At 55.2% G+C, this 57,671-nt stretch carries 53 protein-coding genes (2 of these 53 only partly in view); 41 read left to right on the top strand and 12 right to left on the bottom strand.

Annotated elements, in window-relative coordinates; translation table 11 throughout:
* Window positions 1-768, bottom strand: the 5' end (the start) of a protein-coding gene (gene mnmC, locus KVT28_RS12735; protein ID WP_217548750.1) for a bifunctional tRNA (5-methylaminomethyl-2-thiouridine)(34)-methyltransferase MnmD/FAD-dependent 5-carboxymethylaminomethyl-2-thiouridine(34) oxidoreductase MnmC. It extends 1,245 nt beyond the left edge of the window; 768 of the gene's 2,013 nt are visible here — the first part of the coding sequence; the start codon lies at window positions 766-768; its stop codon lies beyond the left edge, outside the window.
* A 153-nt stretch (window positions 769-921) separates the two neighbouring features.
* Between mnmC and fabB the strand changes: the two genes are divergently transcribed.
* Both fabB and KVT28_RS12725 read left to right on the top strand, forming a co-directional pair.
* Window positions 922-2,142, top strand: coding sequence for a beta-ketoacyl-ACP synthase I (gene fabB / locus KVT28_RS12730; protein WP_110866552.1), 1,221 nt, complete (start codon window positions 922-924; stop codon window positions 2,140-2,142).
* A 218-nt stretch (window positions 2,143-2,360) separates the two neighbouring features.
* Complete coding sequence (locus tag KVT28_RS12725; protein WP_217548748.1) at window positions 2,361-3,542, top strand: MFS transporter; 1,182 nt, start codon at window positions 2,361-2,363, stop codon at window positions 3,540-3,542.
* Here KVT28_RS12725 and KVT28_RS12720 read toward each other — a convergent pair.
* On the bottom strand, window positions 3,505-4,941 hold the full coding sequence (locus tag KVT28_RS12720) for a PLP-dependent aminotransferase family protein (RefSeq protein WP_217548747.1): 1,437 nt from the start codon (window positions 4,939-4,941) through the stop codon (window positions 3,505-3,507). The genes KVT28_RS12725 and KVT28_RS12720 overlap by 38 nt on opposite strands.
* Window positions 4,942-5,027: 86 nt before the next feature.
* Here KVT28_RS12720 and KVT28_RS12715 point away from each other — a divergent pair, with 86 nt between their 5' ends.
* The gene (locus tag KVT28_RS12715) at window positions 5,028-5,471 is read left to right on the top strand and encodes a rhodanese-like domain-containing protein (RefSeq protein WP_217548746.1); all 444 of its coding nucleotides are present in this window, start codon (window positions 5,028-5,030) and stop codon (window positions 5,469-5,471) included.
* Here KVT28_RS12715 and flk read toward each other — a convergent pair.
* Window positions 5,468-6,499 (bottom strand): flagella biosynthesis regulator Flk, encoded by a 1,032-nt coding sequence (gene flk, locus KVT28_RS12710; RefSeq protein ID WP_101763630.1) that lies wholly within the window; start codon window positions 6,497-6,499, stop codon window positions 5,468-5,470. The genes KVT28_RS12715 and flk overlap by 4 nt on opposite strands.
* Before the next feature lie 113 nt (window positions 6,500-6,612).
* The gene (locus tag KVT28_RS12705; protein ID WP_110866554.1) at window positions 6,613-7,518 is read right to left on the bottom strand and encodes a DMT family transporter; all 906 of its coding nucleotides are present in this window, start codon (window positions 7,516-7,518) and stop codon (window positions 6,613-6,615) included.
* A 94-nt stretch (window positions 7,519-7,612) separates the two neighbouring features.
* On the opposite strand from KVT28_RS12705, the gene KVT28_RS12700 reads away from it, so the two are divergent.
* The 15 genes from KVT28_RS12700 (at window position 7,613) to hisP (ending at window position 21,765) form a co-directional block, all read left to right on the top strand.
* Entirely contained in the window at window positions 7,613-8,392 is a 780-nt protein-coding gene (locus tag KVT28_RS12700; RefSeq protein WP_101763632.1) for a helix-turn-helix domain-containing protein, read from the top strand.
* Window positions 8,393-8,448: 56 nt separating this feature from the next.
* Window positions 8,449-9,573: a 4-phosphoerythronate dehydrogenase PdxB gene (pdxB, locus tag KVT28_RS12695; RefSeq protein ID WP_110866556.1), complete on the top strand. Its 1,125-nt coding sequence runs from the start codon at window positions 8,449-8,451 to the stop codon at window positions 9,571-9,573.
* A gap of 101 nt (window positions 9,574-9,674) precedes the next feature.
* Complete coding sequence (locus tag KVT28_RS12690; RefSeq protein ID WP_217548744.1) at window positions 9,675-10,685, top strand: aspartate-semialdehyde dehydrogenase; 1,011 nt, start codon at window positions 9,675-9,677, stop codon at window positions 10,683-10,685.
* Complete coding sequence (gene truA / locus KVT28_RS12685) at window positions 10,685-11,491, top strand: tRNA pseudouridine(38-40) synthase TruA (RefSeq protein WP_217548742.1); 807 nt, start codon at window positions 10,685-10,687, stop codon at window positions 11,489-11,491. Before KVT28_RS12690 ends, truA begins: the two co-directional genes overlap by 1 nt.
* A gap of 36 nt (window positions 11,492-11,527) precedes the next feature.
* Window positions 11,528-12,181 (top strand): DedA family protein, encoded by a 654-nt coding sequence (locus tag KVT28_RS12680; RefSeq protein WP_101763636.1) that lies wholly within the window; start codon window positions 11,528-11,530, stop codon window positions 12,179-12,181.
* Between the two features lie 132 nt (window positions 12,182-12,313).
* The gene (accD, locus tag KVT28_RS12675; RefSeq protein WP_008105205.1) at window positions 12,314-13,222 is read left to right on the top strand and encodes an acetyl-CoA carboxylase, carboxyltransferase subunit beta; all 909 of its coding nucleotides are present in this window, start codon (window positions 12,314-12,316) and stop codon (window positions 13,220-13,222) included.
* A gap of 126 nt (window positions 13,223-13,348) precedes the next feature.
* The gene (gene folC / locus KVT28_RS12670) at window positions 13,349-14,614 is read left to right on the top strand and encodes a bifunctional tetrahydrofolate synthase/dihydrofolate synthase (protein WP_217548740.1); all 1,266 of its coding nucleotides are present in this window, start codon (window positions 13,349-13,351) and stop codon (window positions 14,612-14,614) included.
* Window positions 14,604-15,353 (top strand): cell division protein DedD, encoded by a 750-nt coding sequence (dedD, locus tag KVT28_RS12665; RefSeq protein WP_217548738.1) that lies wholly within the window; start codon window positions 14,604-14,606, stop codon window positions 15,351-15,353. The genes folC and dedD overlap by 11 nt, the downstream gene beginning before the upstream one ends.
* A 249-nt stretch (window positions 15,354-15,602) precedes the next feature.
* The gene (gene cvpA / locus KVT28_RS12660) at window positions 15,603-16,088 is read left to right on the top strand and encodes a colicin V production protein (protein ID WP_064739347.1); all 486 of its coding nucleotides are present in this window, start codon (window positions 15,603-15,605) and stop codon (window positions 16,086-16,088) included.
* A gap of 36 nt (window positions 16,089-16,124) precedes the next feature.
* Entirely contained in the window at window positions 16,125-17,642 is a 1,518-nt protein-coding gene (purF, locus tag KVT28_RS12655; protein ID WP_101763639.1) for an amidophosphoribosyltransferase, read from the top strand.
* Window positions 17,643-17,758: 116 nt separating this feature from the next.
* Window positions 17,759-18,328 (top strand): UbiX family flavin prenyltransferase, encoded by a 570-nt coding sequence (locus KVT28_RS12650; protein ID WP_061717852.1) that lies wholly within the window; start codon window positions 17,759-17,761, stop codon window positions 18,326-18,328.
* 278 nt (window positions 18,329-18,606) lie between these two features.
* Entirely contained in the window at window positions 18,607-19,389 is a 783-nt protein-coding gene (gene argT, locus KVT28_RS12645) for a lysine/arginine/ornithine ABC transporter substrate-binding protein ArgT (RefSeq protein ID WP_101763640.1), read from the top strand.
* Between the two features lie 194 nt (window positions 19,390-19,583).
* Window positions 19,584-20,270: a histidine ABC transporter permease HisQ gene (locus KVT28_RS12640; RefSeq protein WP_008105192.1), complete on the top strand. Its 687-nt coding sequence runs from the start codon at window positions 19,584-19,586 to the stop codon at window positions 20,268-20,270.
* Window positions 20,267-20,983 (top strand): ABC transporter permease, encoded by a 717-nt coding sequence (locus KVT28_RS12635; RefSeq protein WP_008105190.1) that lies wholly within the window; start codon window positions 20,267-20,269, stop codon window positions 20,981-20,983. Before KVT28_RS12640 ends, KVT28_RS12635 begins: the two co-directional genes overlap by 4 nt.
* An 8-nt stretch (window positions 20,984-20,991) precedes the next feature.
* A complete protein-coding gene (hisP, locus tag KVT28_RS12630; protein ID WP_101763641.1) occupies window positions 20,992-21,765 on the top strand; it encodes a histidine ABC transporter ATP-binding protein HisP in 774 nt (257 codons plus the stop codon).
* Window positions 21,766-21,925: 160 nt separating this feature from the next.
* Here hisP and KVT28_RS12625 read toward each other — a convergent pair whose 3' ends face one another.
* Window positions 21,926-22,873 (bottom strand): sugar-binding transcriptional regulator, encoded by a 948-nt coding sequence (locus KVT28_RS12625; RefSeq protein ID WP_192233261.1) that lies wholly within the window; start codon window positions 22,871-22,873, stop codon window positions 21,926-21,928.
* Window positions 22,874-23,068: 195 nt separating this feature from the next.
* On the opposite strand from KVT28_RS12625, the gene dalD reads away from it, so the two are divergent.
* Genes dalD through KVT28_RS12610 form a run of 3 tightly spaced genes read left to right on the top strand, consistent with a single transcriptional unit; the run spans window position 23,069 to window position 27,246 of the window.
* Window positions 23,069-24,463 carry a D-arabinitol 4-dehydrogenase gene (gene dalD, locus KVT28_RS12620; RefSeq protein WP_217548736.1) on the top strand — a complete coding sequence of 465 codons (1,395 nt, stop codon included), beginning with the start codon at window positions 23,069-23,071 and terminating at the stop codon, window positions 24,461-24,463.
* 10 nt (window positions 24,464-24,473) lie between these two features.
* Entirely contained in the window at window positions 24,474-25,943 is a 1,470-nt protein-coding gene (gene xylB / locus KVT28_RS12615; protein WP_217548734.1) for a xylulokinase, read from the top strand.
* Window positions 25,944-25,965: 22 nt separating this feature from the next.
* Window positions 25,966-27,246, top strand: coding sequence for an MFS transporter (locus KVT28_RS12610; protein WP_217548732.1), 1,281 nt, complete (start codon window positions 25,966-25,968; stop codon window positions 27,244-27,246).
* Between the two features lie 32 nt (window positions 27,247-27,278).
* Here KVT28_RS12610 and KVT28_RS12605 read toward each other — a convergent pair whose 3' ends face one another.
* Window positions 27,279-28,172, bottom strand: a complete 894-nt coding sequence (locus KVT28_RS12605) for a TIGR01777 family oxidoreductase (protein WP_101763646.1) — start codon at window positions 28,170-28,172, stop codon at window positions 27,279-27,281.
* Between the two features lie 204 nt (window positions 28,173-28,376).
* On the opposite strand from KVT28_RS12605, the gene yfcF reads away from it, so the two are divergent.
* Both yfcF and yfcD read left to right on the top strand, forming a co-directional pair.
* Entirely contained in the window at window positions 28,377-29,018 is a 642-nt protein-coding gene (gene yfcF, locus KVT28_RS12600) for a glutathione transferase (protein ID WP_217548730.1), read from the top strand.
* Window positions 29,019-29,129: 111 nt separating this feature from the next.
* Entirely contained in the window at window positions 29,130-29,675 is a 546-nt protein-coding gene (gene yfcD, locus KVT28_RS12595; protein ID WP_007889295.1) for an NUDIX hydrolase YfcD, read from the top strand.
* 46 nt (window positions 29,676-29,721) lie between these two features.
* On the opposite strand, the gene KVT28_RS12590 is transcribed toward yfcD, so the two are convergent.
* The 3 genes from KVT28_RS12590 to ackA form a co-directional block, all read right to left on the bottom strand.
* On the bottom strand, window positions 29,722-30,981 hold the full coding sequence (locus KVT28_RS12590; RefSeq protein WP_101763647.1) for a 4-aminobutyrate--2-oxoglutarate transaminase: 1,260 nt from the start codon (window positions 30,979-30,981) through the stop codon (window positions 29,722-29,724).
* Window positions 30,982-31,110: 129 nt separating this feature from the next.
* The gene (gene pta, locus KVT28_RS12585; RefSeq protein WP_176971183.1) at window positions 31,111-33,255 is read right to left on the bottom strand and encodes a phosphate acetyltransferase; all 2,145 of its coding nucleotides are present in this window, start codon (window positions 33,253-33,255) and stop codon (window positions 31,111-31,113) included.
* Window positions 33,256-33,328: 73 nt separating this feature from the next.
* A complete protein-coding gene (ackA, locus tag KVT28_RS12580) occupies window positions 33,329-34,531 on the bottom strand; it encodes an acetate kinase (protein ID WP_217548728.1) in 1,203 nt (400 codons plus the stop codon).
* 339 nt (window positions 34,532-34,870) lie between these two features.
* Between ackA and yfbV the strand changes: the two genes are divergently transcribed.
* From yfbV to KVT28_RS12565, 3 genes are all read left to right on the top strand, one after another.
* Window positions 34,871-35,323, top strand: a complete 453-nt coding sequence (gene yfbV, locus KVT28_RS12575) for a terminus macrodomain insulation protein YfbV (RefSeq protein ID WP_101763650.1) — start codon at window positions 34,871-34,873, stop codon at window positions 35,321-35,323.
* A 150-nt stretch (window positions 35,324-35,473) separates the two neighbouring features.
* On the top strand, window positions 35,474-35,968 hold the full coding sequence (locus tag KVT28_RS12570) for a YfbU family protein (protein WP_101763651.1): 495 nt from the start codon (window positions 35,474-35,476) through the stop codon (window positions 35,966-35,968).
* 14 nt (window positions 35,969-35,982) lie between these two features.
* Window positions 35,983-36,642, top strand: a complete 660-nt coding sequence (locus KVT28_RS12565; RefSeq protein WP_101763652.1) for a sugar phosphatase — start codon at window positions 35,983-35,985, stop codon at window positions 36,640-36,642.
* A 27-nt stretch (window positions 36,643-36,669) separates the two neighbouring features.
* On the opposite strand, the gene yfbR is transcribed toward KVT28_RS12565, so the two are convergent.
* Together yfbR and KVT28_RS12555 are read right to left on the bottom strand one after the other, a co-directional pair.
* A complete protein-coding gene (gene yfbR, locus KVT28_RS12560; protein WP_110866568.1) occupies window positions 36,670-37,269 on the bottom strand; it encodes a 5'-deoxynucleotidase in 600 nt (199 codons plus the stop codon).
* 70 nt (window positions 37,270-37,339) lie between these two features.
* Window positions 37,340-38,557, bottom strand: coding sequence for a pyridoxal phosphate-dependent aminotransferase (locus tag KVT28_RS12555; RefSeq protein WP_008105154.1), 1,218 nt, complete (start codon window positions 38,555-38,557; stop codon window positions 37,340-37,342).
* Window positions 38,558-39,523: 966 nt separating this feature from the next.
* On the opposite strand from KVT28_RS12555, the gene lrhA reads away from it, so the two are divergent.
* The 15 genes from lrhA (at window position 39,524) to KVT28_RS12480 (ending at window position 56,783) form a co-directional block, all read left to right on the top strand.
* On the top strand, window positions 39,524-40,447 hold the full coding sequence (gene lrhA / locus KVT28_RS12550) for a transcriptional regulator LrhA (protein ID WP_021509211.1): 924 nt from the start codon (window positions 39,524-39,526) through the stop codon (window positions 40,445-40,447).
* 660 nt (window positions 40,448-41,107) lie between these two features.
* Complete coding sequence (locus KVT28_RS12545) at window positions 41,108-41,551, top strand: NADH-quinone oxidoreductase subunit A (RefSeq protein WP_007889316.1); 444 nt, start codon at window positions 41,108-41,110, stop codon at window positions 41,549-41,551.
* A 15-nt stretch (window positions 41,552-41,566) separates the two neighbouring features.
* Window positions 41,567-42,247, top strand: a complete 681-nt coding sequence (locus KVT28_RS12540) for an NADH-quinone oxidoreductase subunit B family protein (RefSeq protein WP_008105151.1) — start codon at window positions 41,567-41,569, stop codon at window positions 42,245-42,247.
* A gap of 116 nt (window positions 42,248-42,363) precedes the next feature.
* Window positions 42,364-44,163 carry an NADH-quinone oxidoreductase subunit C/D gene (gene nuoC / locus KVT28_RS12535; protein ID WP_101763654.1) on the top strand — a complete coding sequence of 600 codons (1,800 nt, stop codon included), beginning with the start codon at window positions 42,364-42,366 and terminating at the stop codon, window positions 44,161-44,163.
* 2 nt (window positions 44,164-44,165) lie between these two features.
* Window positions 44,166-44,681 (top strand): NADH-quinone oxidoreductase subunit NuoE, encoded by a 516-nt coding sequence (gene nuoE, locus KVT28_RS12530; protein ID WP_101763655.1) that lies wholly within the window; start codon window positions 44,166-44,168, stop codon window positions 44,679-44,681.
* Between the two features lie 2 nt (window positions 44,682-44,683).
* The gene (gene nuoF, locus KVT28_RS12525) at window positions 44,684-46,024 is read left to right on the top strand and encodes an NADH-quinone oxidoreductase subunit NuoF (protein WP_176519213.1); all 1,341 of its coding nucleotides are present in this window, start codon (window positions 44,684-44,686) and stop codon (window positions 46,022-46,024) included.
* A 103-nt stretch (window positions 46,025-46,127) separates the two neighbouring features.
* Entirely contained in the window at window positions 46,128-48,851 is a 2,724-nt protein-coding gene (nuoG, locus tag KVT28_RS12520; protein ID WP_192233275.1) for an NADH-quinone oxidoreductase subunit NuoG, read from the top strand.
* Entirely contained in the window at window positions 48,848-49,825 is a 978-nt protein-coding gene (gene nuoH / locus KVT28_RS12515) for an NADH-quinone oxidoreductase subunit NuoH (protein WP_008105140.1), read from the top strand. The genes nuoG and nuoH overlap by 4 nt, the downstream gene beginning before the upstream one ends.
* An 11-nt stretch (window positions 49,826-49,836) precedes the next feature.
* Window positions 49,837-50,379, top strand: a complete 543-nt coding sequence (gene nuoI / locus KVT28_RS12510) for an NADH-quinone oxidoreductase subunit NuoI (protein WP_007889332.1) — start codon at window positions 49,837-49,839, stop codon at window positions 50,377-50,379.
* Window positions 50,380-50,389: 10 nt separating this feature from the next.
* Window positions 50,390-50,941, top strand: coding sequence for an NADH-quinone oxidoreductase subunit J (gene nuoJ, locus KVT28_RS12505; protein WP_008105138.1), 552 nt, complete (start codon window positions 50,390-50,392; stop codon window positions 50,939-50,941).
* On the top strand, window positions 50,938-51,240 hold the full coding sequence (gene nuoK, locus KVT28_RS12500) for an NADH-quinone oxidoreductase subunit NuoK (RefSeq protein WP_007889334.1): 303 nt from the start codon (window positions 50,938-50,940) through the stop codon (window positions 51,238-51,240). The genes nuoJ and nuoK overlap by 4 nt, the downstream gene beginning before the upstream one ends.
* Window positions 51,237-53,072, top strand: a complete 1,836-nt coding sequence (nuoL, locus tag KVT28_RS12495; protein ID WP_101763659.1) for an NADH-quinone oxidoreductase subunit L — start codon at window positions 51,237-51,239, stop codon at window positions 53,070-53,072. The genes nuoK and nuoL overlap by 4 nt, the downstream gene beginning before the upstream one ends.
* Before the next feature lie 84 nt (window positions 53,073-53,156).
* The gene (gene nuoM / locus KVT28_RS12490; RefSeq protein WP_101763660.1) at window positions 53,157-54,677 is read left to right on the top strand and encodes an NADH-quinone oxidoreductase subunit M; all 1,521 of its coding nucleotides are present in this window, start codon (window positions 53,157-53,159) and stop codon (window positions 54,675-54,677) included.
* 6 nt (window positions 54,678-54,683) lie between these two features.
* On the top strand, window positions 54,684-56,141 hold the full coding sequence (nuoN, locus tag KVT28_RS12485) for an NADH-quinone oxidoreductase subunit NuoN (protein ID WP_008105131.1): 1,458 nt from the start codon (window positions 54,684-54,686) through the stop codon (window positions 56,139-56,141).
* 189 nt (window positions 56,142-56,330) lie between these two features.
* Window positions 56,331-56,783 (top strand): GNAT family N-acetyltransferase, encoded by a 453-nt coding sequence (locus KVT28_RS12480; protein WP_101763661.1) that lies wholly within the window; start codon window positions 56,331-56,333, stop codon window positions 56,781-56,783.
* Window positions 56,784-56,812: 29 nt separating this feature from the next.
* Here KVT28_RS12480 and KVT28_RS12475 read toward each other — a convergent pair whose 3' ends face one another.
* Window positions 56,813-57,671, bottom strand: the 3' portion of a protein-coding gene (locus KVT28_RS12475) for a glucan biosynthesis protein D (protein ID WP_101763662.1). Its footprint extends 800 nt past the window's final position; 859 of the gene's 1,659 nt are visible here — the last part of the coding sequence; its start codon lies off the right edge, out of view — the gene reads right to left on this strand; the stop codon is at window positions 56,813-56,815.

Below are 57,671 nucleotides of genomic sequence, written 5' to 3'. Positions count from 1 at the left end.
CCACGGCTGGCTGTGCGGCAATGCAGCGGCTTGCTCCAGCACGCCGACCAGCATTTCACGTTTGTGACCAAAGCCTTTGCGCTTCTGCATATTGAAACCGGCGTCCTGCAACCCGCGTCGCACAAACCCCGACGCGGTAAAAGTCGCCAGCGTGCCGCCCGGCCGGGCGAGGCGCGCCATCGCGGCGAACAGCGCTGGCGTCCACATCTCAGGGTTTTTTGCCGGCGCGAAGCCATCAAGGAACCACGCATCCACCTGACGATTGAGGCTGTCATCAAAGGTGTGAATTAGCGCGTTAATATCACCAAGCCAGAGGTCCAGCGTGACTTCGCCGCCGTTAAACAGCAGGCGCTGACAACCCGGCAACGCCTGCGGCCACTGCTGTTGCAGCTGTTCGGCCCACGGCTTTAGCTCCGGCCAATGGGCATGCGCAGCCACCAGATCGGCGTGCGTCAGCGGGAATTTCTCGCAGCTGATGAAGTGCAGACGCTGCAAAGTGGCGTTGGGTTGCTCATTGCGGAAGCGATCGAAGGCTTGCCACAGGGTAAGAAAGTTCAGACCAGTCCCAAAACCGCTTTCGGCGACAATAAATAAATCGCGTGAATGTTCAGCAAAACGGTGCGGAATATGGTTGCCATCAAGGAACACATAGCGCGTTTCCTCCAGTCCATTATCGTTGGAGAAATAGACGTCGCCGAACGCTCGGGACACAGGTGTACCCTGTTCATTCCAGTTTATTTGGGCGTGTTCAACCGGGGTTAATTTCACGGGAAAGGCTCATATTTCAGGCAGTGGCGCGAGTTTAGCGATAGACGTCACATGACGCAAATTTACAAAGGGAAATGGCTGATCGGACTTGTTCGGCTTACAACTGTACGCTAGAGTGCACCACATCCAAATATGTGGAACGAGGATTATTGAATGAAACGTGCAGTGATTACTGGCCTGGGTATTGTTTCCAGCATTGGTAATAACCAGCAAGAAGTGCTGGCTTCTCTGCGTGAAGGCCGTTCCGGTATTACTTTCTCTGAAGAGATGAGAGATGCCGGTATGCGCAGCCACGTATGGGGCAACGTCAAACTGGATACCAACGGGCTCATCGATCGCAAAATCGTGCGTTTTATGAGTGATGCCTCTATTTATGCCTACCTTTCAATGGCCGAAGCGATCAAAGACTCAGGCCTGACTGACGAACAGTATCAGCAAAACCCACGTGTGGGTTTGATTGCCGGTTCTGGCGGCGGTTCTCCGCGTTATCAGGTATTTGGTGCTGACGCCATGCGTAGCCCACGCGGCCTGAAAGCGGTCGGTCCTTATGTGGTGACCAAGGCGATGGGTTCAGGCGTTTCTGCTTGCCTGGCAACCCCGTTCAAAATTCACGGCGTGAACTACTCCATCAGTTCAGCCTGTGCTACTTCTGCACACTGCATCGGTAACGCGGTTGAGCAGATTCAGCTGGGTAAACAGGACATTGTATTTGCTGGCGGCGGTGAAGAGCTGAGCTGGGAGATGGCATGTGAGTTCGATGCGATGGGCGCACTGTCGACCAAATACAACGAAACGCCAGAAAAAGCCTCACGTACTTACGATGCCAACCGTGACGGCTTCGTTATCGCTGGCGGCGGCGGTATGGTGGTGGTTGAAGAGCTGGAGCACGCTCTGGCACGTGGTGCACACATTTATGCTGAGATCGTGGGCTACGGCGCAACCTCAGATGGCGCAGACATGGTAGCTCCTTCAGGCGAAGGCGCAGTGCGCTGCATGAAGATGGCGATGCAAGGTCTGGATACCCCAATCGATTACCTCAATACCCACGGCACTTCTACGCCGGTTGGTGATGTGAAAGAGCTGGGTGCGATTCGCGAAGTGTTCGGCGATAACTGCCCATCACTGTCTGCTACCAAAGCCATGACCGGTCATTCACTGGGGGCGGCGGGCGTGCAGGAAGCGATCTACACTTTGCTGATGCTGGAGCACGGTTTCATCGCGCCAAGCATCAACGTGGAAGAGCTGGATGAAGCGGGCAAAGGTCTGAACATCGTGACCAAACCGACTGATAAAGCGCTGACCACCGTGATGTCGAACAGCTTTGGCTTCGGCGGGACTAACGCCACTCTGACCATGCGTAAGTTGCCAGCATAATCCCGTAGGATCGCCATTCATGGCGACCTGATTATGCTAGCAATATCACAAGGGCCGGTTATCCGGCCCTTGTTGTTTTGACATTCCACCTTCAGCTTGCCTACACTCCCACTCCATCCGAAACAAAATTATCACTTTTAGCTTAGTGTGAACCAAATATCCCGTTTCTGTTTTGGCAGCAAGCGCGTGTCTGGTTATTACAAGGAGTTCGACCCACCATGACCACGACTGCTGACGCGCAAACGCAATCCGTTATGCCGCTGGCCTGCACCTCCTTTGCGGTATTCCTCACCTATCTGACCGCTGGCCTCGCGCTGCCGGTCATCCCGCTGTATGTCCATCATGAACTCGGCATGAGTAACCTGATGGTTGGCGTGGCGGTGGGAATACAGTTCTTCGCCACGCTGTTGACGCGCAGCTTTGCCGGGCGTCGAGCGGATCAACACGGTGCGAAACTCACCACTCAGCACGGCATGCTGGCCATCGCGCTGGTGGGCGTGGCGTATCTGGCGGCCGCGTTGTTACCGGTTTCTCCGTGGACGAAGTTTGGTTTGCTGGCGGTAGGGCGCTTGCTGTTAGGATTCGGCGAAAGCCTGCTGCTGACCGGCAATCTGACCTGGGGCATGGGATTGGTGGGCAGCAAACGTTCCGGATTAGTGATGTCGTGGAACGGCATGGCGATTTACGGATCGCTGGCGGCTGGCGCACCGCTCGGCTTGCTGATCAATCAGCACGGCGGTTTTGCTGCTCTCGGCGCGGTTGCGCTGCTGTTGCCGCTGCTGTCGCTGGCGATTAATGGCTGGATCGGCAAAGTGCCGGTGGTGGGCGGCGAGCGGCCATCGCTGCTTAGCGTGGTGAAAACCATCTTTCAGCCGGGACTGGCGCTGGCGCTGCAGGGCACCGGTTTTGCGGTGATCGGCACCTTTACGTCACTCTATTTTGCTGCGGAAAACTGGGGCAACGCCGGTTTTGCGCTGACCGCCTTCGGCTGTGCGTTTGTGCTGGTGCGCGTATTCTTTGGCGGCTTGCCGGATCGTCACGGCGGCGTAAAAGTAGCGATGATCTCTTTGCTGGTGGAAACCGCCGGTCTGCTGCTGCTGGCGTTCGCCACTTCTGGCTGGATGGCGCTGATTGGCGCGGCTTTGACCGGCTGCGGCTGCTCGCTGATCTTCCCGGCGCTGGGCGTTGAAGTGATTAAACGAGTATCGCCACAGATTCGCGGCACCGCGCTTGGCGGTTTCTCTGCATTTCAGGATATCGCGTACGGTGCCAGCGGCCCGTTGACCGGCTTACTGGCGACGGCGCTGGGTTACGGCTCGGTCTATGTTGCGGGTGCCTGTTGTGCGGCGCTGGGCATTCTGGTTACCTGGAGGTTTGCGCGGGCTGCGACAACAGCGTAACCAGCTTATCACAGGCGCTGACAATCTCCCCGGGTGTCAGCGCCGCAAAGCCCAGTAGCCAGCCCGCTTGCTGCACTTCACCGGCATAAAGCGGCGACAGGCGCGGCAACAACAATCCGCTCTCTTTCGCCTCGGCGGTTAAGTGCGCTTCATCCCCTTGCAATAGCCGCACCGCCAACTGTAACCCGCCAGCCGCCGGCAGCGGCTCAAGCCAGGGTGTTAAGCGCGTTTCGATCTGCTGCAGCAAGCAGTCACGTCGGCTGCGATAGAGTTGACGCATCAGGCGCAAATGGCTGGCAAAATGGCCTTGTTGCAGAAACTCTGCGCAAATCGCCTGCGGCAGCAATGCGCTGTGACCATCCATCACACTGCGCGCGCGGCCCAATGGTTCCACCAGTTGTGGCGGTACCACCATCCACGCCAGCCGCAGCGACGGGAACAGCGTTTTGGAGAAAGTGCCGAGGCAAATCACCCGACCATCCGCGGCTAATCCTTGTAGCGCCGGAGCCGGGCGATCCTCGTAGTGAAATTCGCTGTCGTAATCGTCCTCAATCAGCCAGCTATCCTGCTGCCGCGCCCACGTCAGCCACTGCAAGCGCCGCGCCAGACTCATTGCTGTGCCGGTGGGATAATGATGCGCCGGCGTCAGATAGACCAGTTTCGCGCTGCCGCTGAGCGGCACTGCGCCTTCTGAATCCAGCGGCATGGCGCGACAGCGCGCACCGGCGGCAAGAAACGCGTTGCGCGCGCCGGGATAACCCGGCTCTTCCAGCCACACTTCGTCACCCGCATCAAGGAACATCAACGCCAGCAACTGCAGCGCCTGCTGTGAGCTGGTGAGGATCACCACTTGCTCCGCGGTGCAGTGCACGCCGCGTGACAGCGCCAGATAATCCGCCACCGCCTGCCGCAGTGATGGCAATCCAAGCGGATCGCCGTAACCCATCACTTTGCTGCCCAGCGAGCGCTGCACCTGATTGCTGATGCGACGCCACTGCGTATGTGGGAAGGCGCGTAACTCGGGTGAACCGGCGGCAAAGGCGTGTGGAAAGGGCGGATCCTGACAGCCGCCCGTTGCCAAAACCTGCAGGCCACGCTGAGAAAAGTGTGGTGAGCGTTCGGTGCGGGTTTTGCTGGTGGGCGACGCCATGCAAATCGAAACAAACGTCCCGCGTCCGCCGTGACGCTGCAGATAACCTTCACTTTCAAGCTGCGCATACGCTGCCTCCACCGTAACGCGCGACAGCGATAGGTCCGTGGCTAACTGGCGGCTGGACGGCAGTTTCTGCTCATGCCGTAGATGCCCATTGGCGATGGCCTGGCGCAAAGTATTGCACAGTCGCTCACGTAAACCGCCCTGAGTTTGATGGCTAAACAGCGCGAGAAAAGATGTGGTCACGGTGGTCTTATCGCTATGGTGGAAGTGGTATCAATATGCAGACCACTTTGCCGTAAACTGCGGGGAAATCACAACAGGAGAATGCGATGTCAGCGGTCTTAAAAATTGCCCCAGTCAGCGCCAGCGAGAGCGTGGCGTATCTGCAACATAAACTGGCGTACTACACCGATGCGTGGGATTTAGCAGAGGATTTGGCGCAGGGCATCACGACGATCGTGGTGATTGATGCGCGCGCTGATGAGGCTTATCAGGCCGGACACATTTGCGGTGCACTTTCGTTTCCACATCGCACCATGAAAGCGGAATCCACGGCGCATCTCGATCGCAGCAAGGTCTACATCACCTATTGCGACGGCATCGGCTGTAACGGCTCAACCAAAGCCGCGCTCAAGCTGGCGTCGCTGGGTTTTCAGGTCAAGGAGTTGATTGGCGGGCTGGATTTCTGGAAACGCGATGGCCATCCAATGGCGTGGGGCGCGGCAGCGGGTGAGTGGCCACTCACCACGCCCGCTACACACTGCGGCTGCTAGATAAACAGCCACAGCAGGAAGATAAACAGGAAGATGCCAACAATCAGCGTTAACGCTGGGCGCTGGGCCAGCGGCTGCGGCAGCATCTGGATAAACGGCGACCAGATGGGCTGCGGCCGAATTTCGCTATCGGCCAGCGGCTGTTCGTGCAGTTTCTCGGCGCGGCGGCTAAACAGCAGATTCAGCAGATCCTGCGTCTGCGCTGGCGTCAGCACGGTGGTCGGCAGCGCCTGGAAACGTTGCTGGCTGTAATCTTCCAGCAGTCGCTGCTCATCATGGGTTAACGGCTGGCGCAGTGAGGTTTCCAGCATCTGCAAGGTTGGCGCACTGTGCTGAGCCAGCGTCTGGCGCACCTGCAAATATTGCGTCAGCAGCGGGAAGTGGCGTGAGGGAATCGGATCGCCACTTTTCAGATTCACCAGCTTCAGCGTATCGGCCAGCAGTTTCACTGGCGATTCACCGGTTTTCGCCGCAAGGCGCGTCACCTGCTGATTCAGCGACTGCTGTTCTGCCGGCAACAAGCTGCGATCGGACACGCGCGTTTGCTGCGGCTGCGGGATCGCCATCTGACCGTTTTGCAACATCGTCAGCACCTGACGCAGCTGATCCTGCGACAACGCGCTCAACACCGTTTGGTTAAACTGCTGACGAATAAAATCGCTCACCGCCTGGCGATTATTGCCCTGCGGCAATTTTTCCAGCAGCTGTTGCAGCAGCTGGCGCGTAGCAAGACTGTTTTGCACCTGGGTTAAGCGACCGTTGAGATGCTGCTCCGCCGCCGGAAAGTGGCGCGATTGCAGCTCCGCCTCACTCTTCACCCCGACTTCATGCCGCACGCCAGCCCAGAGTTCCGGCGCTTTTAGCGTACTCAAAGACATAATGCGAACAATCAGACGTTCCAGCGTGGTGCGCTGGGCAGGAGAAAGCGGCTGCTCACCGGCTGGACCGCCAGGTCGCGTTGGGCCAGTGGCCTGAGATAAAGGGGAACGATCGCCCGCGGGCACACCGGGACCGCTGAGAGGTTGCATGGCGGAATCCTTGAAAAACGGGTCAGATCCGGGTGCGCCGGAAAAAAGAGGCCACATCATAGCAAAAGCCCCCAGGAAATCCACGGGGGCTGCGGCCTTTCCGGATAATAAAGTCAGGCGGCGGGATCGGGAAGGGTTGCGCTGCGCGGCTTACGCAGCGGGGTTTTCAGCCGTTGCGCCAGAATAACACCGACTAACGTCATGCCGCCGCCAATCCAGTGATAGCCATGCAGCTGCTCATGCAGGAACATCACGGCAATAATGGCCGTAAACGCCGGCACGAAGTTCATGAATATGCTGGTGGTGCTGGCGCCCAAACGCTGCACGCCAAGGATCCACAGGAACGGCGCGATGATCGACGCAAACAGCCCGGCATACAGCACCAGCGGCAGATTGTGCATGTTGAGCGTGACATCCGGCGCGCGCAGGAAGCCAGGCAGCAACAGCAGCACGCCAAAGAAAATCTGCACATACAGGCTTTGCCAGGTCGGCAGCGGAATCGCCCAGCGCTTGGTCAGCACGCCGTACAAGGCGTACGAGGTCGATGCTGCCAGCATCATCAATTCGCCATTGCCGAGCCGTTGATTCAGCAGCTGCGCCGGATTGCCTTCGCTCACCAGCCACACCAAACCAGCGAACGACAGCACGCCGCCAATCAGAATGCCGCGCGTCGGCGCGAGGCGCAGCACAACCAGACTGAGCAGGATGGTCAGCAGCGGAATGGTCGCGCCGAGAATTCCCATCATCACCGCAGAAACGCTGTGCGCCGCGTAATAGGCGAGACTTTGATACAGCACCATGCCAAGCAGACCCAGGAACAGCAATCGCCAGCCGTTGGCTTTAATGGTGTGACGATGGCGCCACACGCCCGGCAGGCAAAACGGTGTTAGTACTACTAGCGCCAGCAGCCAGCGATAGAAGGAGATCGCCGCAGGATCGATACTTCCCGCCGAGAGTTTGCTGACGATAGTGTTGATCGACCAGATCAATACCGCGATCAGCGGAAACAGTAAATTCATGATACAGCTCCTCAGATAATCGCGAATAGTTTACGTTTGACCGGTTTAAAGCAGATAGTTAAAATCGGACAATATTTGTTAGTGACCGGACAGAATGAATCTACAAGTCGAATACCAGCCGCCGATTGATGCGCCTTTGCTGCGCTTCTTCATGCGTTATGACGAGGTCAACGCCAAAACCGAATACCTCACCCATGTGCATGATTGGGGTCAGGTGATTTTCGTCACCAGCCACGTGCTGGAGATGGAAGTGGAGGGCGAACGTCTGCTGACGCCCGCAGATATCCCGATCTGGATTCCGGCCGGCCATCGTCACAGCAGCTACAATCACAACGAAGCGCGTTTTCGCACCTTTAATCTCGCCGCCGATCTCTGCGCGGGCCTGCCGGATAAAGCCTGTTTATTGCATGTTGATGCCATTGGGCACGCCATCATGAATGATTTTGCCCGCCGTGAACTGGAGCAGCCGCAAACGCAAGCCGACTGGCGCATGTGTGAAGTGTTGATCGATCGCCTGCGTCTGGCACCGGTGCATAACAGCTTTTTGCCGATGTCGGATGACAAATTCCTCGCGCCGATTCTGCGTGCGCTTGAAGCACATCCCGGCGATAACACCACGCTGGCACAATGGGCGAAGCGCGTGTTCACCACCGAGCGTACGCTAGCGCGACGCTGTCAGCAGCAGTTGAATATGTCATTCAGCGAGTGGCGGCAGCGTTTACGCTTTCTGCGTGCTATCGCGCTGCTGGAGCAGGGCTGCAGCGTGCAGGGCATCGCTCACGAGCTGGGTTACAGCTCGGCGTCGGCGCTCATTGTGATGTTCCAGCAGCAGGCCGGTACCACGCCCGATCGCTATCGCAGTCGGTTAGGTTAATCCCCGGCTTTATGGCAAAATACGCGCCTTAAATTTTTGCAGACAGGACCGCCGCAGTGAAAATTCTCGTCGATGAAAATATGCCTTATGCCCGTGAACTCTTCAGCCGCACCGGCGATGTGCTTGCGGTGCCGGGACGTCCGTTGCCGGAAGCTGAGCTGCAGGACGCCAGCGGATTGATGGTGCGTTCCGTCACCAAAGTGAATGCGGCACTGCTGGCCGGTACGCCGGTGAAGTTTGTCGGCACCGCGACCGCCGGCACCGATCATATTGATGAAGCATCACTGGCGGCGGCAGGCATCAGCTTCTCTGCGGCGCCTGGCTGTAATGCCATTGCGGTGGTGGAGTATGTGTTTTCCTCGCTGCTGCTGCTGGCGGAGCGCGATGGTTTTGCACTGCGCGATCGCACCGTGGGCATTGTTGGCGTGGGGAATGTTGGCGGCCGCCTGCAGAAGCGTCTGCAAGCCTGGGGCGTGAAAACGCTGCTGTGCGATCCACCGCGCGCCGATCGTGGCGATCAGGAAACCTTCCATTCGCTGGATGATCTGGTGGCGCAGGCCGACATCCTGACCTTCCACACGCCGCTGTTTAAAGATGGCCCGTATAAAAGCTGGCATTTGGCCGATGCGGCGCTGCTGATGGCGCTCAAACCCAACACTATTCTGATCAACGCCTGCCGCGGTGCGGTGGTAGATAACGCGGCGCTGCTGGCAGTGCTGAAGATGCGCCACGATCTTAGCGTGGTATTGGATGTGTGGGAGCCGGAGCCGGATCTGTCGCTCGATCTGCTGGATAAAGTGGATATCGCCACCGCCCATATCGCTGGCTACACGTTGGAAGGTAAAGCGCGCGGCACCACGCAAGTGTTTGAAGCCTGGTGCGACTTTATCGGCCAGCCGCAACAGGTGGCGTTGGAAAGCCTGCTGCCGGCACCTGAATTCGGTTCTGTCACCCTGCGCGGCAAGCTCGATCAGCCAACGCTAAAACGCTTAGTGCATCTGGTGTATGATGTGCGCCGCGACGATGCGCCACTGCGTAAAGTGGCGGCAAAGCCAGGCGAGTTTGATCGCCTGCGCAAGCAATATCAAGAGCGTCGTGAATGGTCATCGCTGCAGGTGCATTGCGATGATGCGGAGACGGCTGCGATGCTCAATCAGCTTGGCTTCCGCGCCAGTTTGTAAAGAAATTTCAATCACCTGCACTATTGCGGGGGATAATTCCTAAATCTCGGGCGATGTTTTCATCGCCTTCTGTTTTTGTGTCAATCTCTGGAGTAACCAACATGTCTGACGGCTGGAATATCGCGCTTTTGGGCGCAACAGGCGCAGTAGGGAACGCTGTACTGGAACTGCTGGCTGAACGCCAGTTCCCGGTTGGTGAGTTGTATTTGCTGGCGAGTGAAAACGGTGCCGGTGAGAACAAACGTTTTGAGGGACGTACCGTGCTGGTGCAGGACGTGGCCGAATTTGACTGGACGCAAGTGCAGCTGGCGTTCTTCACTGCGGGTCGTGAAGCCTCGGCGCGCTATGCCGAAGAAGCCGCCAGCCAGGGTTGTCTGGTGATCGATAGCAGCGATCTGTTTGCGCTCGAACCGGATGTGCCGCTGGTGGTGCCGGATGTGAATCCACAGGTGCTGGCGGATTACCGCAATCGCAACATCATTACCGTTGCCGACAGCCTGGTAAGCCAGCTGCTGTGCTCAATCAAACCGCTGGTGGATCTGGCCGGTCTGAGCCGTTTGCAGGTTACCAACCTGATTGCGGCCTCCAGCCATGGTAAAGCGGCGGTTGATGGTTTGGCCGGTGAAAGTGCGCGTTTGCTGAACGGCGTGCCGGCGGAAACGCACTATTTTGGCCGCCAGCTGGCGTTCAACATTTTGCCGCTGCTGGCGGACAGCAATGGCAGCGTTGAGAGCGAACGTCGCGTGGTTGAGCAGGTACGTAAAGTGCTGCAGGACGAAGGTTTGCCGATCGCGGTAAGCAGCGTGCAGGCGCCGGTGTTCTATGGCAATGCGCAGATGGTACACGTGGAGAATCTGCGTCCGCTCTCTGCAGAAGAAGCGCGCGATGAACTGGGCCGCTCCGGTGATATCAACCTGAGTGAAGAGAGCGATTACCCCACGCAGGTGGGCGATGCGTCCGGCAGCGACGTGCTGAGCATTGGCTGCGTGCGCAATGATTACGGCATCCCAGAGTTGCTGCAGTTCTGGTCTGTGGCAGACAACATCCGCTTCGGCGGTGCACTGATGGCGGTGAAAACCGCTGAGAAACTGGTGCAGGAGTATTTCTATTAATGTTGCCTGAAGGGAAAACGCTTAAGCTGGCGTTGGGTATTGAATACGATGGCAGCCGTTATTACGGCTGGCAGCGGCAAAATGAAGTGCGCAGCGTGCAGGAAAAGCTGGAAAAGGCGCTGTCGAAAGTGGCGGATCATCCGGTGGTGGTGTTCTGCGCGGGCCGCACCGATGCTGGCGTGCATGGCACCGGGCAAGTGGTGCATTTTGAAACCACCTCATCGCGTGCTGACGCAGCCTGGACGTTGGGCGTGAATGCCAATCTGCCCGATGACATCGCGGTGCGCTGGGTGAAAGCGGTGCCGGACGAGTTTCATGCGCGTTTTAGCGCCACGGCACGCCGCTATCGCTACGTGATTTACAACCATCGGCTGCGTCCGGCGATTCTGGGCAATGGCATTACCCATTATTACCATCCGCTGGATGCAGAGAAGATGCAGCGCGCTGGTCAGGCGCTGATTGGCGAGAACGACTTCACCTCGTTCCGTGCGGTGCAGTGTCAGTCACGCACGCCGTGGCGCAACGTGATGCATCTCAACGTCACGCGTCATGGGCCGTATGTGGTGGTGGATATCAAAGCCAATGCATTTGTACATCACATGGTGCGTAATATTGTCGGCAGCCTGATGGAAATCGGCACCGGCAACCAGCCGGAAGAGTGGATGGCGACGCTGCTCGCGGCCAAAGATCGTAAGCTGGCGGCGGCGACCGCCAAAGCCGAGGGGCTTTATTTGGTAGCGGTGGATTATCCATCCCACTTTGCATTACCTCAGCCTGCGTTGGGACCGTTGTTCCTCGCGGATTAACCGTTAATTGTTGGGTGTTAGGGGAGTTGTGGTTATATGGATTTCATCCACTTTTTAGTCGATTTTATTCTGCATATTGATGTGCATTTGGCCGAGCTGGTGGCGCAGTACGGCATCTGGATTTACGCCATTCTGTTCCTGATTCTGTTTTGTGAAACGGGTTTGGTGGTCACGCCGTTCCTGCCAGGCGATTCCCTGCTGTTTGTTGCCGGTGCGCTGGCGGCCTTGCCGGGTAACGATCTCAACGTTCACCTGATGGTAACGCTGTTGGTGATCGCCGCCATCCTCGGTGATGCGGTGAACTACACGATTGGTCGTCTGTTCGGTGAGAAGCTGTTCAGCAACCCGAACTCGAAAATTTTCCGTCGCAGTTACCTGGATAAAACCCACGCGTTCTACGATCGCCACGGCGGCAAAACCATTATACTTGCGCGCTTTGTACCAATCGTGCGAACCTTTGCCCCCTTTGTGGCGGGGATGGGACACATGTCTTATCGCCACTTCGCGCTCTACAATGTGACGGGCGCACTGCTGTGGGTGCTGCTGTTCTCTTACGCTGGTTACCTGTTTGGCGACCTGCCGGTTGTGCAGGAGAACCTGAAGCTGCTGATCGTCGGCATCATCGTGGTTTCTATACTGCCAGGCGTAATTGAAGTGTGGCGCCATCGCCGCCAGCAGAAGTCGCAGTAAGCTCGTTACCAGATTTTTATCCACAGCGTGAACGGGTTGTGGTTTAATGAGCGACATTTACGGCCTGCTGAAGGTGATTTCAGCAGCAATGAGAAGACTGGACCAGGTCAGCATTAAATAGAAAGGTCATCAATGAGCTGGATTGAACGCATACTGAATAAAAGCACTGCCACGCCAACGCGCAAAGCCAGCATCCCGGAAGGGGTGTGGACCAAGTGCGATAGTTGTGGGCAGGTGCTGTACCGCGCCGAGCTGGAGCGTAACCTCGAGGTCTGCCCGAAGTGCGACCATCACATGCGCATGCACGCCCGTGAGCGTCTGCATAGCATGCTGGATGAAGGTTCGCTGGTTGAGCTGGGCAGCGAGCTGGAACCGAAAGATCTACTGAAGTTCCGCGACTCGAAGAAGTATAAAGACCGTTTGGTCGCCGCACAGAAAGACACCGGTGAGAAAGATGCGCTGGTGGCGATGAAAGGCACGCTGCACGGCATGCCAATTGTTGCTGTGGCCTTTGAGTTCTCCTTTATGGGCGGCTCAATGGGTTCAGTGGTTGGCGCGCGCTTTGTGCGTGGCGTTGAGCAGGCGTTGGAAGACAACTGCCCACTGATCTGCTTCTCCGCGTCAGGCGGTGCACGTATGCAGGAAGCGCTGCAGTCGCTGATGCAGATGGCGAAAACCAGTGCGGCACTGGCGAAAATGCAGGAGCGCGGCTTGCCGTATATCTCCGTGCTGACTGACCCAACCATGGGCGGCGTTTCAGCCAGCTTCGCGATGTTGGGCGATCTCAACGTGGCGGAACCGAAAGCGCTGATTGGCTTTGCCGGTCCACGCGTTATCGAGCAGACCGTGCGTGAAAAACTGCCGCCGGGCTTCCAGCGCAGTGAGTTCCTGATCGAGAAAGGCGCGATCGACATGATCATCCGTCGTCCGGAAATGCGCTTTAAGCTGGCAAGCCTGCTGGCGAAAATGATGAACCTGCCAGCGCCGCAGCTGGATGGTGATCAGCCAAATGTGGCTGAGCCGGAGAGCAACGAAGCCTGACAGGCAACGGAATGAGGCAGTAATGTTTCCTTCCTCCAATGCACCGTCTACATTGAATACTTAAGGTTGCATCCAACGTGGTCCGCGACCTTAAGTTACTCGATGTATTGATTTTGAACGGGACACATGGACAAATCTCTTCCTCAAGCCACGTCGCCTTTGGCCACGTGGCTTCATTATCTTGAGCATCTGCATTCGCAGGCCATTGAACTGGGTCTGGATCGTATTCAACGCGTCGCCGCACGCCTCGACCTGCTCAAACCCGCTCCTTTTGTCTTCACCGTCGCCGGTACCAATGGCAAAGGCACCACCTGCCGCATGCTGGAAACGCTATTGATGGCCGCGGGCTATCGCGTGGGCGTTTACAGCTCGCCACATCTGGTGCGTTACACCGAACGTGTACGGGTGCAGGGCGCTGAACTGGATGAAGCGCAGCACAGCGCCAGTTTTGCCGCGATTGAAGCCGGGCGCGGTGACACTTCACTGACCTATTTTGAGTTCGGCACCTTGTCGGCCTTCAATCTGTTCCGCGCGGTGAATCTCGACGTGGTGATCCTTGAAGTCGGCCTGGGCGGACGTCTTGATGCCACCAATATTGTCGATGCCGACGTGGCAGTGATCACCAGCATCGCGCTCGATCACACCGATTGGCTGGGTCCTGATCGTGAAAGTATCGGTCGGGAAAAAGCCGGCGTGTTCCGCGCAGGTAAACCAGCAATTGTCGGTGAAGCCGATATGCCGGGCACCATCGCCGACGTCGCAGCGGAGAAGGGTGCGGTGTTGCTGCAGCGCAATCGCGACTGGCAGTGGCAGCAAACGGGTACCAGCTGGACGTTACAGGATGCGCACGGCGAGCTGCGCGATTTACCGCTGCCGCAGGTGCCGTTACCCAATGCCGCCACCGCGCTGACCGCACTGCGTGCGTCGGGTTTAACGGTAAGCGAAGCGATTATTCGTCAGCATCTGCCGCTGGCGATTTTGCCGGGGCGCTTCCAGACCGTCAGCGAAGCGCCGCGCGTCATTCTCGATGTGGCGCACAATCCGCATGCCGCTTATTATCTGGCTTCGCGTCTGGCTGAAGAGCCGCACAGCGGTGAAGTGCATGCGGTGGTCGGCATGCTGCACGACAAAGATATCGCGGGCACGCTGGCGGCGCTGGCACCACAGGTTGATCGCTGGTACTGCGCGCCGCTCGACGGTCCGCGCGGTGCCTCCGCCGATGAGCTGCTGGCTCATCTGGACGGCGGTGTGGCTTACAGCAACGTTGATGCAGCCTGGCAAGCGGCGCGTCAGCAGGCGCGTCCCGAAGATGTGATTCTGGTGTGTGGCTCTTTCCACACCGTAGCGCAGGTTATGGAATCGATGGCAGCGGAGAACGGCAGTGGCAAGTAAGTTCCAAAATCGCTTAGTCGGTACGGTCATTCTGGTGGCGATTGGTGTCATCGTCTTGCCCGGCCTGCTAGACGGTAAGAAGAAACATTTTAAAGAAGAGTTCGCCGCCATTCCGCTGGTGCCAAAACCGGACGATCAGCAGGATAGCGAAATGGTGCCGCCGGTGACGCAACCCTTGCCGGCGCAGCCGCCGGAAGGGGCGGGCGCGGCCCAGAATCAGAACGGTGGTAAAACCGCCACTAATGGCAGCGCGCAGCCCACGCAGAATAGCGAGCCCAGCGTGGTCACGCCGCCGCCGGTGCATCAGCAAGTGCAGCCGAAACCGGTGGAACAGTCGAAGCCAAAAGCGGTCGAGCAGCCGAAACCGAAGCCGGTTGAACAGCCGAAGCCAAAACCGGTGGAGCAAGCTAAGCCGAAGCCCGTCGAGCAGCCGAAACCGGTAGAGCAGTCGAAACCGGTGGAAACGCCGAAGCAGAGTGAACCCGCAGCGCCAGCTGGTCAGGCATTTGTGGTGCAGCTCGGAGCGCTGAAGAATGCGGCGAAAGTGAGCGAGATTGTGGCGCAGCTGCGTCTTTCCGGTTATCGCGCCTTTACCGTGCCGTCTACGCCGGTGCAGGGACAAATCACCCGCATTTACGTCGGTCCGGATGCCAATAAAGCGAAGCTGCAAGGCTCGCTGAGTGAGTTGCAAAGCATCTCCGGCCTCGGTGGCGTGGTGAAACCGTATAGCGCGCGATAACGCGCTGATAAGCCGCGCCAATAGCAGAAAAAGGCGCGGCTTTAAAAAATTTTGTAGCGAAGCGCGACAGGAAAATCATTGAATATCAGTGGATTAAATCACTGATAATACACAGGGCGAGGAAAGTTTTTTTCATCGCCCTTTTTGCGGAAACAGAACCGGAAAACCCTACGCAAACGTTTTCTTTTTCTGTTAGAATGCGCCCCGAACTGGATGCAGGGGTGCGATAGCACTGGGCTGGAAGAGTTCATGATCTGGATTGATTACGTCATTATTGCGGTAGTTGGTTTTTCGGCTCTGGTCAGCCTGATTCGCGGGTTTGTCCGGGAAGCCTTATCTCTCGTTACCTGGGGATGCGCGTTTTTTGTCGCCAGTCATTATTACGCCTACCTTGCAGTCTGGTTTACAGGTTTTGACGACGAACTGGTTCGCAACGGCATCGCTATCGCGGTGTTGTTTGTTGCCACCCTGATTGTGGGTGCCATCGTGAACTATGTGATCGGCTCGCTGGTTGAAAAAACCGGCTTGTCGGGAACCGACAGGGTGTTGGGTGTCTGTTTCGGGGCGTTGCGCGGTGTGCTGATCGTGTCTGCTATGCTGTTCTTTCTCGATACATTCACCGGCTTTTCTAAAAGCCCGGACTGGCAACAGTCGCAACTCATTCCCCAGTTCAGTTACATCATCAGGTGGTTTTTCGATTACCTGAAAAGCACGTCGAGTTTTTTACCCCGGTGACACCATCGGGAGTGCGGCTAATGAGGAAATGACAATATGTGCGGTATTGTTGGTATCACCGGTTTCATGCCAGTAAACCAGTCAATCTATGACGCGTTAACGGTGCTTCAGCACCGCGGGCAGGATGCCGCCGGCATTTGTACCATCGATGCTATTAACTGCTTCCGTTTGCGTAAAGCCAACGGCCTGGTCAGCGATGTGTTCGAAGCGCGCCATATGCAGCGTCTGCAGGGCAACATCGGGATTGGTCATGTGCGCTACCCAACGGCAGGCAGCTCCAGCGCCTCTGAAGCGCAACCTTTCTACGTGAACTCCCCTTATGGCATCACGTTGGCGCATAACGGCAACCTGACTAACGCCCACGAACTGCGTAAACAGCTGTTCGAAACGGGTCGCCGTCACGTTAATACCACCTCAGATTCCGAAATCCTGCTGAACATCTTCGCGCAGGAGCTGGACCGTTTTCAGCACTATCCGCTGGAAGCTGACAACATTTTTGCTGCGGTGGCGGCTGTGCATCAGCAGGTGCGCGGCGCTTACGCAGTGGTTTCAATGATTATCGGACACGGAATGGTCGCCTTCCGCGATCCCAACGGTATTCGTCCGCTGGTGCTGGGCAAGCGCGTTATCGCTGATGGCCGCACCGAATACATGGTAGCGTCAGAGAGCGTCGCGCTGGATACGCTGGGCTTCGAGTTCATTCGTGACGTAGCGCCTGGCGAAGCCGTATACATCACCGAGCAGGGCCAGCTCTCTACGCGTCAATGCGCCGAGAACCCCAAAACCAATCCGTGCCTGTTTGAATACGTCTACTTTGCGCGCCCGGACTCGTTCCTCGACAAAATCTCGGTGTACAGCGCACGCGTGCGTATGGGCACCAAGTTGGGTAACAAAATTGCCCGCGAGTGGGAAGATCTGGATATCGATGTGGTGATTCCGATTCCGGAAACCTCAACCGATATCGCGCTGGAAATCGCACGTATCCTCGACAAGCCATATCGTCAGGGCTTCGTGAAGAACCGCTACGTTGGCCGTACCTTTATCATGCCCGGCCAGCAGCAGCGCCGCAGCGCCGTTCGCCGCAAGCTGAACGCCAACCGTGCTGAGTTCCGTGATAAGAATGTGTTGCTGGTGGATGACTCCATCGTACGCGGCACCACATCCGAGCAGATCATTGAGATGGCACGTGAAGCGGGCGCGAAAAAAGTCTATCTCGCCTCGGCGGCACCGGAAATCCGTTTCCCGAACGTCTATGGCATTGATATGCCGAGCGCTACCGAACTGATTGCGCATGGCCGTGAAGTGAATGAGATCTGCCAGCTGATTAAAGCGGATGCGTTGATTTTCCAGGATCTCAACGACCTGATTGAAGCGGTGCGTGAAGAGAACCCGGATATCGCCAACTTTGAGTGCTCGGTATTCAACGGCATCTACGTCACCAAAGATGTCGATCAACAGTACCTTGAGTATCTGCAGTCGCTGCGTAATGACGATTCCAAAGCCATCGCGCGTCAGACAGAAGTGGAAGGTCTGGAGCTGCACAACGAAGGCTAAGCCAGAGGTTATGGCAGAGTAAAAGCAGGGCGGGCGCAATCCCGCCCTGTTTGTTTTTGTATTTTTGTTCAGTGAGCCGCTATCATTGCCGCAATCTGAACCTGCAAGGCTGAATTATGAAACGACTGATCATTGGTATTTCCGGCGCCAGCGGCGCGATCTACGGCGTGCGCATGTTGCAAGTGCTGCAACCGCTGGCGGAGGTGGAAACCCATTTGGTGATCAGCCCCGCCGCGCGGCAAACGCTGGCGCTGGAGACCGATTTCAGCCTGCGCGAGGTGCAAGCGATGGCCGATGTGGTGCATGACGTGCGCGACATCGCCGCCAGCATCTCATCCGGATCTTACAAGACTCTCGGCATGGCAATCGCGCCGTGCTCGATGAAAACGCTGTCAGGGATCGTGCACAGCTACAGCGATAGCCTGCTGACCCGCGCCGCCGATGTGGTGCTAAAAGAGCAGCGTAAGCTGGTGCTGTGCGTACGTGAAACGCCGCTGCATTTGGGACATTTGCGCATGATGACCACCGCCGCAGAGCTGGGCGCGCTGATCATGCCACCGGTGCCAGCGTTCTATCATCGTCCGCAATCCATCGGCGATTTAGTCGATCAAACGGTGAATCGTGTGCTCGATCAGTTTGATATTGAGCTGCCAGAAGATCTTTTCACTCGCTGGAGTGGCGCATAATGGTGCATTGATGCACTGCTCGTGTGCAAATTCGCGTGTGCGATCACTCTTCGTGCATCTTGTGCACCAAAAGTTAACAATGTCGCTTTTTCTTCCTCACACCGCTGTTATATTTCCCTCACAAACTAAGTGCTTGCGCCGCTAACCGGCGCAGTATTTAGCGCGCTTGCGCAGCGTTTAGCCAATTCGCACAACTGGCATGAAACGTGCACAGCTTACAGCGCAAACCAACACATCACGCACCACATAACAATAAGCACTTCACTTGAGGGTTACCTATGAAAAAGCGAGTTCTGGCTCTTTCTCTGATGCTGACAATGGTAAGTAGCGCGAGCGTCTTCGCCGCTGTGCCGCAGTCGCTGCGCATTGGAACTGACCCGACTTATCCGCCATTCGAATCCAAGAACGCGCAAGGTCAGCTGGTGGGCTTTGATATCGATCTGGCGAACGAAATTTGTAAACGTATCAAGACAAAATGTACTTATGTGGAAAGTGATTTCGATGCGCTGATCCCGTCGCTGAAAGCGAAGAAGATCGACGCCATCATCTCTTCTCTGTCAATTACCGAAAAGCGTCAGGAAGAGATCAACTTCTCTGAAAAACTGTACGCGGCGAACGCGCGCTTAGTGGCACCGAAAGGTTCTACGCTGCAACCGACCATTGAATCCCTGAAAGGGAAAAACATCGGTCTGCTGCAGGGCACCACGCAGGAAACCTATGCAAAAGAGTACTGGCAGCCAAAAGGTGTCACCGTTACGCCTTACGCTAACCAGGATCTGGTGTATCAGGATCTGAATGCCGGTCGTATTGATGCCGCGTTCCAGGACGAAGTGCAGGCGAGCGAAGGTTTCCTGAAGCAGCCTGTTGGCGCTAAATATGCGTTTGCCGGCCCGGCAGTGAAAGACGACAAGATCTTTGGCGTCGGTACCGGTATGGGCTTGCGTAAAGATGACGCCGATCTGAAGGCCGCGATCGATAAAGCTTTTGTTGAGATGCGTAAAGACGGCACTTACGACAAGATTGCTAAGAAGTACTTTGATTTCAACGTGTACGGCGATTAATTATCCTGTTTCCTAATCCTGGTCTGTGAAAGGCAGGAAGGTTGCACATAAGTATTCACTCCGGGCGCTTACCTATGTAAACTGCCCGGCTTCATACGCTTGCCGCCATCCATCCTGCGATTCAAATTCCCCGGTTAGGACTGTCCGTCAGTTGGGCAGCGTTTGTAACTTACCCTCACGACAGGATTGAACCCATGTTGTATGGCTATTCCGAAGTAATCCTCAAGGGCACCCTTGTGACGCTGGAGCTGGCGCTCAGTTCCGTGTTGCTGGCGGTGGTGCTCGGCTTGATTGGCGCTGGCGCCAAACTTTCTCGCAGTCGCCCGCTGGCGATGTTGTTTGAAGGCTACACCACCTTAATCCGCGGTGTGCCCGATTTGGTGTTGATGCTGCTGATCTTCTACGGTCTGCAGATCGCCTTGAATACTCTCACTGATGCGCTGGGACTAGCGCAATTTGATATCGACCCGATGGTCGCCGGTATCATCACGCTCGGCTTTATCTACGGCGCCTACTTCACTGAAACCTTCCGTGGTGCGTTCCTCGCGGTGCCAAAAGGGCAGATCGAAGCGGCAACCGCCTTCGGTTTCACCGGCTCGCAAACCTTCCGTCGCATTCTGTTCCCGGCCATGATGCGCTTTGCGCTGCCGGGCATCGGCAACAACTGGCAGGTTATTCTCAAGGCCACGGCGCTGGTTTCGCTGCTGGGGCTGGAAGATGTGGTGAAAGCCACGCAGCTGGCAGGTAAAAGTACCTGGCAGCCGTTCTACTTCGCCATTGTGGCAGGTGTGATTTATCTTGTGTTTACCACGCTGTCGAATGGCGTGCTGTGGTGGCTTGAACGTCGCTACACGGTGGGTGTGAAAAGGGCAGAGCTATGATTGAGATTATTCAGGAGTATTGGAAACAGCTGCTCTGGACCGATGGTTACCGTTTTACCGGCATCGCGATTACGCTGTGGTTATTGATCATCTCGGTGGTGATCGGCGGTTCGCTCGCGGTGCTGCTGGCGATTGCGCGCGTCTCCTCTAACCGCTTTATCTCCACGCCGGTTTGGCTGTTCACCTATGTATTTCGCGGTACGCCGCTGTATGTGCAGCTGCTGGTGTTCTACTCCGGCATGTACACGCTGGAAGTGGTGAAGGGCACCGAGCTGCTGAACGCCTTCTTCCGCAGTGGATTGAACTGTACGCTGCTGGCGTTCACGCTGAACACCTGCGCCTATACCACCGAAATCTTTGCCGGTGCGATTCGTTCGGTGCCGCACGGTGAAATCGAAGCGGCGCGCGCCTATGGCTTCTCACCGTTTAAATTGTATCGCTGCATCATTCTGCCGTCGGCACTGCGCACCGCGCTGCCGGCGTACAGCAATGAAGTGATCCTGATGCTGCACTCCACCGCGCTGGCGTTTACCGCGACGGTGCCGGATCTGTTAAAAATCGCGCGCGATATCAACTCGGCCACCTATCAGCCGTTTACCGCGTTTGGCATCGCTGCGGTGCTGTATCTGATAATCTCTTACGGGCTGATTAGCTTGTTCCGCAAAGCTGAACAACGCTTCCTGGCGCACGTAAAACCTTCTTCATCGCATTGAGTATCACTATGGCTGACAATAAATTAAGCGTTACCGAACTGCACAAACGTTACGGTGAACATGAAGTTTTGAAAGGCGTATCGCTGCAGGCGAATGCCGGCGATGTGATCAGCATTATTGGCTCGTCCGGTTCCGGGAAAAGTACCTTCTTGCGCTGCATTAACTTCCTCGAGAAACCGAGCGAAGGCACCATTGCGGTCAACAACCAGCAGATCAATCTGGTGCGCGACACCGATGGTCAACTGAAAGTCGCGAACAAAGAGCAGCTGCGTATGCTGCGCACGCGCCTGACCATGGTGTTTCAGCACTTCAACCTGTGGAGCCACATGACGGTGCTGGACAACGTTACCGAAGCGCCGATTCAGGTGCTGGGGCTGAGCAAGGCGGAAGCGCGTGAGCGTGCGATCAAGTATCTGGATAAAGTCGGCATTGATGCGCGTGCGCGTGCCAAATATCCGGTGCACCTTTCCGGTGGTCAGCAGCAGCGCGTGTCGATTGCGCGTGCGTTGGCGATGGAGCCTGAAGTGTTACTGTTTGACGAACCCACTTCTGCGCTCGATCCGGAACTGGTCGGCGAAGTGCTGCGCATTATGCAGAAACTGGCGGAAGAGGGCAAAACCATGGTGGTGGTGACGCATGAGATGGAGTTTGCTCGTCACGTCTCTAATCATGTGATCTTCCTGCATCAGGGCAAAATTGAAGAGCAGGGCACGCCGGATGAGCTGTTCGGCAATCCAAAAAGCCCGCGCTTGCAGCAGTTTTTGAAGGGATCGTTGAAGTAGTTTTGTGCCCGCTGTCCCCCATCCAGGCCATTCCTCGCTGTCCCCCTCCTCGGTCCTCCCCCAAAATTGGGGGAGGAAGATGCTGCTATATGTGGGTGTTGAAGTGGCATTTGGCAGCGTCTCCTTCCCCCGCGGGCGGGGGAAGGCCAGCAAGCACCCTCTACCCCCGCAACAACTTCAGCGCCGTATCCTCATCGGTCACCAGACCTGACACCCAGCCGCCCTGCAACGCCGCGCGAATCGCCGGATATTTACGCTCGCTGCCGGCAAAGCCAATAATCTGGCGTTGCGTCTGGCTCTCCAGCAACACGCTGGTGAGCAGTTCATCGGTTTCACCCCACACGCGTTCACCTTGCTGATTGAAAAAGTGCCCGAGCATTTCGCCCACCACGCCGCGCGCGTTGAGCGCAGCAACTTGCGCATCGGTGATAAAGCCTTCGGCATGCAGCGGGCAGCCGGGCTGCACTTCGCCGATGCCAACGAAGGCCACATTCGCCTGCAAGGCGCGTAACGTCACGCGCTGATAAACCTGATGCTGAATCCACATCTCTTTATCTTCGGGCGTATCCGCATACAGCGGCGCAGGAATGAAGAAATACTTGCCCTGCATCTTCTCCGCCATCTTCAGCGGCACGTCGTAGCGCGTACCCGAGTCGTCCCGCGCAATCGCGCCAATCATCGAAACGCACTGATGCTGCGGTCGTTCAACCCAGGGAAGTGCATCAATCATGGAGCGCAGCGTCTTACCGGAACCAATGCCAAATACCTGCGGCTGCTCCTCGCTGATGTATTGCGCCATTACCGCCGCGCCTTCCACTGCCAGCATCTGCTGAATAGCGTCATCATCCAGATTGGCGGATGGCACCACACGGCACAGTTGCAGGCCAAATTTCTCCTGAACGTCGCGCGCCAGATGCAAGCAATGGGTAACCGGATGATCAATCTTTACGCTCACCATGCCCATTTCACGCGCGCTGGAGACCAATCGCTGCGCCACCTGACGTGACAATCCTAACGCGCGTGCAATCTCTTGCTGCGTCACGCCCGCCACGTAATACATCCAGGCCGCACGTGCTGCCAGTTCTTGTTTTTTCTCTTCTCTGCTCATCGCGCTGTTCCGTCAAAACCGGTGCGCCATGTTAACGCGAGATGCCGATGAAGTGTTAACTGAGCAAAAGCCCTAAAAAAGAGCAAAAGTATTAATTGTGACTGAGCTCGCAGAACAAGGCTGCTCGCTCGCACTATGCTACGCCTCATCGGGCAAATGCCCTTAATCGTGGCAAATGTTTATTTTGAGGCGACTATGACCAATCAATCAGTGTGGATGCATATCGGCGCAGGATCTTTTCACCGCGCGCATCAGGCGTGGTATCTGCATAAACTACGCGAGCAGGGCGATGACAGCTGGAGCATTGCCCTCGGCAATATCCGCAATGATGCCGCGCCGTTGCTAAAGCAACTCGCTGCACAAGAGGGCGAATATGTGCTGGAAACCGTTACACCCGATGGCGAACGCGCCTATGAAACCATCACGTCATTGCGCAAAATCCTGCCGTGGGATAGCGACATCAGCGCGCTGGTGGAGCAGGGAGCGAAAAGTGAAACCCGCGTGATAGGTTTTACCGTCACCGAAGCCGGTTACTATTTGACACCGGAATTCGAACTGGACCTGACGCAACCGGATGTGCAGGCCGATGTGAAAGGCGACATCCGCACGATTTATGGCGCGCTGGCACGCATCCTCACGCAGCGCGTGGCCAACGGTGGCGCGCCCGTTACGCTGCTCAACTGCGATAACCTGCGCCACAACGGCGAACGTTTCCGTCACGGCTTCCTCGCGTTTCTTACCGCCAAAGGTGACAACGCCTTAGCGAATTGGGTGCGCGAAAATACCACCTCGCCCAACACCATGGTGGATCGCATTACGCCGCGTCCAACGCCAGATGTGGCTGAGCGCGTTAAAGCCGCTACGGGTAAAGAGGATGGTGCATCGGTGATGGCCGAATCCTTTATTCAATGGGTGATTGAAGATGACTTCATTGCCGGTCGGCCGGCGCTGGAGAAGGTTGGCGTTGAGCTGGTGGAATCGGTATTGCCGTGGGAAGAGGCGAAAATCCGCATCCTTAACGCCACGCATGCGGCGATTGCCTGGGCAGGCACGCTGATTGGCCTCAATTACATTGATGACAGCACGCGTCAGCCGGCGATTTACCAACTGGCCTATGACTACGTGACCCAGGATGTGATGCCATCGCTGTCGCCGAGCCCGCTGGATTTAGCCGATTATCGCGATGTGGTACTGGCGCGTTTTAGCAATCCCTACATTAAAGACACCAATCAACGTGTTGGCGCGGACGGTTTGTCGAAAATCCCCGGCATGGTGACGCCAACACTGCGCGAATGCTATCAGCGTGGCGCAGAACCGGCGGCCACCGCCGTGCTACCTGCACTGTTCTTCCTGTTCCTGCAACGCTGGGCCAGTGATGATTTGCCTTACACCTATCAGGATGGCGTGCTGCAAGCCGATGCGCTGCGCCAGCAGTTTAGCCGCTCCGATGCACTGAACGCTTTCCTCAGCGATAGCGCGCTATTTGGCGAACTGGCACAGGACAAGGCGTTTCATGCGCTGGTGACGCGCAGCGTGGCGGATCTGCAACTGTGGCTGAAACAGCCAGAACGCATGCTGGCTGCGGTGTAAGGAGCGCGTTATGTATCTTGGGATTGATATTGGCACCTCCGAGCTCAAAGCGCTGATCATCAATGCGCAGGGTGAGATCATTGCCTCGAATCACGCCACGCTCAACGTGCAGCGCCCGCATGCGCACTGGGCAGAACAGGATCCCGAGCGCTGGTGGCAAGCGTGCGGTGATGTCCTTGCTGGATTGCGCCAGCAGGATGCGCTGGCCTGGAGCGAGATTCGCGCGATGGGTTTGTCCGGGCAGATGCACGGCGCGGTGCTGCTGGATGCGCAGGGCAAGGTGCTGCGCCCGTGCATTCTGTGGAATGACACGCGCAGCGCGCCGCAATGTGCCGCGCTCAGTGCCCAACATCCGGAAATGATGCAGCTCAGCGGCAATATGATTATGCCGGGCTTCACCGCACCTAAACTGCGTTGGGTGGCAGAACATGAGCCTGAGATTTTCCGTCGCATCGATAAAGTGCTGCTGCCGAAAGATTACCTACGCTGGCGTTTAACCGGACAATTTATCAGTGAACCTTCAGACGCGGCAGGCACGTTGTGGCTCGATGTGGCTCAGCGCGACTGGTCCGACGAACTGTTAGCCATCACCGGCCTCACGCGCGCCAATATGCCGGCGCTGGTGGAAGGCTGCGCGGTGAGCGCCCCCTTGAAAGCCGAACTGGCAAGTGAATGGGGCTTGTCGGCCGCGGTCTGCGTGGCGGGCGGCGGTGGCGACAATGCCGCATCGGCGGTTGGTGTGGGCGCGGTTAATCCGGGTGATGCTTTTATCTCGCTGGGTACCTCCGGCGTGATTTTTGTCGTCAACGATCGTTTGCTGGCCGATCCGCAATCGGGCGTGCACGCCTTTTGTCACGCCTTGCCCGGACGCTGGCACCAGATGAGCGTGATGCTCAGCGCCGCCAGCTGCCTGCGCTGGCTGTGTAATCTGCTCTCCGTTACCGAAAGCCAACTGATGGAAGAGATGGCACAGCTCAGTGAAGAGCAGCGGCGTCATGCCCCGGTTTTCCTGCCCTATCTTTCCGGTGAACGCACGCCACACAACGATCCTGACGCCTCCGGTTCTTTCTTCAATCTGCGCCACGAAACACCGCGTGCGCTGCTCGGCTACGCAGTAATTGAAGGCGTAGCTTTTGGTCTGGCCGACGGGTTCGCGGTGCTTGGTGATGCGCAGCGCCAGATTCAGCAGTGCAGCCTGACCGGCGGTGGGGCGCGCAGCACGTTGTGGGCGCAGTTGATCGCCGATGTGCTGCAACTGCCGATCGTCACGCATCCCGCCAGCGCGTCCGGCGCATTGGGGGCTGCGCGTCTGGCATGGCTGGCCGCGGGTGGTGTGGAGAGCGAAGTTTGCCTAAAACCGCCGGTGCAGGCGCGATATCAACCAGATGCTGCGCGCGGCAAGGTGCTGCAGCAGCGATTGCAGCTGTTCCGCACGCTCTATGCACAACAGCAGCAGGCGCGAGTGTTGTTGCCTGAATAATTCCAGACAGAGGATGAATGAGATGCAATCGAATGATTACTGGTTTGGCTTACCGAAAAAGATGTTCTGGGGCTTCCTCGCCATCGCTATTTTTATGGCGGGTGACGGCTTTGAAATGGCATTTCTGTCGCGTCACATCACCGATATGGGCTTCACGCCAGCGCAGTCGGCGGTAGTATTTACTTTTTACGGACTGGCGGCAGCGCTAGCGGCGTGGGCATCGGGCGTGGTAGCGGAACTGATTACGCCCCAGCGTGCCATGATGATTGGCTTCGTGCTGTGGATTGTCATGCACACGCTGTTTATGTCGCTGGGACTTGGCATGCGCAACTATCCGCTGATGGTGCTATTTTACGGCATTCGCGGTCTGGCGTATCCGCTATTCATTTACTCATTCATGATGATGCTGGTGCAGGTGCTGCCGCGAGAAAAACTGGCGGCAGCCACCGGTTGGTTCTGGGCAATGTATTCCGTCGGTATCGGTGTGGTCGGCAGCTATTTACCGAGTCTGACCATCCCGATGCTCGGCGAAACCGGTACGCTGTGGCTGGCGATTATTTGGGTTGCCTGTGGTGGCGTGCTGGCCTATTTCAGCTTGCGCCATGTGCCGGTTGATCGTTCGCGCGTCAATTTGCCGATGCGCGATAAAATGACCGAAATGTCGCGGGCGGTAACTATTCTGTTTACCAACCAGCACGTGTTTTATGCCTGCCTGATTCGCATCATTAATACGCTGTCACTGTTTGGTTTCGCCATTATCATGCCGCTGCTGTTCGTTGATCGTCTTGGTTTTACCATTTCCGAATGGCTGCAAATCTGGGCGGTGTTCTTCTTCGTTACCATTTTTACCAACATCTTCTGGGGCATTACCGGCGAGAAGCTGGGTTGGGTCCGTCAGGTGCGCTGGTTTGGCTGTCTCGGTATGGCCATCTCCAGTCTGGCGTTTTACTACCTGCCGCTGTATGCCGGACATAACTTCTGGGTGGCGCTGATTCCGGCGGTGATGTTAGGAATTTTTGTCGCCGCCTTCGTGCCGATGACCGCTGTGTTTCCGACACTGGAGCCGCATCACAAAGGCGCCGCCGTGTCGATTTATAACCTGTCGGCCGGACTGAGTAATTTTGTCGCGCCCGCGATTGCGTCGGTGTTGCTACCGTTTTTCGATATCGTCGGCGTGGTGTGGGCGTATACCGCGCTGTACGTGTTTGCTGGCGTGCTGACCTTTATCATCCGCGTGCCGCAGCCGGGACATACGCATGAACCGGCGGCAGTGAAATCACGCGTGGCGCAGCAAAGGAGTTAATCTGTGATAGGCGGGCGCCATTAATGGCGCCCCTACACGACATCCCGCAACGCTTCCTCCAAATCGTACCAGCGAAAACCAAAGCCTGACTCTTCCAGGCGCTTCGGCAACACATGTTGGCCGCCGAGCACCAGTACCGCTGATTCGCCCATCATCAGCTTGATGGCGCTGGCGGGCGTGCGCATAAAGGCTGGGCGATGCATCACATGGCCGAGCGTGGCGGCGAACTGCTCATTGCGCACCGCATAGGGCGCAACCATGTTGAATGGGCCGCGCAGTTCAGAGTGATCGATCAACCACAGCAGCGCGTTAACCAAATCGTCGATGTGAATCCACGGTAAATACTGTTTGCCGCTACCAATCGGACCGCCTACGCCAAGTTTAAACGGCAGTTTCATCTTCGATAACGCGCCGCCTTCTTTCGCCAGCACCACGCCGGTGCGCAGCAAACAGACGCGCGTGCGATCGCTCTGTGCAGTTAACGCCAGTTGTTCCCAACGCGCGCACAGCGTATGGGTAAATTCATCCTGGCCCGGATCCTCTTCGGTCAGCACCAGGTCGCCGGTATCGCCATAAAAGCCGGTAGCCGAGCCGGAAATCAAAAATTGCGGGGGATTGCTGCTGGCGTGAATCAGCGACACCAGCTGCTCGGTGATCTGCCAGCGGCTTTCGCACAGCCGCTGCTTCTGCTGTTCGGTCCAGCGTTTATCGGCGATCGGTTCGCCCGCAAGATTAATCACACCATCAATACCGTTTAAATCGGTTTGCTGATTGATGCCGGACCACAGCGCCACGCTGGCGTCGAGTTTCTCGCGTGCGGCGGCGACATCGCGCGTGACGACGCTCACCTGATGGCCAAGCTGCAACAGACGCGGAATCAGATGGCGGCCAATCAGGCCGGTGCCGCCGGTGATCAGTAAATGCATGTTGAGCCTCCTTGTCATTTTTTATCTGCTCAGATTGAGCATAGAAGAGAAGCGTGCGCGCGGCGTGACTCGGCTTACGCTTATGAAGAAAAAGGAAAAGTCAGCGCTGGTCTTAGCAGCTAAAGATCTGACCAGCGCACCATTGCCTTAATAAATAAAAATCGGTAAACATGATGCACACCTGACGCTTTTCTGAGGCAGCCAATGAATTATCCAACCATTACTTTGTGGTCAGATTCTTGCTTTTTCAGCCCTTACGCCATGTCGGTTTATGTTGCGCTCACCGAGAAGGGCATTCCCTTCACCCTTAAGCGCGTCGATTTATCGCAGAATGCGCAGTGGGATGAGGAATACCGCGCGCTGTCGCTGACCTGCCGCGTGCCGACGCTGCAAATCGATGATGTGCTGCTGACAGAATCTTCAGCGATTGCTGAGTACCTGGAAGAGCGTTTTTCGGCGCCAGAGTTCGAGCGGCTCTATCCGCGCGATCGTGAGAAACGGGCGCATGCGCGCGAAGTGCAGGCATGGCTGCGCAGCGACTTAATGGCGCTGCGCTCTGAGCGTCCAACCGAAGTGCTGTTCGCCGGCGAACGCTTTGCGCCGCTTACGCCGGCGGGTGAGCAAGCTGCCAACAAACTCATTGCTGCGGTGCAGCGCCTTTTGCCTGATGGACAGCAAAATCTGTTTGGCGAATGGTCGATTGCGGATACCGATTTAGCCGTGATGATTAATCGCCTGGCGCTGCACGGCGATGCGCTGCCGGTGAAGCTGCAACACTATGCGGAGTTCCAGTGGCAGCGTGCTTCGGTGCAACTCTGGTTAGCGGAATCGGGTAAAACACGCTGAGCACGATGCGCCTTGCGATGGCGAAAAGAACGCTTTACCTTACCGCTCATTCTAATAAAGCATGGCAAACAGGCGCGTGCTGGGCACGCCGAAAACAGAAAAGGGTTACGGATGGTGGATCAAACGGCAGGTGACGGTATCGAGTGGGTTGATATCGTTAACGAAGAGAACGAAGTCATTGCGCAGGCCAGCCGTGCGCAGATGCGTGCGCAGTGTCTGCGTCATCGCGCTACCTATATTGTGGTGCATGATGGCATGGGCAAAATTCTGGTGCAGCGTCGTACTGAAATCAAAGACTTCATGCCGGGTATGCTGGACGCCACTGCCGGTGGCGTGGTGCAGAGTGGGGAAGACCTGCTGGAATCGGCGCGTCGTGAAGCGGAAGAGGAATTGGGTATCGCGGCCGTTCCATTCGCCGAACACGGCCAGTTCTATTTTGAAGATCAGCATTGCCGCGTATGGGGCGGGCTGTTCAGCTGCGTTTCCCATGGCCCGTTTGCCATGCAGGAAGAGGAAGTGGATGAGATCTTCTGGATGACGCCGGAAGAGATCACCGCGCGCTGTGACGAGTTCACCGATGATTCGCTTAAGGCGCTGTCGCTGTGGCTGAGCCGAAACAGTGATGCTGCACGTCGTAAACAGAGCAGCGAAGCGTAATCTTGCCGTAAGGTCGCCATTTTTGGCGACCTTATACACAACATTGTTAATGTTCCCGCAGAATCCCCGCCAACAGTGCCAACGCATCCTCGAACTGCGCATCGGGAATAGTCAGCGGATAGAGGAAGCGGATCACGTTGCCGTACACGCCACAGGTTAGCAGAATCAAACCTTTTTCCAGCGCCTGCTGCTGAATAGCTTTGGCAATCTCCGCCGACGGCTTGCCCGCCGCATCATTGAATTCCGCCGCCATCATTGAGCCATAACCACGAATTTCCGCCAGCGCTTTACAATCTGCTCGCTGCAACGTCTGTTTTAATCGGCTGCCAAGCTGGTTGGCGCGGCTGCACAGCGCCTCTTCTTCGATAATGTCTAACACCGCCAGCGCCGCCGCAATCGCCGGTGGACTGCCAGCATAGGTTCCGCCCAGGCCGCCGGGTTCTGGCGCATCCATGACTTCTGCGCGTCCCGATACCGCCGAGAGCGGGAAACCACCGGCCAGACTTTTCGCCATGGTGATGATATCGGGCTGCACGACGTAATAGTTGCTGGCGAACAGCTTGCCGGTGCGTGCGAAACCGCTCTGGATCTCATCGGCGATCAGCAGTATGCCGTGGCGATCGCACAACTCCCGCAGCGCAACGACAAACTCTGGCGGCGCACCGTAGAAACCGCCTTCGCCCTGAACCGGTTCAAAGATAATGGCTGCCACCTGCTGCGGGCTGATATCGCTGCGGAAAATCGCTTCCAGGCTGTCGAGCGCATCGCTCACGCTGACCTTGTGCAGCGCGTTGGGATAGCGCGCGTGAAACACCGGGCTGGCGAAGGGGCCGAAGCCGGTTTTATATGGCACCACTTTCCCGGTCAGCGACATTGTCATATTGGTGCGGCCATGAAACGCGCCGGTGAAGGCGATGATGCCGGGCCGACCGGTGGCCGAACGCGCGATTTTGACCGCGTTTTCGACCGCTTCAGCACCGGTTGAGAAAAAGGTGGTTTTCACCGGCCCGCTAATCGGCACCAGCGCATTTAGTCGCTCAGCGAGATGAATGTAGTTCTCATAAGGGATGATTTGAAATGCGGTGTGGGTAAAGCATTCAAGCTGCTGTTGCACCGCAGCCATCACTTTCGGGTGACGATGCCCGGTGTTAAGCACCGCGATGCCTGCGGCAAAATCGGTGTATTCGCGGCCATGCTGATCCCAAACCGTGGCATTCTCGGCTTTCACCGCATAGAAATCACACATCACACCTACGCCGCGCGGCGTGGCTTGTAAACGACGGCGGTGCACATCACTGTTGCTCATTATTCACCTCGCAATTAGCGGCAGACTTCAATCAGTGTTAGCGCAGCGTGAGGTTTATGCCAGTGAAGTGCGGAGCAAAAAAAAAGCACGCACCGAAGTGCATGCTTTTTTGGCGGGCGGGGAAGGGGATTAGCCTTCGGCCTGCTGCGATTGAATCGCCGTCAATGCGATGGTGTAGACGATATCATCCACCAGTGCGCCGCGCGACAGGTCGTTCACCGGCTTACGCATGCCTTGCAGCATCGGTCCGATGGAGATCAGATCGGCAGAACGCTGTACCGCTTTGTAAGTGGTGTTACCGGTGTTCAGATCCGGGAAGATGAACACGGTAGCGCGGCCGGCAACCGCAGAGTTTGGCGCTTTGGATTTGGCGACGTCTTCCATAATCGCGGCGTCGTACTGCAGCGGACCATCGATCACCAGATCCGGGCGTTTTTCCTGCGCGATGCGCGTGGCTTCACGTACTTTCTCTACGTCGCTACCGGCACCGGAGTTACCGGTTGAGTAGGAGATCATCGCGACGCGTGGATCGATACCGAAGGCTTTAGCTGAGTCGGCAGACTGAATCGCGATCTCTGCCAGCTGTTCTGGATTGGGATCCGGGTTGATGGCGCAGTCGCCATACACCAGAACCTGCTCCGGCAGCAGCATGAAGAACACCGACGACACCAGCGAGCTGTTTGGCGCGGTTTTGATCAACTGCAGCGGTGGACGAATGGTATTCGCAGTGGTGTGAACCGCGCCGGAGACCAGACCGTCAACTTCGCCGCTCTCCAGCATCATGGTGCCGAGCACCACGTTGTCTTCCAGCTGCTCCTGCGCCACCACTTCGGTCATGCCTTTGCTCTTACGCAGCTCAACCAAACGTGGCACGTAGTTTTCACGTACCACTTCTGGATCCACGATCACGATGCCTGTGCCGAGTTCAACACCCTGCGCCGCCGCAACACGCTGAATCTCTTCCGGATTGCCGAGCAGCACACAGGTAGCGATGCCGCGTTCGGCGCAAATTGCTGCCGCTTTGACGGTACGCGGCTCGTCGCCTTCTGGCAGCACGATGCGTTTGCCTGCTTTGCGCGCCAGCTCGGTGAGTTGGTAGCGGAATGCCGGTGGAGACAGGCGACGGCTGCGCTCGGACGTGGCGGTCAGCGATTCCACCCAATCTTCATTAATGAAGCTAGCTACGTACTCCTGCACTTTCTCGATGCGCTGCGTATCGTCAGTCGGGACTTCAAGGTTGAAGCTTTGCAGGCTAAGCGACGTCTGCCAGGTGTTGGTTTTCACCATAAACACCGGCAGGCCGGTCTGAAACGCGCGTTCGCACAGGCGTGCGATGGGCGCTTCAATCTGATAGCCACCGGTCAACAGCACTGCACCTATTTCTACGCCGTTCATCGCGGCCAAACAGGCGGCAACCAGTACATCAGGACGATCGGCGGAGGTTACCAGCAGTGAACCCGGACGGAAGTGCTCCAGCATGTGTGGAATGCTACGCGCACAGAAGGTGACAGATTTCACACGGCGCGTCTGGATTTCACCTTCGTTGATGATATCGGCGTTCAGGTGACGGCACATATCGATGGCGCGAGTGGCGATCAGATCAAAGCTCCACGGTACACAACCCAGCACCGGCAGCGGACTGTTGGCAAACAGCTGCTTTGGATCGATGTTGGCGATGCTGGCTTTAGAGGAGTCATCAAAAATTTCTGACAGATCCGGGCGCGTACGACCTTGCTCATCCACCGGCGCATTCAGTTTGTTGATGATCACGCCAGTGATGTTTTTGTTTTTGCTACCGCCAAAGCTGCTTTGCGTCAGTTCGATACGCTCTTTGAGCTGCGCCGGAGAATCGTTGCCCAGCGCCATGACGAAGACGATTTCGGCGTTCAGGGTTTTAGCGATCTCATAGTTCAGAGCAGATGCGAACTGATGTTTACGCGTGGGGACCAGACCTTCAACCAGCACTACTTCCGCGTCTTTAGCGTTTGCGTGATAGTTGGCAATGATCTCTTCCATCAACACGTCTTGCTGGTTAGATCCAAGCAGCGACTCAACGCGTGACATCTGCAGCGGTTCTGCGGCAGGAATCGCGGAGCTTTTACGGATAATGCTGGTGGTTTGGTCTGGCGCATCGCCACCCGCACGTGGCTGGGCAATTGGCTTGAATACGCTCAGGCGCACGCCTTTGCGCTCCATGGCACGGATCACGCCGAGGCTGACGCTGGTCAGACCGACGCTGGTGCCGGTAGGAATGAGCATAATTGTACGTGACACGATAGAAACCTCTCAGGTGTTGCAGACTGTCTAAAACAACTCCGTCAGCCTAAGCTGACGGAGAGAAGTGTTTTTAAGCGGTGAGACGCGCGGCGTCTTGAGCAATCACCAACTCTTCGTTGGTTGGGATCACCACGGCTGGGCGCGTGCCTTCTTTGTTGATGAAACCCGATTTGCCGAAGCGTGCTGCCAGGTTGCGCTCGTGATCGACTTCGAAGCCGAGCAGACCCAGCTTCTGCAGCGCCAGCTCGCGCACCATCGCCGCGTTTTCACCGATACCACCGGTGAAGACCACGGCATCCAGACGGCCTTCCATCAGCGCAGTGTAGCTGCCGATGTATTTCGCCAGACGGTGGCAGAACACATCCATCGCACGCTTAGCATCTTCTTTGGTGCTGTAGTTGTCTTCCACATAGCGGCAGTCGCTGGTGACTTCGGTCAGACCTAACAGGCCAGACTCTTTGGTCAGCAGCTTGTTGATGGCATCAATGCTCATGCCCAGGGCATCATGCAGGAAGAAGATAATCGCAGGATCGATGTCGCCACTGCGCGTGCCCATCACCAACCCTTCCAATGGCGTCAGGCCCATTGAAGTATCAACACACTGACCATTGCGAATAGCAGAAACGGAACCGCCATTACCCAAGTGGCAGGTGATGACGTTCAGTTCGCTAACGGGCTTGTTCAGCATTTTCGCGGCTTCCTGCGTCACATAGTAGTGACTGGTGCCGTGTGCGCCGTAGCGACGAACGCCGTGCTCTTTATACAATTTGTACGGCAGAGCATAGAGATAGGACTCTTCCGGCATTGTCTGATGGAATGCGGTGTCAAAAACCGCGACATTTTTATCAGAAAGATGCGGGAAGTTTTTCAGCGCTTCATCTATACCGATCAGATGCGCAGGATTGTGCAGCGGCGCAAACGAAGAGGCGTCTTTGATGCCCTGAATAACTGATTCGTCGATGATGACCGATTTGGTCAGCTGCTCGCCGCCGTGAACAATACGATGGCCGATTGCAGCGATTTGTGCCGAAAGCTCTGGTTTTTGTGCCAGAATAGTTTTGACCATGAAATTCAGTGCTTCGCTGTGTGCCGCACCCGCGCCAAGCTGAGCTTCTTGTTTGCTGCCGTCCAGTTTCCACTTAATACGTGCTTCCGGTAAATGGAAACATTCAGCCAAACCGGAGAGGTATTCGTCGCCGGTAACAGGGTTAAGGATGGCAAACTTAAGTGAAGAACTGCCGCAGTTCAGAACCAGAACTAACTTCGTCGACATGGAAGTACCTATTTTTGTTAAATAGTGGCTAAAAAAAACGCAATCAGACTAACAGCGTAGCCCATGAAAGCTGGTAGGTTAATGATAAACATCATGTGCTAGTCAAAAATTCAGTGACATGCAAAAAATTTTGGTGATTTTACGCTTATTTTTGATAAGCACTTAGCGAAACATGGCTCTGGCCGCTCTTTTATTGAGCTAAAGCTTCCGGTAATGTTACTCAAACGGCGTCAGAATACTCACTGTCACCCGCAAAGACAAAAACTTTTGAAGGATGTCACGTAAAGTTGTGTAGTTATCGGTTTATTTTAAATATTGCAGATTTAGTTGAGGTCTATCATGGCGAATGAGACAGACAAACCCGGCTGGTTCGGCTTGTTCCAGCGCGGACAGCGATACATGAAGACCTGGCCTGCAGACAAGCGCCTGGCGCCGGTATTTCCTGAAAATCGCGTGGTGAATGCAACGCGTTTTGCCATTCGCTTTATGCCGCCGCTGGCGATTTTCACCCTAACGTGGCAAATCGCGATGGGGGGACAACTTGGTCCAGCAATTGCCACCGCGCTGTTTGCCTGCAGCCTGCCGATGCAAGGATTATGGTGGTTAGGTAAACGTTCGGTAACGCCGTTGCCGCCGACGCTGCTGCAGTGGTTCCATGAAGTGCGTACCAAACTGCAAGAAGCGGGGCAGGCGATTGCACCCGTTGACGGTAAGCCGACATATCAGTCGCTCGCCGATGTGCTGAAGCGCGCGTTTAAACAGCTTGATCGCACTTTCCTCGACGATCTTTGATCCGCGGACGCTTTTACCTGCCAGAGAATTTGAGCCAAATCCCGGTTCAAATCAAAGAAAAGTGGTGCGGACATACACGCATCACTCTCCTTGTGTAATCATTTCTTCATTGTTTAAATCTTAAGCGGCCGCCTGGCCCGGGAGCAAACCATGGAAATGACCCACGCACAACGATTGATCCTCTCCAATCAATACAAAATGATGGCCATGCTGGAACCCGATAACGCCGAGCGCTATCGTCGTTATCAAACCATTATTGAACGCGGCTATGGCTTACAGTTACGCGAACTCGATAAGGAATTCGGCGAGCTAACCGAAGCGACCTGTCGCTCACTGATCGATATTATGGAAATGCATCATGCGCTGCATGTTTCGTGGTCGAACCTCAAAGATGGCAGCGCGATTGATGAGCGTCGCCTGGCGTTTCTCGGCTTTGATGCGGCCACCGAAGCGCGTTATCTCGGCTACGTGCGTTTTATGGTGAACGTAGAAGGGCGCTATACCCATTTTGATTCCGGCACACACGGCTTCAATGCCCAAACGCCGATGTGGGAAAAATACCAACGCATGCTTACGGTGTGGCACACTTGTCCGCGTCAATATCATCTCAGCGCGAATGAGATCGCGCAGATTATCAATGCCTGAATAAGGAGCGACGCGTGAAGTACAGGGGTTTTCTGTTTGATTTAGACGGTACGCTGGTGGATTCACTGCCTGCTGTGATTCGCGCATGGTCATTGTGGGGTGAGCGCCATGGTTTGTCTGCGGAAGAGGTCCTGAGCTATATCCATGGGAAGCCTGCGATCAACTCGCTGCGCCATTTCATGGCGGGACAATCTGAAGAGGCGATTCAGGCGGAATTTCTCTGGCTTGAACGCCTCGAAGCGGAAGACACGCATGGCGTACAGGCGATTCCGGGCGCATTAGCGTTACTGTCAACGTTGAACGAGTTGCAGATCCCATGGGCGATTGTCACATCGGGTTCGATTCCTGTTGCCCACGCGCGCCATAAAGCCGCCAATCTACCCATGCCAGAGGTGTTCATCACTGCGGAGAACATCAAGCACGGTAAGCCGAATCCCGAGCCTTATTTGCTGGGCGCCGAGCGTTTGGGGCTTTCAGCGACGCAATGCGTGGTGGTTGAGGATGCGCCAGCGGGCATCATTTCAGGATTGGATGCGGGCAGTGCGGTGATCGCTATAAATGCGCCAGCCGATGCGCCGCGCATTGATGAAGTCACCTTCCGCGTCGCTTCGCTTGAACCGTTAAATGTCACTAAAGAAGATAGCGGTGAATTTACCCTTTCTATCACCGCATAAAAAAACGGGCCGCTGCGGCCCGTTTTTTTACAGCGGCGTATCCTGTGAGATTTCATCCAGCGACAGGCTAAAGCTGGGAATAAACACCTCAACAAAATAATCCATTTCCGGCGAGCGCCGCTGCGTCAGGGTTTTCTCCAGGCGCGCTTTGGCCAGCAAAAACTCGTTATTACCCGCCGACAACTCTTCCAGACACTTCACATAGGCGCAAAGTGCATCCGCTTGCTTAACCACGGATTGTTCACTTTCGCTATGCATGTGTTCATCTATCAGCGGCCGATAAGCGTCCTGCAGTTCGGGCGGCAGCATATCGATGAGTTTCTGCTGGGCAATTTTCTCGATCTTTTTATATTCGTGCGCAATTTGCGCGTTGTAGTACTTCACCGGCGTCGGTAAATCCCCGGTCAATACTTCGCTGGCATCATGATACAGCGCTAGCATGGCAATGCGCTCGGCGTTGAGGTTGCCGTTAAACTTTTTGTTTTTGATGATGGCGAGCGCGTGAGCAACCATCGCCACCTGCAGACTATGCTCGGAAACGTTTTCAGTGCGCACATTGCGCATTAATGGCCAGCGGTTAATCAGTTTGAGACGGGAGAGGTGGGCGAAAAAATGGCTACGAGTCATGGACGGTTCCTGTTCGCACGGCGGGGAAGATATCTTTTCCCCGAAATGCGAACAGTATACGCGTCACAATTTACTGGCGATACCCTTGTAAGAAACGACCAAACTTACTGACGGCCATTTCCAAATCGTCCACGCGCGGCAGCGTAACGATGCGTACGTGATCCGGCCACGGCCAGTTGAACGCGGTGCCCTGAACCAGCAGCACTTTTTCCTGCAACAGGAAATCCAGCACCATCTTCTGATCGTCGAAGATGTTGAATTTCTTGGCGTCAATACGCGGGAACATATAGAGCGCACCTTGCGGCTTCACACAGCTGACGCCAGGAATATCATTAATTAATTCCCACGCACGCTGGCGCTGTTCATACAAACGTCCGCCGGGCGCGATAAATTCACTAATGCTTTGATAACCACCCAATGCGGTCTGAATCGCGTGTTGTGCAGGAACGTTGGCACACAGGCGCATCGACGCCAGCATCTCCAGACCTTCAATGTAACCTTTAGCGTGTTTCTTCGGACCATTCAAAACCATCCAGCCCTGACGGAAACCCGCCACGCGATAGGTTTTGGACAAGCCGTTGAAGGTCACCGTCAGCAGATCGGGTGCCAGCGCAGCAATCGAATGATGTTGTGCTTCGTCGTAGAGAATCTTGTCGTAGATTTCATCGGCGAAAATAATCAGATTGTGCTGGCGCGCAATTTCAACAATTTCAAGCAACAACTCTTTGCTGTAAACCGCGCCGGTCGGGTTATTCGGGTTAATGATGACAATGCCACGCGTGCGCGGGGTGATCTTGCTGCGAATATCATCCAGGTCAGGGAACCAACCTGCTGATTCATCACACAAATAATGCACCGCTTTACCGCTCGACAGCGAAACGGCAGCGGTCCACAGCGGATAATCCGGCGCAGGCACCAGCATTTCATCACCGCTGTTGAGCAATGCCTGCATCGCTTGCACAATCAGTTCGGATACGCCGTTACCAATATAGATGTCTTCGACAGTGACATCTCGCATGTCACGCGCCTGGTAATGCTGCATGATCGCTTTACGCGCCGAATACAGCCCCTTTGAATCGCAATAACCCTGCGAGCTCGGCAGATTGCGAATGACATCGACCAGAATTTCATCAGGCGCTTCGAAACCAAACGGGGCAGGGTTGCCGATGTTCAGCTTGAGAACTTTGTTGCCTTCTTCTTCGAGACGTTTAGCTTCTTTCAGTACCGGGCCACGGATGTCATAACAGACATTTTCCAGCTTGCCGGATTTATCAATTTGAAAATTCATTGTTACCGCCTTTATGGGCAGAGTCCTTTAACCTGCCACCAAAAATCAAACTCGCCCAATTTACTCTTCTCACCTTAACAAAAGAAGGGCAGCGCTTGGTTTTGGCGTGTTTGCCATTTTTTCCCCTTTCACGTGGCGTAAAAGTCATTGGAAATCGATTAATCTGGTTCATTAGTCCACAAATGTGAAGAATGTTAATATTAAACGCTGGTAAGGTGTGCCTGACGTGTAAATGCCTTCTTCCATCGACATCCGAGACTATTCAGAAATTTTTTAGTCAAAACTGGCTTAAAAAAACATTAGCGACCAAACGAAATAGTTAAATGAATCTTGTTGGATGGCGGAAAATTGTCTGGTAATGATTAAGCACTGTTTGGCGTCACAAAATAGAGTTCATTCTCATACACTTTCTATTGGCAGGATTAAGCACCATCATCAGCTGCAACTCAGTGTAAAACACGCGTAAAATAGCATTTGCGCTGTATCTTTAACGTAAGTGTTTGAGATTCAGAACCTGGAGGGGTTAAAAAAAGAGCAGCATTATGGCAGGATGTGTGCGAAAAGACTTTTGGTCAAAAATTGCGATGTTTTGAACAAAAACATTTCCATTTATAGCGTAAAAATGATTAAGTATAATTTATTATTTGATGCACTTTATCGCTTCGCATCTACATAACATGATGTTATTTCTTTTAACCCGCAGGGACTTTGTGCGGGAGACATAGACAACTACGCAGCTTCCAGCACCTGTACGACTTACGTTTTCGGCCCAGAAGTTCTGCTGTCTATAATGACGACGCTGCTCTGATCTCAGAGTGGTGCGATCGTCGGCATCCGCCTGACAAATTTTTTCATGGCAGCTCCACACAGGGCTGTCATTAAGCACCATTGCCTCTTATCTCTTTGATAAGTCGGGTAATACACCAGGGTAGTAGTTTTAAAAAATCTTATAAGTGAAGAAAAAACATGACTAATGCAAATCGTCCGATACTGAATCTCGACCTCGATCTGCTGCGTACATTTGTTGCCGTTGCCGATCTGAACACTTTCGCAGCCGCCGCTGCCGCCGTGTGCAGAACGCAGTCCGCAGTGAGCCAGCAGATGCAACGTCTGGAACAATTGGTAGGTAAAGAGCTGTTTGCCAGACATGGACGTAATAAATTGCTGACGGAGCATGGCATTCAACTGCTGGGTTACGCCAGGAAAATCCTTCGTTTTAATGACGAAGCTTGCACCTCTTTAATGTACAGCAACATCCAGGGCGTTCTGACCATTGGCGCTTCAGATGATACCTCAGATACCATTCTGCCGTTCCTGCTTAACCGCGTAACGTCGGTCTATCCGAAGCTGGCCATTGATGTGCGTGTTAAGCGCAACCCGTTCATGATGGAAATGCTTAATCAAGGTGAAGTCGATCTGGTTGTGACCACGTCCAGCCCAGGAAACTTTACTTATCAGGTACTGCGTACTTCACCAACGTTGTGGTACTGCGCGGCAGATTATATCTTCCAGCGTGGAGAGGCCATTCCTTTGGTTCTGTTGGATGAGCCAAGCCCGTATCGTGATATGGCCATTGATCACCTTAACGAGGCTGGCATTCCGTGGCGCATCTCGTATGTTGCTTCAACGCTGGCTGCCGTCCGTGCAGCGGTTAAAGCCGGTTTGGGTGTGACAGCGCGTCCTGTTGAGATGATGAGTCCAGAACTGCGCGTGATGGGCGCGGCAGAAGGTTTGCCAGTATTGCCTGACACCCAGTATCTGCTGTGCCGTAATCCAGACAGCGATAACGAACTGGCGCTGGCGATCTTCAATGCCATGCAGTCCACCAACGATCCTTATAATCTGAGTGCTAATCCAGACGGTACCTTGTTACTGGATGATGAAGAGTAAGGGTTGCAGTTACTGGTAATTCCTCTCAATTGGAATACCGGTTAATTGTTAAAACTGATAAAAAAAAGCCTTAGCTGGATAATTATCCGCTAAGGCTTTTTTTATGCCTTTTAACACGTCCTTTTTAGAGCGATTTCCAGAAAAAGATTTCACTCAACATCTTAAAAATGAAATGTGTTCCATTTTTGCTCCACATGGAATGATTTTATCAATTCGTGCCAACTTTCCCAGGGCAATTGCCCGTCCACTCCGCTGTTTTTTGCAGCATAAAACCCAGTTATGTGCTTTAGATCAAAAAAATACCCCTGATAAGGGGGGGGAATCTCGGGCGAGACCTGTCAAAATATGATTGTTAAATGCACGATCCACGCATGTGAATACCCGCTACACTAAAATTAACCTCACAAACTGAAGCGATTTAGCTGGCGCTCAGAGGGTTGAATGTTAATAATATGATGCAGCTGTAAAATAATGTTTGGATACTTTTGTCAAAGTTGACAAAAGGTTATAGAAAGGAGTAAAAACCCCTATAAAATTGCTGCTTTATTGCTAATGACAGCAAAATTTATAAGGTTTTTTATCCTTCCCTTGAATCGATGTGGTGTGTTTGCTGCAACAGCGCAGGATGCCATCACCACTTTTGATGAGTAAGCAAAGAGTATGTCGACAACTACAGAAGTGATCGCTCATCACTGGGCATTTATTGTTTTTATCGTTATCGCATTCGGCCTGTGTGCCTTTATGTTGACCGGTGGCTGGTTGTTAGGTGGTCGTGCGCGTGCGCGACACAAGGACACCCCGTTCGAATCGGGTATTGAGTCGGTCGGTGACACTCATATTCGCCTCTCTGCAAAATTCTATCTGGTTGCGATGTTTTTCGTCATATTCGACGTCGAAGCCCTCTATTTATACGCATGGTCGACTTCCATTCGCGAAAGCGGCTGGGTCGGCTTTGTCGAAGCCGCAATTTTCATTTTGGTGCTCTTGGCAGGCCTGGTTTATCTGGTGCGCATCGGTGCGCTGGATTGGGCTCCTGCGCGTCGTCGCGTAGTGGTCAAATCTGTCCCGGTCAGTCACAGCCACACCAACCCTCATAAGCAGTAAAAGCGAGGCAATAAGATGGACTACACGCTGACACGCGTAGACCCGAACGGGGGCGGCGATAACGATCGTTATCCTCTACAGAAACAGGAAACGGTTACCGATCCGCTGGAGCAACACGTTCACCGTAGCGTCTACATGGGCAAGCTCGAGCACGCCCTGCATGACATGGTGAACTGGGGTCGTAAAAACTCACTCTGGCCGTATAACTTCGGCCTTTCCTGTTGCTACGTGGAAATGACCACATCCTTCACCGCAGTGCATGACGTGGCACGTTTTGGCGCCGAAGTTATGCGCGCCTCGCCACGTCAGGCTGACTTCATGGTGATCGCCGGTACGCCATTTACCAAAATGGCGCCGGTTATTCAGCGTTTATATGACCAAATGCTAGAGCCGAAATGGGTGATTTCCATGGGCGCATGCGCTAACTCGGGTGGCATGTATGACATCTACTCGGTGGTGCAGGGTGTGGATAAATTCCTGCCGGTTGACGTGTACATTCCTGGCTGCCCGCCACGTCCAGAAGCGTATATGCAGGCATTGCTGCTGCTGCGCGAGTCGATTGGCAAAGAGCGTCGTCCACTGTCTTGGGTGGTCGGTGATCAGGGTGTTTATCGCGCCAATATGCAGCCAGAGCGTGAAAGAAAGCGTGGCGAGCGTATTGCCGTCACCAACCTGAGATCGCCAGACGAAGTTTAAGCTTCCCGTACACGGATGGAGCCACGGCCACAGCAAAACATCACAATTTAATGTGCGCCGCCATCCTGACGCCTTCTTTTGAGCGCCTGATTACAGGCCGGAATGGTGAGTAACGTATGACTGATTTAACCACGCAAGATCTCGCTCAGCCTTCATGGCAAACCCGCGATCACCTGGATGACCCAGTGGTCGGCGAGCTGCGTAACCGTTTTGGGCCGGATGCCTTTACCGTTCAGGCTACCCGCACCGGGATTCCGGTAGTCTGGGTAAAGCGTGAACAGCTATTAGAAATCGTTGAATTCCTGCGCAAGCTGCCAAAGCCCTATGTCATGCTGTATGACTTACACGGTTTTGATGAGCGTTTACGCACTAACCGCGCCGGTTTGCCCGCCGCGGATTTTTCCGTTTTCTATCACCTGCTTTCCATTGAACGCAACCGCGACATCATGCTCAAGGTCGCTTTATCTGAAAACGATCTGAATGTGCCAACCATCACCAAAATTTTCGCTAACGCCAACTGGTATGAGCGCGAAACCTGGGAGATGTTTGGCATCACTTTCAATGGTCACCCGCACCTGACGCGCATCATGATGCCGCAGACGTGGGAAGGCCATCCACTGCGTAAAGATTATCCGGCGCGCGCTACCGAGTTCGATCCCTTCGAGCTGACCAGGCAGAAAGAAGATCTGGAGATGGAGGCGCTGACCTTCAAGCCTGAAGATTGGGGCATGAAGCGCAGCACCACCAATGAGGACTTCATGTTCCTCAACCTCGGTCCGAACCACCCCTCTGCGCACGGTGCTTTCCGCATCATTCTGCAGTTAGATGGTGAAGAAATCGTCGATTGCGTTCCCGATGTCGGCTACCACCATCGTGGCGCGGAGAAGATGGGCGAGCGCCAATCCTGGCACAGCTACATTCCGTACACCGACCGTATCGAGTACCTCGGCGGCTGCGTGAACGAAATGCCTTACGTGCTGGCGGTGGAAAAACTGGCGGGCATTACCGTGCCGGATCGCGTCAATGTGATCCGCGTGATGCTGTCTGAACTGTTCCGCATCAACAGCCATCTGCTCTATATCTCCACCTTTATTCAGGACGTCGGCGCGATGACGCCGGTGTTCTTCGCCTTTACCGATCGTCAGAAAATCTATGATGTGGTGGAAGCGATTACCGGTTTCCGTATGCACCCGGCGTGGTTCCGCATCGGCGGCGTCGCGCATGACCTGCCGAAAGGCTGGGAACGTCTGCTGCGCGACTTCCTCGACTGGATGCCGAAGCGTCTGAAAGAGTACGACAAAGCCGCACTGCGCAATACCGTGTTGATGGGCCGTTCGCAAGGTGTTGCGGCGTACAACATGGACGAAGCACTGGCGTGGGGCACCACCGGCGCAGGTCTGCGCGCCACTGGTTTAGATTTTGACGTGCGCAAATGGCGTCCATATTCAGGTTACGAAAACTTCGATTTCGAAATTCCGGTTGGCGCTGGCATCAGTGATGCGTATACCCGCGTGCAGCTGAAAATGGAAGAGATGTGGCAGTCACTGCGCATTCTGGAACAGTGCCTGAACAACATGCCTGAAGGCCCGTTCAAAGCGGACCATCCGCTGACAACGCCGCCGCCGAAAGAGCGCACGCTGCAGCACATTGAAACCCTGATCACTCACTTCCTGCAGGTTTCGTGGGGCCCAATCATGCCAGCCAACGAATCCTTCCAGATGATTGAGGCGACCAAAGGGATCAACAGTTACTACCTGACCAGCGATGGCAGCACCATGAGCTATCGCACCCGCGTGCGTACGCCGAGCTTCCCGCATCTGCAGCAGATCCCATCGGTGATCCGCGGCAGCCTGGTATCCGACTTGATCGTTTACCTCGGTAGTATCGATTTTGTTATGTCAGACGTGGACCGCTAATTATGCACGATCAAAAAATTGCTATTCACACCATCGACCCTACTGAGGTCTTCGTGCTGAGCGAGGCCGAGCACCACGCTATCGAGCACGAGAAACACCATTACGAAGATGCACGCGCCGCTTCGATCGAAGCGTTGAAGATCGTGCAGAAACAGCGTGGCTGGGTGCCGGACGGCGCGATTAACGCCATCGCAGATGTTCTGGGGATTCCAGCCAGTGATGTTGAAGGCGTAGCGACTTTCTATAGCCAAATCTACCGTACGCCGGTTGGCCGTCACGTTATTCGCTACTGTGACAGCGTGGTGTGCCACATCACGGGTTATCAGGGGATTCAGGATGCGCTGGAGCAAAATCTGAACATCAAGCCGGGCCAGACTACGGCGGATGGACGCTTTACGCTGCTGCCAACTTGCTGCCTGGGTAACTGCGATAAAGGGCCAACCATGATGGTGGATGAAGATACCCACGTTCATCTGACGCCTGAAGGCATCGCCAACTTGCTGGAGCAGTATCAATGACCATTAAACAGATCATTCGTACTGCCGAAACGCATCCACTGACCTGGCGTCTCCGTGACGACAAGCAGCCGATCTGGATCGATGAATATCGCAGTAAAAACGGTTATGTCGGCGCAGAAAAAGCGTTGAAAGATTTCAGCCAGGACGAAATCGTCGCGGCGGTAAAAGACTCCGGCCTGAAAGGCCGCGGTGGTGCAGGCTTTAACACCGGCCTGAAGTGGAGCCTGATGCCGAAAGACGAATCCATGAACATCCGTTACCTGCTGTGTAATGCCGATGAAATGGAGCCGGGCACTTACAAAGACCGCTTGCTGATGGAGCAACTGCCGCACCAGCTGGTGGAAGGCATGCTGATCAGTGCGTTCGCGCTGAAAGCCTATCGTGGCTATATCTTCTTACGTGGTGAGTACATCGAAGCGGCCGTTAATCTGCGTCGCGCGATTGCTGAAGCCACCGAAGCGGGCTATCTCGGCAAAAATATTCTTGGTACTGGTTTTGATTTCGAGCTGATCGTCCACACCGGCGCAGGTCGTTATATCTGCGGTGAAGAAACAGCGCTGATCAACTCGCTGGAAGGACGTCGTGCGAACCCGCGTTCTAAGCCGCCATTCCCGGCCAGTGCCGGCGTGTGGGGCAAGCCGACCTGCGTGAACAACGTGGAAACGCTGTCGAACGTGCCTGCCATCTTCCTTAACGGCGTTGACTGGTACAAAAACATCTCTACCAGCGAAGACACCGGCACCAAAATGATGGGCTTCTCCGGCCGCGTGAAAAATCCTGGCGTCTGGGAATTGCCGTTCGGCACCACCGCACGTGAAATCCTTGAGGATTACGCCGGTGGCATGCGTGATGGCCTGAAATTCAAAGCCTGGCAGCCAGGCGGTGCAGGAACTGACTTCCTCACCGATCAGCATCTCGATCTGCCGATGGAATTTGCCAGTATTGGTAAAGCTGGCAGCCGTTTAGGTACTGCGCTGGCGATGGCGGTCGATCACGAAATCAACATGGTTTCACTGGTGCGTAACCTGGAAGAATTCTTTGCGCGCGAATCCTGTGGCTGGTGTACGCCGTGCCGTGATGGATTGCCATGGAGCGTGAAGATCCTGCGTGCGCTGGAGCAGAAGAAAGGTCAGCCGGGTGATATTGAGACCCTGCAGCAACTCTGCCGCCAGCTTGGCCCAGGTAAAACCTTCTGTGCCCACGCACCGGGCGCCGTCGAACCATTGCAGAGCGCGATTAAATATTTCCGTGAAGAGTTTGAAGCTGGCATTGCGCCTCAGGTGTTTGGCAATACCCGAGCTATCGGCGGTATTCAGCCCAACCTGCTGAAAGCGCGCTGGTAATCAGCCGCCGTACACGGAATTCACCTCATGCCGACATGGCGTGGGGAAAGAATTAGATGTTTAACGCTCGTCTTAGGGCGAGCCTTACGGAAGCATGTTCACTATGGCTACAATCCATGTAGACGGTAAAGAATATGATGTGAACGGAGCGGACAACCTGCTACAGGCGTGTCTCTCTCTGGGCCTTGATATTCCTTATTTTTGCTGGCATCCGGCGCTGGGAAGCGTAGGGGCCTGCCGCCAGTGCGCGGTGAAGCAATTCCAGAATGCCGAAGATACCCGCGGTCGCCTTGTCATGTCCTGCATGACACCAGCGTCGGACGGCACCTTTATCTCCATCGACGATGGCGAAGCGAAAGAGTTTCGTGAAAGCGTGGTGGAATGGCTGATGACCAACCATCCGCACGACTGCCCGGTGTGCGAAGAGGGCGGTAACTGCCATCTGCAGGATATGACGGTAATGACCGGACACAGTTTCCGTCGTTATCGCTTCACTAAACGTACCCACCAGAATCAGGATCTCGGCCCGTTCATTTCGCATGAAATGAACCGCTGTATCGCCTGCTATCGCTGCGTGCGTTACTACAAAGATTATGCCGACGGCAAAGATCTTGGCGTTTATGGCGCTCACGACAACGTCTACTTTGGTCGTCCGGAAGATGGCACGCTGGAAAGCGAATTCTCCGGTAACCTGGTGGAAATCTGTCCGACCGGTGTTTTCACCGATAAAACGCACTCCGAACGCTATAACCGTAAATGGGATATGCAGTTCGCACCAAGCATCTGTCAGCAATGCAGCGTGGGTTGTAACACCAGCCCGGGCGAACGCTATGGCGAATTGCGTCGTATCGAAAACCGCTATAACGGCACCGTAAACCACTATTTCCTGTGCGATCGCGGTCGTTTCGGTTACGGCTACGTCAACCGCAAAGATCGCCCACGTCATCCGATACAGCAACGCGGCAACGATTGGGTCAGCCTGAATGCTGAACAAGCGGTAAATGCGGCGGCGGATGTGTTGCGTCGGGCGAAAAAAGTCATTGGTATCGGTTCTCCGCGCGCCAGCATTGAAAGCAACTTCGCGTTGCGTGAGCTGGTTGGCGCAGAAAACTTCTCAACCGGTATGCCAGCCGGTGAGCAGGCTCGCGTTGAGCTGATGCTGAAAGTCCTGCAGGACGGCGGCATCTACACGCCATCACTGCGCGAAATTGAGAGCTACGATGCGGTGCTGGTGCTGGGTGAAGATTTGACTCAGGTTGGCGCGCGCGTGGCGTTGTCTGTACGTCAGGCAGTAAAAGGTAAAGCGCGTGAGATGGCTGCGGCACAGAAAGTGGCTGACTGGCAGATCGCGGCAATCCTTAACATCGGTCAGCATGCCAAACATCCGCTGTTCGTAACCAATGTCGACGAAACCCGCCTGGATGATATCGCTGCGTGGAGCTATCGCGCACCGGTGGAAGATCAGGCGCGTCTCGGCTTCGCCATTGCCAATGCGCTGGATGAAAGCGCGCCGGCAGTCAGCGGCTTCGACAGCAAACTGAACGGCAAAGTTGACGTGGTGGTTCAGGCGCTGGCAGGTGCAAAAAAACCGCTGATTATCTCCGGTACCCATTCCGGTAGCATCGCGATGATTGAAGCTGCTGCTAACGTGGCAAAAGCCCTGAAAGCACGCGGTGCCGATGTCGGTATTACCTTCCTCGCGGGTGCGGCGAACAGCTTTGGCCTCGGCCTGATGGGCGGTCAATCGCTGGATAGCGCACTGGAACAGCTGAGTAAAGGCGAAGCCGATGCGCTGGTGGTGCTGGAAAACGATCTCTATCGTCATGCGCCGAAAGCCAACGTGGATGCGGCGCTCGATACCACCGCTAACGTGATTGTGGTCGATCATCAACGTACCGCCACGCTGGAAAAAGCCGGTTTGGTACTTTCAACCGCCAGCTTTGCGGAGAGCGATGGCACATCAATCAACCACGAAGGCCGCGCGCAGCGCTTTTTCCAGGTTTACGATCCCGCTTATTACGATGACAGCGTAGTGATGCTGGAGAGCTGGCGCTGGTTGCGTTCGCTGCACAGCGCGGTTGAGAGCCGTCACATTGACTGGACTCAGCTGGATCACGTGATTGATGCCACCGTTGCGGCGCTGCCACAGCTAAAAGGCATCAAGGATGCTGCGCCAGACGCCAGCTTCCGTATCCGCGGTCAAAAACTGGCACGTTCACCGCACCGCAACAGTGGCCGTACTGCGATGCGCGCCAACATCAGCGTGCATGAACCGCGTCAGCCGCAAGATAAAGACACCATGTTTGCCTTCTCGATGGAAGGTAACAACCAGCCCAGCGCACCGCGTTCGCAGATTCCATTTGCCTGGGCGCCGGGCTGGAACTCACCGCAGGCATGGAACAAGTTCCAAGCTGAAGTGGGCGGCAAACTGCGTCATGGCGATCCGGGCGTGCGTCTGTTTGAAGCCAGCGATCGTTCATTGCCGTGGTTTACCGCCATTCCGGAAAGCTTTGTTGAAGGCAGCCAGTGGCGCGTCGCACCTTACTACCAGCTGTTTGGTAGCGAGGAGATGACCCAGCGTTCAACCACCTTCCAGAAACGCATGTCCCCGGCCACGCTGGTGATTAACCCGGCTGATGCTGAGAAACTGGGCGTTAATAGCGGTTCTTCCGTGGAGCTGGTGTGTGCAGGCGAAACACTACGCTTGCCGGTACGTTTCTCTGCGTCGCTGCAAGCAGGGCAGGTTGGTTTACCGCTCGGTATGCCGGGCGTGCCGCCGTTCCTCTCAGGTGCGCAAATTGACAAACTGCAGGAGGCCGCGCAATGAGTTGGCTGACACCGGACGTTATTGAAATCCTGATCAACATCGGCAAAGCGCTGGTCATCTTATTGGTGGTTGTCGGTTGCGGCGCTTTCATGAGTTTCGCCGAGCGTCGTCTGCTCGGCCTGTGGCAGAACCGTTATGGACCAAACCGTGTTGGCTGGGGCGGCTCGCTGCAGCTGGCTGCTGACATGATCAAAATGTTCTTTAAAGAGGACTGGGTTCCGCCGTTTACCGACCGCTTCATCTTTACGCTGGCACCGGTTATCGCCTTCGTATCGCTGCTGCTGGCTTTCGCCATTGTGCCGGTTTCGCCGACCTGGATGGTCACCGACCTGAATATCGGTCTGTTGTTCTTCCTGATGATGGCGGGTCTGGCGGTGTATGCGGTGCTGTTCGCTGGCTGGTCGAGTAACAACAAATACTCACTGTTGGGTGCGATGCGTGCATCGGCGCAGACGCTGAGCTACGAAGTGTTCCTTGGTCTGTCATTAATGGGCGTAGTGGCGCAAGCCGGCTCGTTCAACATGAATGCCATTGTCGAAAGCCAGGCGCATCTGTGGAACATCATTCCTCAGTTCTTCGGCTTCCTTACCTTCTGCATCGCGGGCGTAGCGGTATGTCACCGTCATCCGTTTGACCAACCAGAAGCGGAGCAGGAACTGGCGGACGGTTACCACATCGAATACGCCGGTATGAAGTTCGGCCTGTTCTTCGTCGGTGAATACGTGGCGATCACCACCGTTTCAGCGCTGATCGTGACGCTGTTCTTCGGTGGCTGGCACGGCCCGTTCCTGCCGCCATTCATCTGGTTCGCTCTGAAAACAGCGTTCTTTATGGTGATGTTTATCCTGATTCGTGCTGCGCTGCCGCGTCCACGCTATGACCAGGTGCTGTCGTTCGGCTGGAAAGTGTGTCTGCCGTTGACGCTGTTGAACCTGCTGGCGACCGCCGCAGTGATTCTGTACACCGCGCAGTAAGGGACATTGAGATGACTTTAAAAGATATTGTCGTTGGCTTCGGCACGACAGTGCGCAGTATCTGGATGATAGGCATGCATGCCTTCGCCAAGCGCGAAACCCAAATGTATCCGGAAGAGCCGGTTTATCTGCCGCCGCGTTACCGTGGCCGTATCGTGCTGACGCGCGATCCGGACGGCGCAGAGCGTTGCGTTGCTTGTAACTTATGCGCGGTAGCTTGTCCTGTCGGCTGTATCTCACTGCAGAAAGCCGAGACGCAGGATGGACGTTGGTATCCGGAGTTCTTCCGCATCAACTTCTCACGCTGCATCTTCTGCGGCCTGTGTGAAGAGGCTTGCCCAACCACCGCGATTCAGCTGACACCCGATTTCGAACTGGGTGAGTTTAAGCGTCAGGATCTGGTGTATGAGAAAGAAGACTTGCTGATTTCCGGTCCGGGTAAATATCCGGAGTACAACTTCTATCGTATGGCTGGTATGGCGATCGACGGAAAAGAGAAGGGCGAAGCGGAAAACGAAGCCAAGCCGATCGACGTCAAAGGGTTGTTACCTTAAGGAGCCAGGTATGGAATTTGCGTTTTATCTTTGCGGACTGGTGGCGGTGCTGACGACGCTGCGCGTCATCACCCACACCAATCCGGTACATGCGCTGCTGTATCTGATTGTTTCGCTGCTGTCGATTGCCGGCGTGTTCTTCTCAATGGGCGCCTACTTTGCCGGTGCACTGGAAATCATCGTCTACGCGGGTGCCATCATGGTGCTGTTCGTCTTTGTGGTGATGATGCTGAACCTCGGCAAAACTCAGCAGGATCAAGAGCGCGAGTGGCTCAAACCTTCGCTGTGGATTGGCCCGGGCATCGTCTCTTTACTGCTGCTGGCAGTGATGATTTACGCGATTAGCACGGCAACCGATCAGGGTATTGATGGCACCGTCATCGACGCGAAAGCAGTCGGTATCAGCTTATTTGGTCCCTATGTTCTGGCGGTTGAGTTGGCATCGATGCTGCTGCTCGCGGGTCTGGTCGTGGCCTTCCATATTGGACGTGAAGAGCGTCACGGCGAAGTGTTGAGCAATCGTCAAGCTGATGCGCAAGCAAATAAGGAGGATCACGCATGATCCCGTTACAACACGGCCTGATGCTGGCCGCTGTGCTGTTTGTTCTCGGCCTGACCTCCGTGGTGCTGCGTCGTAACATCCTGTTTATGCTGATTGGTCTGGAAATCATGATCAATGCCTCCGCGTTAGCGCTGGTGGTAGCAGGCAGCTATTGGGGACAAGCTGATGGTCAGGTGATGTACATCCTGGCGATCAGCCTTGCGGCGGCGGAAGCGAGTATTGGTCTGGCGCTGTTGCTCCAGCTCTATCGTCGTCGTCAGACGCTGAACATTGACACAGTGAGCGAGATGCGCGGATGAATCTTCTCTATTTAACCGTATTATTTCCGCTGATTGGCTTCCTGCTATTGGCGTTTTCACGCGGTCGCTGGTCGGAGAACCTGTCGGCAGCAATCGGTATGGGTTCTGTTGGTCTTGCCGCATTAACCACTATTTATGCCGGTTTCGACTTCTTCAATCAGGGGCAGCAGCCGTTCACTCAGGCGCTGTGGACCTGGATTCACGTCGGCAACTTTGACATTAAAGTGAATCTGGTGCTGGATGGTCTTTCTCTGACCATGCTGTCCGTCGTCACCGGCGTTGGCTTCTTCATCCACATGTTCGCTTCATGGTACATGCGTGGTGAAGAGGGTTATTCGCGCTTCTTCGCTTACACCAACCTGTTCATCGCGAGCATGGTGGTGTTGGTGCTGGCCGATAACCTGCTGCTGATGTATCTCGGCTGGGAAGGCGTGGGCCTGTGCTCCTATCTGCTGATTGGCTTCTATTACAGCAATCCAGAGAACGGCAAAGCGGCGATGAAAGCCTTTATCATCACCCGTGTCGGTGATGTGTTCCTCGCTTTCGCCTTGTTCATCCTCTACAACGAGCTGGGCACGCTGAACTTCCGCGAACTGGTGGAACTGGCACCCGCGCACTTCGCTGCAGACAACCACATGCTGCAGTGGGCAACCCTGATGCTGTTGGGTGGCGCGGTTGGTAAATCGGCACAGCTGCCATTACAAACCTGGCTGGCGGATGCGATGGCCGGTCCAACTCCGGTTTCGGCACTGATTCACGCCGCGACCATGGTAACCGCCGGTGTTTATCTGATTGCACGTACCCACGGTCTGTTCCTGTTGACGCCGGAAGTGCTGCATCTGGTGGGTATCATTGGTGCGATTACTCTGGTGCTGGCAGGTTTTGCTGCGCTGGTGCAAACCGACATCAAACGCGTGCTGGCTTACTCCACCATGAGTCAGATCGGCTACATGTTCCTCGCGCTTGGCGTGCAGGCATGGGACGCGGCGATTTTCCACCTGATGACGCATGCATTCTTCAAAGCCTTGCTGTTCCTCTCTTCAGGCTCGGTCATTCTGGCCTGCCATCACGAGCAGAATATTTTCAAAATGGGCGGCCTGCGTAAGAGCATCCCGCTGGTGTATATCTGCTTCCTGGTGGGCGGTGCCGCCTTGGCTGCGCTGCCGCTGATCACCGCAGGTTTCTACAGTAAAGATGAAATCCTGTTTGGTGCGATGGCGAATGGTCACATCAATCTGATGGTGGCGGGTCTGGTGGGTGCATTCCTCACTTCGATCTACACCTTCCGCATGATCTTTATCGTGTTCCACGGTGAAGAGAAAATTCATGCTCACGCCGGTAAAGGCATTACGCATCACCTGCCGCTGATTGTTCTGATGGTGCTCTCCACCTTTATTGGTGCGCTGATCACGCCTCCTCTGGCGGGTGTTCTGCCGCAGAACGAGTTTGGTGAAGGCGGCAAAGTGATGCTGGAAATCACCTCAGGCGTGGTGGCCATTGTCGGTATCCTGATCGCAGCAGCTCTGTGGCTGGGTAAACGTCAACTGGTGACCAGTATTGCTAACAGCGCGCCGGGTCGTTTCTTCGGCACCTGGTGGTTCGCGGCCTGGGGCTTCGACTGGCTGTATGACAAGCTGTTTGTAAAACCTTATCTCGGCATTGCCTGGTTGCTGAAGCGCGATCCGCTTAACTCACTGATGAACCTGCCTGCGCTGCTGTCGCGTGTTGGTAACAAAGGTTTGGTGGTGAGCGAAAACGGTTATCTGCGCTGGTACGTGGCCTCGATGAGTGTGGGTGCCGTTGTGGTGCTGGCGCTGCTGCTGGTGATTTAAAGATTGATGAGCGGGGCGGGTTCGCTCGCCCAATTAGAATGTCAAAAATTGCCTGAAGTAAGGCAATAAAAAGGGAAGTTTGCCGTGTTATTACCTTGGCTAATTATCATACCTTTTGTCGGTGGCTTGCTCTGCTGGCTTGCGGAGCGTCTTGGCGCGAAAGTTCCGCGCTGGATTGCCATGATCACCATGGGCCTGACGCTAGCGCTTGGTCTGCAGCTGTGGTTGCAGGGAGGCTATTCACTGACGCAGGCTGCGGGCATTCCGCAATGGCAATCGACTTTCTCCGTACCGTGGATTCCGCGCTTTGGCATCAACTTCCATCTGGCAATTGATGGTCTGTCGCTGCTGATGGTGGTGCTGACCGGACTGCTCGGTTTGATGGCGGTGCTGTGTTCCTGGAACGAAATTGAGAAATATCAGGGCTTTTTCCACCTCAACCTGATGTGGATTCTCGGTGGTGTGATTGGCGTGTTCCTCTCCATCGATATGTTCCTGTTCTTCTTCTTCTGGGAAATGATGCTGGTGCCGATGTATTTCCTCATCGCACTGTGGGGCCATAAAGCATCCGACGGTAAAACGCGTATCAGCGCGGCGACCAAGTTCTTCATCTACACCCAGGCATCGGGTCTGATCATGTTGGTGGCGATTCTGGCGCTGGTCTTTGTCCATTACAACGCCACCGGCGTATGGACTTTCAGCTACGAAGAGCTGCTGAAAACTCCGATGTCGCACACCGTTGAATATCTGCTGATGCTTGGCTTCTTTATTGCCTTTGCGGTGAAAATGCCGGTGGTGCCATTACACGGTTGGTTACCCGATGCGCATAGCCAGGCACCAACCGCTGGTTCAGTTGACCTCGCAGGTATCTTGCTAAAAACTGCGGCTTACGGTTTGCTGCGCTTTAGCCTGCCGCTGTTCCCGAATGCGTCAGCAGAGTTCGCACCGATTGCCATGTGGCTGGGTATCATCGGCATCTTCTACGGTGCGTGGATGGCATTCTCACAAACTGATATCAAGCGACTGATCGCTTACACCTCTATTTCGCATATGGGCTTCGTGCTCATCGCCATCTACACTGGCAGCCAGCTGGCCTTCCAGGGCGCGGTGATTCAGATGATTGCGCACGGTCTCTCTGCTGCGGCACTGTTCATCTTGTGTGGTCAGCTGTATGAGCGTCTGCATACCCGCGACCTTCGTCAGATGGGCGGCTTGTGGTCACGTATCAAATGGATTCCGGGTCTGTCACTGTTCTTCGCGGTTGCAAACCTCGGTATGCCGGGCACCGGTAACTTTGTTGGCGAATTTATGATTCTGACCGGCAGCTTCCAGGTGGTACCGGTGATTATCGTCATTGCAACCTTTGGTCTGGTGTTTGCTTCGGTTTACTCCCTGATCATGATGCAGCGCGCTTACTTCGGCGAAGCAAAGTCGAAAGATCCGCTGCCAGGCATGTCACCGCGTGAGTTCATGACTATCGGCGTATTGGTGGTGTTGCTGGTACTGCTGGGGATTTATCCTCAGCCGATCCTCGACACATCCCATGCTGCGATGAGTAATATTCAGCAGTGGTTTACCGCTTCAATTTCAACTACAAGGCCGTAATTCGCCATGACAATAACTCCTCAACATCTGATCGCGTTACTGCCGCTGTTAATCGTCGGATTGACGGTGGTGGTGGTGATGCTGTCCATTGCGTGGCGACGCAATCACTTTGTTAATGCCACGCTGACGGTGATCGGACTTAACATTGCGCTATTTTCTCTGTGGTTTGTAGGCCAGGCGGGAGCGATGGACGTCACGCCGCTGCTGCGTGTTGATGGCTATTCGATGTTCTACACCGCGCTGGTGGTGCTGGCGAGTTTAGCCACCTGCACCTTCGCTTATCCGTGGCTGGCCGGTTTCCCGGATAACAAAGATGAGTTCTATCTGCTGGTGCTGATTGCAGCACTCGGCGGGATCGTGCTGGCGAGCGCCAATCATCTGGCAGCGCTGTTCATCGGTATCGAACTGCTGTCACTGCCGCTGTTTGGTTTGATTGGTTATGCTTTCCGCCAGAAACGTTCGCTGGAAGCGTCGCTGAAATATACCATTCTGTCGGCGGCGGCCTCATCGTTCCTGCTGTTCGGTATCGCGCTGATTTATGCTGATTCCGGCAGCCTGAGCTTTGTGCAGCTGGGCAAAAGTCTGAGCGATAGCATGATTCAGGAGCCGCTGTTGCTGCTCGGTCTGGGCATGATGATTATCGGACTGGGCTTTAAACTGTCGCTGGTTCCTTTCCACCTGTGGACGCCAGATGTTTATCAGGGTGCGCCAGCGCCGGTTTCAACCTTCCTCGCTACCGCCAGCAAGATCGCCATCTTTGGTGTGATTATGCGCCTGTTCATGTACGCGCCCGTCACTGACAGCGAAGCGGTGCGTACCGTGCTGGGCATCATTGCGTTTGCGTCGATTCTGTTCGGCAACCTGATGGCGATTTCCCAGAGCAACATCAAGCGTCTGCTCGGTTACTCCTCTATCGCGCACCTTGGTTATCTGTTGGTGGCGCTGATTGCGGTGAAAACCCATCAGCTGTCGCTGGAAACCGCAGGCGTTTATCTGGCCGGTTACCTGTTCAGCAGCCTTGGCGCGTTCGGCGTAGTGAGTCTGATGTCGAGCCCTTATCGCGGTCCGGATGCCGATACGCTCTATTCCTATCGTGGTCTGTTCTGGCATCGTCCGATTCTGTCTGCAGTAATGACGGTGATGATGTTGTCACTGGCGGGTATCCCAATGACGCTCGGCTTCATCGGTAAGTTCTACGTTATCGCCTCGAGTGTGAACGCACATCTGTGGTGGTTGAGTGGTGCGGTGGTAGCGGGTAGTGCGATTGGGCTTTATTACTATCTGCGTGTGACGGTGAGTCTGTATCTCAGCCCGCCGGAACTGCACAACCGCGATACGCAAGCCAATTGGGCATTTACTGCCGGCGGCGTTGTGGTACTGATCTCTGCGATTCTGGTGCTGCTGCTCGGTGTTTATCCGCAGCCGCTGATTACACTGGTGCAGATGGCTCAGCCACTGATGTAATTCAGATTTACGAAACCACTGAATCAGGCCTGCGGGCCTGATTTTTTTTGCCTGCAGTTCACAGCGTAGTGAGAGGTTGAGCACAGAGTCACCACGAGGTTTTCAGCTGCCGCTGCTGCTCACTGCGTTTGGCGTAGCCGGTGTGATATTCTCATCGGATCCCTTTTTTCGCTCAGACAAGGAAGCACCATGGAAATGCTTTGGCTTGATTGCCACCACAGTGAACTGACAGCGCAACAACTCTACACTTTGCTGGCACTGCGCAATCATGTCTTCATCGTGGAACAAAACTGTCCTTATCAGGATATTGATGGCCAGGATTTAGCTGCCGAAAACCGCCACATTCTCGGATTTCTCGACGGTAAGCTGCTGGCCTATGCGCGCGTGTTAACGCCAGCGCTAGACTCTGCGCCGGTAATGATTGGTCGTGTGATTGTTTCTGAAGAAGCACGCGGTTTGAAGCTGGGCTATCGCTTGATGGAGAAGGCGCTGGAGAGCTGTGAAAAGTATTGGTCGCAGCGCGCTATTTATCTCTCTGCGCAGGCACATCTGGAAGGGTTCTACGGTCGTCTGGGCTTTAAAGCGGTGACTGAAGTCTACATGGAAGATGACATTCCGCACATCGGCATGCAAAAAGCATAACGGCGAGGATTGCTCCTCGCCGTCAATCATCAGCCTGGCGTCATCTGCCGGTCATCAACGTATTTACGTTGATCTGGCGGCGGCGGGAAGTACTGATAAAGCCAGGTTTCACTCAGCGTTTCATCTTTGGTACGTAGGAACAGGCGCATATCAACCGGTTTGGTCGAGTCGCTGTTTGGATACCAGTCAAACAGAATGCGGTAACCGTTGAGTGGCTCGACGTAGAGAATCTCAACCTGCTTAAATGTGCCTTCTGAAACGGTAATCACCGGCTCAATACCTTTCGGCGCTGCGGCTTTCAGATCGCCACCAACAAAATCAATGGCAAAGCGACGTGACCAGGTATCCGGGAAGTGTTCGCCTGGCGCCCAACCTTCCGGGAATCCGCCGATACCGGTGCGCGTGGCATCGACACGCGCCAAACCACTGCGCACTGGTGGCAACTGGCTCCAGTAGAGTTTGTACTGGAAGCTGAACTCGCTACCGGCTTTCACCGGTTCTGACGGCTGCCAGAAGCACACCACGTTATCCAGCGTTTCCCCGGTGGTAGGAATCTCCATCACGTTAATGGCGCCTTTGCCCCATTTACCAATCGGTTCTACCCACAGGCTTGGACGTTTGTCGTACCAGCCAATCACATCCTGATAATTTTTGAAGTCATGATCGAGCTGCAACAGGCCAAAACCACGCGGGTTTTCGTCCTGATAGGCGTTGAACTGCAAACGCTGCGGGTTGTTCAGCGGACGTGCAATCCATTCGCCTTCACCGGTCCACATCGCCAGACGATCGGAGTCGTGGATTTGTGGATGGTAAGTGTTACACATGCGGCGCTCGTTGGTGCCACAACTGAACATGCTGGTCATTGGCGCAATGCCAAGCTGGCGAATG

Origin of the sequence: Pantoea sp. GbtcB22, from assembly GCF_019091025.1 — a bacterium.
GTDB lineage: Bacteria > Pseudomonadota > Gammaproteobacteria > Enterobacterales > Enterobacteriaceae > Pantoea > Pantoea leporis.
The sequence above is the reverse complement of the archived record's forward strand: the minus strand, read 5'-3'. Positions and strand labels throughout refer to the sequence as shown.

What these genes read in the sequence shown, in the direction of transcription:
- fabB (WP_110866552.1), top strand. Translation starts at nt 922, where the DNA reads ATGAAACGTGCAGTGATTACTGGCCTGGGTATTGTTTCCAGCATTGGT.
- KVT28_RS12725 (WP_217548748.1), top strand. Translation starts at nt 2,361, where the DNA reads ATGACCACGACTGCTGACGCGCAAACGCAATCCGTTATGCCGCTGGCC.
- KVT28_RS12715 (WP_217548746.1), top strand. Translation starts at nt 5,028, where the DNA reads ATGTCAGCGGTCTTAAAAATTGCCCCAGTCAGCGCCAGCGAGAGCGTG.
- flk (WP_101763630.1), bottom strand. Translation starts at nt 6,499, where the DNA reads ATGCAACCTCTCAGCGGTCCCGGTGTGCCCGCGGGCGATCGTTCCCCT.
- KVT28_RS12705 (WP_110866554.1), bottom strand. Translation starts at nt 7,518, where the DNA reads ATGAATTTACTGTTTCCGCTGATCGCGGTATTGATCTGGTCGATCAAC.
- KVT28_RS12700 (WP_101763632.1), top strand. Translation starts at nt 7,613, where the DNA reads ATGAATCTACAAGTCGAATACCAGCCGCCGATTGATGCGCCTTTGCTG.
- KVT28_RS12690 (WP_217548744.1), top strand. Translation starts at nt 9,675, where the DNA reads ATGTCTGACGGCTGGAATATCGCGCTTTTGGGCGCAACAGGCGCAGTA.
- truA (WP_217548742.1), top strand. Translation starts at nt 10,685, where the DNA reads ATGTTGCCTGAAGGGAAAACGCTTAAGCTGGCGTTGGGTATTGAATAC.
- KVT28_RS12680 (WP_101763636.1), top strand. Translation starts at nt 11,528, where the DNA reads ATGGATTTCATCCACTTTTTAGTCGATTTTATTCTGCATATTGATGTG.
- accD (WP_008105205.1), top strand. Translation starts at nt 12,314, where the DNA reads ATGAGCTGGATTGAACGCATACTGAATAAAAGCACTGCCACGCCAACG.
- folC (WP_217548740.1), top strand. Translation starts at nt 13,349, where the DNA reads ATGGACAAATCTCTTCCTCAAGCCACGTCGCCTTTGGCCACGTGGCTT.
- cvpA (WP_064739347.1), top strand. Translation starts at nt 15,603, where the DNA reads ATGATCTGGATTGATTACGTCATTATTGCGGTAGTTGGTTTTTCGGCT.
- purF (WP_101763639.1), top strand. Translation starts at nt 16,125, where the DNA reads ATGTGCGGTATTGTTGGTATCACCGGTTTCATGCCAGTAAACCAGTCA.
- KVT28_RS12650 (WP_061717852.1), top strand. Translation starts at nt 17,759, where the DNA reads ATGAAACGACTGATCATTGGTATTTCCGGCGCCAGCGGCGCGATCTAC.
- argT (WP_101763640.1), top strand. Translation starts at nt 18,607, where the DNA reads ATGAAAAAGCGAGTTCTGGCTCTTTCTCTGATGCTGACAATGGTAAGT.
- KVT28_RS12640 (WP_008105192.1), top strand. Translation starts at nt 19,584, where the DNA reads ATGTTGTATGGCTATTCCGAAGTAATCCTCAAGGGCACCCTTGTGACG.
- KVT28_RS12635 (WP_008105190.1), top strand. Translation starts at nt 20,267, where the DNA reads ATGATTGAGATTATTCAGGAGTATTGGAAACAGCTGCTCTGGACCGAT.
- hisP (WP_101763641.1), top strand. Translation starts at nt 20,992, where the DNA reads ATGGCTGACAATAAATTAAGCGTTACCGAACTGCACAAACGTTACGGT.
- KVT28_RS12625 (WP_192233261.1), bottom strand. Translation starts at nt 22,873, where the DNA reads ATGAGCAGAGAAGAGAAAAAACAAGAACTGGCAGCACGTGCGGCCTGG.
- dalD (WP_217548736.1), top strand. Translation starts at nt 23,069, where the DNA reads ATGACCAATCAATCAGTGTGGATGCATATCGGCGCAGGATCTTTTCAC.
- xylB (WP_217548734.1), top strand. Translation starts at nt 24,474, where the DNA reads ATGTATCTTGGGATTGATATTGGCACCTCCGAGCTCAAAGCGCTGATC.
- KVT28_RS12610 (WP_217548732.1), top strand. Translation starts at nt 25,966, where the DNA reads ATGCAATCGAATGATTACTGGTTTGGCTTACCGAAAAAGATGTTCTGG.
- KVT28_RS12605 (WP_101763646.1), bottom strand. Translation starts at nt 28,172, where the DNA reads ATGCATTTACTGATCACCGGCGGCACCGGCCTGATTGGCCGCCATCTG.
- yfcF (WP_217548730.1), top strand. Translation starts at nt 28,377, where the DNA reads ATGAATTATCCAACCATTACTTTGTGGTCAGATTCTTGCTTTTTCAGC.
- yfcD (WP_007889295.1), top strand. Translation starts at nt 29,130, where the DNA reads ATGGTGGATCAAACGGCAGGTGACGGTATCGAGTGGGTTGATATCGTT.
- KVT28_RS12590 (WP_101763647.1), bottom strand. Translation starts at nt 30,981, where the DNA reads ATGAGCAACAGTGATGTGCACCGCCGTCGTTTACAAGCCACGCCGCGC.
- ackA (WP_217548728.1), bottom strand. Translation starts at nt 34,531, where the DNA reads ATGTCGACGAAGTTAGTTCTGGTTCTGAACTGCGGCAGTTCTTCACTT.
- yfbV (WP_101763650.1), top strand. Translation starts at nt 34,871, where the DNA reads ATGGCGAATGAGACAGACAAACCCGGCTGGTTCGGCTTGTTCCAGCGC.
- KVT28_RS12570 (WP_101763651.1), top strand. Translation starts at nt 35,474, where the DNA reads ATGGAAATGACCCACGCACAACGATTGATCCTCTCCAATCAATACAAA.
- yfbR (WP_110866568.1), bottom strand. Translation starts at nt 37,269, where the DNA reads ATGACTCGTAGCCATTTTTTCGCCCACCTCTCCCGTCTCAAACTGATT.
- KVT28_RS12555 (WP_008105154.1), bottom strand. Translation starts at nt 38,557, where the DNA reads ATGAATTTTCAAATTGATAAATCCGGCAAGCTGGAAAATGTCTGTTAT.
- lrhA (WP_021509211.1), top strand. Translation starts at nt 39,524, where the DNA reads ATGACTAATGCAAATCGTCCGATACTGAATCTCGACCTCGATCTGCTG.
- KVT28_RS12545 (WP_007889316.1), top strand. Translation starts at nt 41,108, where the DNA reads ATGTCGACAACTACAGAAGTGATCGCTCATCACTGGGCATTTATTGTT.
- KVT28_RS12540 (WP_008105151.1), top strand. Translation starts at nt 41,567, where the DNA reads ATGGACTACACGCTGACACGCGTAGACCCGAACGGGGGCGGCGATAAC.
- nuoC (WP_101763654.1), top strand. Translation starts at nt 42,364, where the DNA reads ATGACTGATTTAACCACGCAAGATCTCGCTCAGCCTTCATGGCAAACC.
- nuoE (WP_101763655.1), top strand. Translation starts at nt 44,166, where the DNA reads ATGCACGATCAAAAAATTGCTATTCACACCATCGACCCTACTGAGGTC.
- nuoG (WP_192233275.1), top strand. Translation starts at nt 46,128, where the DNA reads ATGGCTACAATCCATGTAGACGGTAAAGAATATGATGTGAACGGAGCG.
- nuoH (WP_008105140.1), top strand. Translation starts at nt 48,848, where the DNA reads ATGAGTTGGCTGACACCGGACGTTATTGAAATCCTGATCAACATCGGC.
- nuoI (WP_007889332.1), top strand. Translation starts at nt 49,837, where the DNA reads ATGACTTTAAAAGATATTGTCGTTGGCTTCGGCACGACAGTGCGCAGT.
- nuoJ (WP_008105138.1), top strand. Translation starts at nt 50,390, where the DNA reads ATGGAATTTGCGTTTTATCTTTGCGGACTGGTGGCGGTGCTGACGACG.
- nuoK (WP_007889334.1), top strand. Translation starts at nt 50,938, where the DNA reads ATGATCCCGTTACAACACGGCCTGATGCTGGCCGCTGTGCTGTTTGTT.
- nuoL (WP_101763659.1), top strand. Translation starts at nt 51,237, where the DNA reads ATGAATCTTCTCTATTTAACCGTATTATTTCCGCTGATTGGCTTCCTG.
- nuoN (WP_008105131.1), top strand. Translation starts at nt 54,684, where the DNA reads ATGACAATAACTCCTCAACATCTGATCGCGTTACTGCCGCTGTTAATC.
- KVT28_RS12480 (WP_101763661.1), top strand. Translation starts at nt 56,331, where the DNA reads ATGGAAATGCTTTGGCTTGATTGCCACCACAGTGAACTGACAGCGCAA.